Consider the following 57,671-nt stretch of genomic DNA (forward strand, 5'->3'; position numbering starts at 1 on the left):
GTACAGGCCGCCAGTTCAATGAATGCTGTGCTGCAGTGGAGTCGTATACCCGGTCAAGCTGTTGTGGCAGATTCCAGCCCCTTTGCTTGAATGCTGCTGCAAGCTCCGGGGCATATTCTTTTATGACTCTGTCGGCTTGTTGATACAGCTGCCGGCAACACAGTTTATTAAACGGCGTGCGGCCAGAGATAATAAAACGCCTGAATCCCTCCAGACGCTTTTCAACAGCACATTGATGAGCGCTCGCGACATCGCGGGCATCAATGCCGCGGGTCAGTCGATACACTGACATCAAATCGGCTGGTTCAGGGAAACAGCGCGATATCTGCAGCACGGTGACCGGTAAATTGAATTCAGCCGCAAGCTGCTCAAGCCGGTGCTCGGCGGCTATTTTACTGGTGTGATAAACAGACTTGGGTTGTGGTGTTACCTGTTCATCAATCCAGCTCGCAACACCTTCTGCGATGCCTTTCGACGTTGATGCATAACCATACAGTGCAGTGGTACTGGTGAAGACAAAGTGTCTGATACCGGCCTGTATGCCCTGAAGCGCCAATGACTCAGTGGCCCTGATATTGATATTTTCAAATTCATCGTCGCTCACCAGCCCCACATGGGGCGCATGGAGTGCTGCGGTGTGGATGATGACATCAACGCCCTCAACGGCTTTGCTGACAAGCGAGGCGTCCCGAATATCACCAATATAATCAGCCGTCGAACAGGGCATACGATCCAAGCCCGAGACATCATGCGACTGCATCAGCTTGATATAGATGGCGCGCCCTATTCTTCCGGCGGAACCTGTGACCAGTATTTTCAAAAAATTGACCTATACGACTACTGCTTATTGCCTATGCCTATCTATCTGAACACTGACAGCTTCCGAACCCAGATATATACCGAGCCGACTGAGCAAACCAGTGTTAACGACAATAATAACAAGGCCGGTGCTGTCTGGTCTTGCCATGGCTGAAACCACTCGGGTTTGAGGCCAAGTGCCAGAAAGGTAGCAAAAGCAACCGATACAAAATGTGATGAGATCACCAGATAAAAGAACCAGGACTGTAGCCGACGCTTTCCGACTTCAACACAACTCAGGGTAAACAGAAGTGGCCATATAACTGACATTGCTGTGTATGAAATAGTGAGATTTACCGAGTACATGTCTGACTCAAGCGCATACCCGGTACTGAATGGCAGTACATAGGGCAGTGGATACAACAACAAACTCAGTGATTTATGTATCAGATAGATACCGACAGCAATGGGGAGCCAGCGGATACCCGGTGCTCCAGATAAGTTGCCCATAACGTTTAATTGTTCCTTTCTTTTCTTCCCTGAAGTTATACCTACTAATAAACAGTATTATTGGAGGTCAAAACAGGGTATTTCAGGAACAAATTATTACCCGCCCCACCTTGTAAACTTTCGCCACCCATATACCAGCCGGGTAATTGTTCCCCTGGATCCAGCTTCGACCTTTGTCTAATTGCCTGAAACAAACGTCCGACTATCCTTGGAAGGTTTGCAGGGATCAGCCCTGCTGATACATGTATTCAGGGAGATAAAATAATGAATATAAATCATAAGCTTGCCGGCTATTTTATGCTCGCCTTGCTGGCAGCAATGGCAACCACCCAGTCATCTGCAGCAGGACTGAGTTTCAAGATGACGCTGGCCGGATCCAAGACAGAGGCATTGAAGGTCAAATTCACTGATGAAACCGTTGTTGCTGTTAACAAAGACGCCAAATCACTGCACCCGCAGAACAGAGGCGAAGCATATTTGCAGAAAGTCTATGACAACTTTACTGCCGAACAAAGCAGCCTGACGGTTGAGGGCAATGTACTATTGGGCACGCAATGGCAGGATCAAATTCGTCAGCTGATCCTTGAAAATGGCATTACTCTGTATGACCGAACCGGCAGTAATGCCGAAATATCACTGATTGGTCGTACTGATCTGGTTTGTACTTCTGCTATCCCTATTGATGGCGTATGTGTCACATTGGAGCCTGTTCTGCTGAAACATGCCGGTGGCACCAAATATGCGATGGAATACCAGCGCTCAGTTGATTTGCAGGGTGAACCAGGATTGGAAAAGTGGAGTGTCGACTTCTATGCGAAGGATGTCTACCCGACCGGAGGCGCCAGAGCTTTAGTATTTGAAGGCGGAGCCAAGGTCAAGGCATCGGTAAAAAAGCTGGCAAAAGATTAATCCATCAGATACCTGTCGTGATATTGGCATTCAATCCTGAAATCGATATCACGGCAGCAAGTACAGCTAACATCTATAGTAAGCTTTGGTCATATAAACTGCCGGATTGAATAGATACGGCCCGAAGTAATGTACAAAGCTGCCTGTGAAACCTGGATTGCCAGACGGGTTTATACCGTCAGAAATCTGCTTGCAATGCTGATTCTTGCCAGCCTGCCGGTTCAGGCAGTCGTAGAATATGCCGCTGAATACGACATTTCAGTCAATGGTAATGTCATAGGTAAATTATCCAGAGCATCGCAGCCGGGTTCTTCCACAAAGCTGAAGCTTGAGCTTTTTCCTGCAATTCTAACGTGCAGTGATAATCTTGAAACGACCTCACCCAGAATTCCTCAGAAAATTCCCCTGTGTCGCCTCGTCGGCATGTACCAGACAGCCTGCAATTTGCTACAGCAATATGATTGCGTGGTCACTATTACTATTGAGCTGTCAGAAGACAGTCAGGGGCCTCATAAAATTCAGTTGCAGGTAACAGGAAGCGGCGTTTGTTTTGAATATGACCTGGATGCCTGCATGACCAGTAGCAGCTTTTGTGGTCAGCTTCCTGAGGCAGCCTCTCCACCCCAGGTTCTAACCAATGCCATGATCGCAACACGATCATCCGCTCAGTCTCAGACATCCGGAAACAGTTCATCTGAGGTAACTGCCTCGAAAATATCGACGCTGGAGCTGTTGCAGCAGTCGGTGAAGGAAGTGCTCGATGCTGCGCCGAAAGGCAGTTATTTTCTCTTTGCCACCCAACACCAGAAACTGTTAAACCGCTATAAAATGGGCCAACTGGGGTCCGGGCCGGTACTCTGTCTGTTCTTCAATCCGATGGCAGCCAACTTTGAAGTGAAATCAGCGGACATTAACACCACCTCGGTTGATTTGCTGGGTCAGCACCTGGTTTATGACGCCAACACAAGATATTTCATTATCCGCGACCCGGCCGGCATTACAGGCAGCGAAATCGTCCATACCTTTCATATTAATGAAAAGGACATGATTGATACCATAAGTTGCTACGACAGCACAGGCCGGCAGATCGTCTATAACGCCACAGAGCAAATGCTGTAACTGAAGCAGGCAACCCTTACTGAAAATTAATCACAGCAGGCTTTAACAGGCTACGCTTCAGTACTATTGATTACTGTTTTTTTTGCGGCTTTCTGCCTGGCAGACAACTGCGATGAAATATATTCCCGTCGTTATACTGTTCTGTATTTGTATAGTTTCATTCGTTTCTTTACCGGTTGCAGCAAAAAAGCTTTATATCAGGCTACCGGGAAATGCTATTTATGTAGTGCATTATCAAAAGAATGAGCGGCGGCAGGTTGCAAAACTGCTCCGCCAACCCAGGTTTGAACGAATGTATCACCTGCCTGCTGATGTGCTGCAGGAACGTCGTTACCGCCACTTCACCTGCTTCCAGCAATTTATGACATCCATCGACGAAAAGGGCATATTGATGTGGAGTCCATTGGCATCTCCGGAACGCTGGGGTGATAACAGGCTGCGTATCACGCCCCCTGCGGAAAGTGAGCAGTCAGAAAATCAATGGGTAGCTGGTGACAACAATCAGGAAAACCTGATTACAGGACGGTTAGCTGAAGTCTGCCTGCGTGGTTTCTATGGGGAAAAGTGTGAATACTTTCGTTGTAACCTGGTGCACCTGACGCCACTGGAAGAACAGCAGGTGCATAACAACGACTGCTTTTTTCGAGGGGATGGCGGCCATAATGCCAAAATATGCCCTGACTATGTGCAGAGAGAGTGTAATGACCCTGAATGCATCAGGCTCCATATTGATTTTGAATACCCCAGGTTGCTGTGGTTCCCGAAAGACTGACCTTTACCCGGATATCCCTAACCATCAAGCTCTTCTTGAAGCTCGGTCTCTTGTTGAAGATTGGTGGTTTCTTTAACAAAAGGATCCATAACAGCAAAGTGGATAACGCTGTCTTGCTGTCTGGACGTACTTCTCACTATGACCGTCACATTGAGATCATTTTCCACACAGCAAAACATCACAGTCGCCGAAACAGAACCACCGGCTTCGGAGAGGCCGCAGATTTTAAAACCTTCAGCGCCACCGGTATCACCCCCGGACAATGAAAAATTCTTATTCAGTGATGGAACCACGCACACGTTAACCAGTGGCAGTACCATCAATGCCGCGAAAACATGTGATTTTTTTGATACTCGACCTGTCGCGTTAATAAAGGCTGTGATCCATTGATGATATTTCTCGGGGGTTTTGACCGATGTGTCTGATTCGGGTAAAGAATCGGAATCACTATAACTAATACTGACGATCTCTCCCCCGACTGTACCCTCATCAAGTGTCATTAGCTTGAGATTATAAGCATTATATGTTGAATCACTTGTTTTTAAACGAATCACAAAACTATCTTTAAACAATCCATTTTGAGTAACAACTACCCCTGCTCCAGCGTATCCAGATGAGACAAATAACGACAAAAAAATAATAACGAGTAATCGACTGAACTGATTTATATTAGAATACAATTCATGCTGACACTTTCCAAAAACAATCATTTCAATCACTCACAGTAACACTGTTGTTTTTATAGATGGACTTTTTTCTGTTTTCAAAAGATTGTTTTAAATATTTAACGGCAAGACATACAAATCATAAACAAAACATTACAAGGCCAAATTTAAAAATCATTAAACATAACTAAATTGATTTATATTTCATTAAGGCTTAAACAAAGAGCAATAATCCACTTTGATTAATGGCGGCATGGTCATGATAATTAGATGTCTTATACTTTGTTTCAATAACCCGTAATAAATGAATATGTTTTTCATTTATAAATGCATTGGAGCTGTATTGGAGCGAAGTAAAATGAAGAGCACGTTATCATTAATCAGAAATGCACTATTAACCCTGTCAATGGTGATCTCAGCTCAACCCCAGGCTGCTGTCTCACCCGAGTCTTTCAGTGTTTACCCCTATGCAAATGGCCTGAAAACAAGCCAGATCAACGGAAAAGAAACCTCTGAAACAAAGATGGTCTCTGAAGCCCGGAAAATATCAGCTGCACACTATGCTTCATACTATCCAAAAATGGATGAAGAAATGAAAGCAAGAAAAACAGCAGGTTGGTATCAGGTGCTGCATGATCTAAACGATGCTAAGAAAGTATCCGATGACCGCTTTGATTTCGATGATCTTCAAAACAGCAGCGTTACAGATAGAGCAAAAGCCTACTGGCAATTCAGTTATTTTAACTAAGTTCAAATAATTTCAACTGATTTAAATTCAATATCGAAACAAAACTTCGAACAATTCTGAGGTTTCAGACCTGTCATTTGGCGTGATAGTTTCCCTGAAAACCTCATAACTCCTCCATATCTGATAAAACGGTCTAATCCTGACTATACCCGCCTGATACCTTTGTCTAATACCCAAGGTTAAATTTTTCAGCTAGAAATGGTTACGATGAAAGTTACGATTTAACTCTGGGCAGTATTTCCTGGCTCACTGACTGTATATTTCAACTCTATAGTTACGACTGTAACCCACGCAGGATAAGGCTTGAAGCAGGTTTGGCTAACAATAACTCAATATGAAAAAAAATGAATATCGGCGGTGGTTCCTCCTTTGCTTGATTTTTACTGTTAACTGTCACGCCATTCAGCTTGTTCTGAGTGGGGATACGCATGTTTTAAAAGTTCAGCCGGATGACTGGACTGAACCTTTGTATTTACAAGCCTTGATATTTTGTATTGAAGGGGATGAGTTTGGAGAGATCAATGGCAACTATAGAGATAGCCGGATTTCCGGGAAAATAGTCAATGAAAATAAATTACGATTTATTTTCAACTCAGATGATTCATCTGCAGTTTATGAGCCTGCAAAACAGTTTAAATACCATTTTTTCCAGCTCATACGTCAGGGTCTATGTGCTATGTGTCATTTGAACCCGCGACTTGAAGCAAGTACAGCAGAGGCCCTGCCGCTTCATGATAGTAAAAAGCGCCAAATGCCGTCCTGTTTCGAATTTGCCAGTTATCTGACTACAGGCAATCCGTACTCAATCTGTGCCATTAACAAGAGTGAATGTATCCCTGTTGAAGACAAAATAAATATTCCCGCTTTTTCAGTGTTGTCATTTTTTCAGGGTGAAGAAAATATTCATGAGGCTATATATATTGGTCAGGGTGTCTGCATGAATAAACTGGGGGCGGGTAAGGTATATTTTCATCACCTGTCTGACGTTATCGACTTTTACCAGCAAATGACCGGAGTACAACTTGAGGTTATGTTCTCCATAAATAACCTCTCCCCCTCGGGGAGCAAGGCATGCCCCGTAGACGGTGCCAGACCGCCGCTATAGCCCCACCTGCCCTGCTCGAGCTATTTGATATGATCCAGGAAATGCCGCATAGCTACAGCCTGAGATCGGTACCGATTAACAAAGTCAGCAACATCTGAAGCCTTCTCAGGATAGGCAACGGGGTAATAACAGGCTGGCTCTTTTTGCTCATAAACAGGCTGAAACAGAAAGCCATGTTCTATCAGTAGTGCCACCTTTTGCCACTGTTTGAGGTCACTAGATTTAGGTGCAGAGAATTTACGAGACAGCGGGACCAGATCCCCGCTGCATTCAGGACATTTCCTGAAAGTATCAGCCTGAGGTTTCTTGTAGCTTTTTCTGCAGTTCAGACAAACACTCGGGAAAAGGTAGTTTTGTAGCCACTTTTCCTCGCGAAAGTGTTTGTGATGCCTGAAATTATTTTTCATTAACAATGTTGTGCTCCACTGACAGACTTTTCCAGTTGTTTAATCAGCATACCCTCGATCAGAGGATGTCCTACATTATTGCCGGCCGGAAAGGGGTGGCAGAATCCTGATGGCAGATAGTGCCGCCGCAGATAATAGGTCTCAAGCTCGGACTGGGGTGACAAAATATTAACCAGCAGTTTTCTGGCTTCCAGTTCTGTAATGGCATATTGCTCTGCACCAGTGAAAAGTCCGCTTCCAATCCCCTGCCCCTGTCTTTCCGGGCTGACGGCAAACAGACTGAAAGTGACACAATGGTCGGCACCTGACTCCAGGCAGCCAGTATCGAGGCAACCAGTATCGAGGCAAATAGTACCAACAATCTGATGGATACTCCTGCATACCAGAAATGTCAGCTGCTCCGATGCCAGCATCTCCATAAGAGCAACCCTGGAAATACGAATACCACTGACCAGGCTGTTTTCCCGTGTCCAGCTTGGCTGTTCCCGATAGGCAAGGTTTATCAGGGAATAAAGTGGGTCCAGATCGGAAATATCAGCAACTTCAATATTCATGGATGCCTTACCCCGGTGTTGGCCCCGGGCTTTCACCCGGACTCCTGTCTGTCATCCACTAGAGCGTAGACTGAGCCTGCTCAAAAACCTCCTTGCCAGTCATATCCCGGGTTTTATTGGCAAAGCAATAATATGTCGGCTTTTCATCGATAAAGATCTGATGGTCGAAATCAAACGCGTAGTCATTCCCGAACAGCCCCACGGGTACAATATACTGGTTATTGTGCTTCAAACGATAAAAGACACTGCTACCGCAGTTACTGCAGAACCCCCGCTCGGCCCATTCCGAGGAATTGAACACTGAGACAGATGCCTGTCCGGATATTTTGACATCAGAGCCACAGTCTACCGCCAGCAAAGGTCCACCCACCCAGGTTCGACAGGTGCTGCAGTGGCAGGCGCCCACATTCAGGCTCACTGCCTCGGTTGAAAGCTCAACGGAACCACACAGACACTTGCCTGTTGCACTTACAGTGTTTGCCATTTTATGTCCTGTTTATTGTTGTTATAAGTCAACTGCATGTTCTGGCCACGCAACCTGGATTTGAAATATCAAGGCACACATTTATTCTGTCGTAGTTAACACTTTATTGTGTCATTAAGCAAAAGCCGGCCGCGCAAGAATCGGGTGGATTGAGATGATGGTTCAGGTCACAGTGACGGCCTGTCTACATTGAGCACCTTTGGTAAATTAACAGAATGAACCCATCCGATGTATTAAGACTCCTGTCGCTGGCTGCCATCTGGGGCGGCTCGTTTCTGTTTATGCGCATGGGGGCAGCGACCCTGAGTCCTGCGGTTATGATCGAGGCCCGGGTGGGTCTTGGCGCCCTGTTTTTATTGCTGGTTTCACGCTGGCTGAAACATAACAGACCACTGTTAAAGCACTGGAAACACTTCCTGATCCTCGGCTTACTGAACTCCGCCCTGCCCTTTCTTCTCTTTGCATGGTCAGCCCAGATGCTGACAGCATCGATGTTATCGGTACTGAATGCCACCGCATCGATATGGGGAGTATTGGTTGGCGTCATACTGAACAAGAGTCATTTCACTGCCAGAACATCTATCGGTCTGATCTGTGGTATTTGTGGTGTGTTGATGTTGGTGGGTCTGGACCCGGTATCGTTACAACAGGGCGCACCACTGGCCATTACTGCCGGCCTCGGTGCTGCACTCTGTTACAGTCTGGGCGGTGTTTATGCCAGTAGTTACTCTTCCGGTAATAGCTGTTCAGAGAATACGGGCTCAAGCAATGCTGCCTCAAACACGGAAGTCACACCTTTTGACAATGCCCATGGCAGCTTGTGGGCTGCCACCCTGTTGATTGTGCCATTACTGCCCTTTGCTCCGTCCAGCGGCCTGCCGGATGCCAACATAATAATGGCAGTAGTATCACTGGGAGTGTTGTGTACCGGGGTTGCCTATCTGTTGTATTTCAGACTCATTGCTAATCTCGGCGGACCTTCCGCCCTGACTGTGACTTATCTGATCCCGGTTTTCGGGATACTCTGGGGTCATATATTCCTGGATGAAGCAGTCGGCTGGCATACGGTGGCAGGTGCATTGATGGTTATTATCGGTACCGCTTTGGTGACCGGCTTTTCGGTAAGTAATCTGGTCAGTAAAAGGAGTACAGAACATGACTGAGTCAGAACAACACTATCAGTATGTGGCCAGAGCTATTGGCTATATTCAGCAACATGCTCAAATGCAGCCATCACTCAAACAGATTGCTCAAGCCGTTGGTCTCAGTGAATACCATCTGCAACGGATCTTTACCCGCTGGGCCGGTGTTTCACCGAAACGGTTTCTACAGTTTCTAACCAAGCAGCGGGCACTGCAGGCGCTGAAAGAATCCGGCGATATTCTTAATGCAGCACTGGACTCCGGTCTGTCCGGCCCTAGTCGGTTGCATGATCTGATGATCAGCTGTGAAGCCATGTCACCCGGTGAAATCAAGGCGCTTGGGAAAGATCTTGTCATCGGCTTTGGATATGCCGGTTCACCTTTCGGAACGATATTAGTGGGCTGGACACCCAGGGGCATCTGTTATCTGTCCTTTATCGATGAAGATGCACAACAGCGTGAGGGTGAATTTAAACAGCAATGGCCCTATGCATCATTCCGACAGAATGACAGTGAAGCGCTGGCTATTTCTGATCGTATATTCGGATCGCATAACAACGGAGGGAAAGTGCACCTGATGATTCAGGGCACCAATTTCCAGCTTAAAGTCTGGGAAGCCCTGCTCAAAACCAAACCGGGGCAGCTGGTATCCTACGCCGGGCTGGCTGAACTTGCAGGGTCACCCAAAGCCCAACGGGCTGTGGGCACTACCCTGGCCAATAACAACATTGGCTGGCTGATTCCCTGTCACCGGGTAATTCGGGGTACCGGGGAGTTTGGTAATTATCGCTGGGGAGCTGAGAGGAAGTTGGCAATGCAGGGGTGGGAAGCGGGTCATTACCGCCGTTAATCTTATTCGGTAAAAGCAAAGCCGGGTATTCCATCCCTCGCCCGGCTTAGAACAACCAGAACACGGGCATGATTACGCTACTGCTGAGTCATCAGTGCTGAAACCCTGACAGCTATCACCGTGATATTGTCACCGCTTCCTCGACGATACGCCTCGTCAACAACTCCAGATGCTATCTGCTGCCCCAAGTAAGTATCATTACAGCCCTCACCTGCATCAATAACGGTTTTAACAATATCAGCGACATCCTTCGAGATCATATAATCCGACTCAAATACACCATCACAACACAGAATCAGCCAAGCTTCCTGTTCTTTTTCACCAATGGCGTAACGAGTCAATTTGCCTCTAGGGTTCAGCACACCCAGGTGCATATGATCACCTATAGATCGCATACAGGACAGGCTGCTATTGACGACACCCTTATCCTGGATAGAAATGGATTTGTAATGCACGGTCCCCCCCCTTTTTTCAGCAGCACTCTTCAAGGCATTTGCCTTATTATTTTGGGCCGCCTCGGCGGTTTGATCCTCCGTCAGCTGGATACACTCCCCCGTCGGATATACCAGTAACCCTCTGGAATCCCCTGCTATAGAAACCCACAACCAGTTATCCAGCAACACGCAGGTAAGCTGTGTCGTTCCGTCATTTCCAGTGTACTCCCTGTCCAGGTCGACACTAAACAGTTTTAACGCATTCCATGTTCTGACCAGTTCACTCAGACCTGTTCCTTTCCATTTCACCCTCTCTTCCGGCTGCAACTCTGAGCCATTTAATCTCTCCAGCCACTTTTTGAGGCTGGATTCAACCTCAGTTGCAACATAGTGCGATGCTTCAGATCCACCGTGTCCATCATAAACACCCGCAATACCGAAAGGACGTAAGGTATCGGATACCAAAGCAACATAATGGCTATCCTCCATGTCACTCCTGTGGCCTTGATTGGTAACAACACAGGCAGATTTATGCTCTCCAAGCGGGATACACTCCATTTTGTTCTCCGCAAGAGCTCTTCGATAAGGAGGTGCCTCCCGGGAACGGTATTTCCGCTTCTGACTAGCCATATGCTCGCTTGCAAACCGACCAGCCTGCTCCAGTTTTTTAATGATATCGGCTTCAACAGCACATAGCAGAAAGTCCCGGTGATTTGTCAGTAAATTTTGATATTCGCGATGCCCGCACTCTTGCATGATTGAGATGTCCCTTCGTGATGAACGCGCATACGTCTCCACAGGACGAAAGGGAGTATTTCGCTGGCCATCATAAATGGAAATCTTTTTTACTCCATCAACATCACACTCCCAAACAGAGAAAGGGAATGAATTTCCCGAGACTCCAACCTCGAGTTGTTTTCTCTTATTGAGTATTTCCCATGCCGGTCGATTTATGCCTGTAGGGTCCCTTTGACACTCGATGAAAAACCAATGATCCTGGCTCAATGCAGGCAGAATACTAACAAGTTGGTTTAATGCAGAGCTAGAAGTCATATTTCCGAAACGCCAGAAATTAGAACCATTATCAAACTCCCATAAAGAACAATCATCAGAGTCCCACAAGGAGCTGTATTGATCATGGCACCTAAAGCTGAGACTCCCTGTGTAACGGCCACAACCAAAAGAAACGCGCGGGATATCAAAAGAAATATTCTTGTCAGGAAAGACAAGCCTCATCTGAATGACTTGCCGAGATGACACCATATTCCGAAACTCAGGCCATAAGAGAGCGTCTGCATTACATGGGTTATCAATCAACTGGGTTAAGCAACAGATAAACTCCGGTGTTAAAGGCAGGTAGCCATTCGTCAATATTTGTTCATCCTGTCTAAGTCGGCGCCGTTCATGTATTCGTTTTGGAAATACACAGCCAGTGAATTCTTCTGACTGTGCCAGCAGGTATTGGCCTAAATATACCGTAACCCGATCGTGAGGATCACATTTGACTACCAATTTGGCATCATCTACGTACTGTAATTTTTGCCGGTTTTTAAAAGCTCTGAGTTTTTGACAGAGTTGGTGTATCAGACCTTCTATACTCAACGCTGGCTCATTCAGGCAACACATATCCAGGCCCGGATCACTTTCGGAAGGGTAAAACGTCAGATTACTGTTATATCGGCCGACATTTACATCCATGACAGCAAGGTGCTGCCCTCCACCCATACCGTTAGGATGATCTACGAACACCATTCGATAGAGCAACGGATCATATCTGGGATTATCACGCCAGCTGTTTTTGGACTTCGAGAGCCAGTAACACGCATCACACAGGAATTCACTTTGATTTTTTACTTGTTCTCCGGTGTCATAACAAATAACCGGGTCGATAAAATCCTTATATGGCAGTTTCATTAACACAGGACATAAGGAAAAAGCTTGGCGCTCAAAACGACTCATTGTGTCCATATTTTGTACATTAAGGAATACACTATCTCCGGCTGATACAATCTCAAACAAAGTGGTCGGCTTGCATGAGTCCGGTGTCTCGGGTAACTGCCGCCCGGAATCGCCTGGTGATCCAGCCTTGGCAACCTGTAACAGTATATAAAGTAAATCCCGTGTAAAAGGCAGGCAGCCTTTGACAATGGTAGGTTCCCAGATTTTTTTCTTGGCTTCATCCACAACAAATCTGGGAAACATACTACTAGAACAATCACTACCGGATGGTGACTGGAGTTCGATCAGACTTCCTTGCCGCTTGACCTTTATTTGACCATTCTCATCACACTGAACAACAAGTGCGAAATTATCATTTTCCGGGTCAAATTTCTTTTCTCTACAAAAACAATGCCATATCTCATGGCAAATCCTGATAACCAGCTGTTTTTCATTCAGGGATAAATCAGGTTGAAAATAGTCAGCAGCACCACGAAGATCGGGAGCGGAAGGGCGGAAGATAACCCGACTAGTACCAGCTTGCATCAGCAGGTCAACCAAAGCTGGACAATATATTCGATTTGAATATTTGCTATCACCTACTCCTGAATCAACATTAAATTCTAATCGAATGGGTGGACCCTCATGACTCCATACGGCACCTGCTGTTATGAGCAGAAGAATTGAAAATAAAAAAAGTGAAATACTTTTTTGGAATTTATAATACATGTAAAAAACCAAAGATCTGTTAATAGATGCTTTACTTTTTAAACCTGAACATTTGAAATTGAACCTGAAAGCTCTGACTTGTTTAACTTGAAATAAGAAAACATAAAAAATCCAATAAATATTAACTTTTCTATTTTGAGTCTTATTTGGCTACAAATTTATTTCCTTGTTAATAAGCTGAACATTACTTTGTAGGTGGTAAAAATTTAGGAGCATTCTAGCATAAGTTAATCAAGAGAGTGATTTACAATAAACTATTAATGCCTACTTATTTTTACTTCAGACACCTTATTTATAAAAGCTGACTTTTATTCCAGCTAATCAGAACAATTTAGTATTAAAAACAACCTGAGCGTATTACAGTTAATAGTCGTATATTCAAAACCCCTTAAACAGCACTGAATTCTTTTCGATTATTATTTCTGCGATAGGATTAATGGAAATTATTCATTACATCACCTATTAGAAGAGTATTTGTATTTATTAATTGAACTGTATTTTTATTTTCCAGTGACAGCTGCAAACAAACATCCAATGAAACTCATATCCGTACTCTCTTTATTTGTTTTCATTGCTTGTGCCCAGGCGAATAACGGAGAAGGAAGGAATACCACTGAAATCCCTTGTAACAGTGGTTTTTTTTTACAAGCTAACCATTCAGGTCAATTTTATTATGCTATTTTTCTATTACAGCCTGACTTTACACCACCACATACAAAAGCACATACCCTGTATGCCAATTTAAAATCCTTTGGTTATTGCGAACCAATCCATTTTAAATCAACTTGTCTAAGTGAAAATGAGTCAGGTAATCCTGAGACCCTGTTACTTTTCATCTCACCACCACCGGATCAAGGTGTAAATATAGCTGTTGCTTGCTGGCGGTTGTCTTCATTACACAGTCGAGGCTCTCCTTTACCGTCTGACTTTTCTCCCTCTGTTTCACGAAGTAGCCGCCATGGTAAACAATATGCGGTGCTGTATCAGGGCGAAGAGTGGGAGCTGAGCTATCACGGGGAACACGGACTTCAACACGTCATGACCAGAGATGGAATCAAAAAAACACATGGGACGGTATGCACAACGGCACATTTTGAAAAGAGTCCTCTACAAACTCCGCTTCTGATGTGGCTTCCAAGTATTAGCAATTTCCCAAAGGCACTTAGTGAGGAAATAAGACAACAACTGAGACAGATGCAGTTGATTGCTGACGTCGTACTGGCATGTAAAGTCTCAGGCAGTCCCACTCTAACACTGGCGAGCACACAGGAAGGGGAAGAAGACTCAGAACGAATCACCAGACAGTGTGCTGCAATAAGCCTGGATCATTCAACAGTAACGGAAACACAAGCTTGCTCACGGGCAAGCACTGAGCCATTTTTAGCTCCCCCGGAGGAAAGCTTCAGCGATCTTCTACACAATAGCGGTTTTTTACAAAAGGACTGCAGGATTCTATGCCAAAGTGCCACAGAGCTGTTCAATCAGCTTTCTCAAGTTGAAAGAGATGAACTGTACCTGGCATTACTGACCAAAAGTATGGTGCCTCCCTTGGTGAATACGACCAATGATATGCTGACATTGTTCAGTAATCTACAGAAGCACATGGGAGAGCCATGGGATTATCAAGGGCTACTTTGTTGGCTGGGACTGGCTGCCAAAAAACATGGCCAACGATTGTCCGTTCAAACAGTCAACACCCTTAGAGTTTATGAACCCATGATCCGACGATGGATTGATGTTCCCTGTTTATTCTTTGGCATAAAACGCATTAACAACCTCAACAAATGTCTGGCATTTATCGCTGGCCATGTTGGATACGCAGCATTAACCAAGGATTTACTTGAATTCTTTACGGAGTATTATCCAGATCGCCTTCCAGGCCGATTTAATAAAAAATGCACTGCAGATATCCAAAAACTCTGGACAGAGCTGCATGTGGCACTTGGAGAACTGATTTATAGTGATCTGTATTTAGAAAATAATGCTCTTTTAGTAACATTTCTGCAATATTACCTTTCTACAGTGTGTACGGTGAATTCACTTTATGTTCAATGTGTACTAACACTGCTGCCTGCTGCTTGCAGGAATAAAACCATGGCTGGACTGGAATTAACTGTCAGTGCCCCCATTATTTTCAATAGTCAGCCTGATGAACATTCAGAGTCAAGTACAGCTATACCCTCTCTTTGGGTCCGGAACACCGCAGATCATTTACCTGAAAAACATATGGGCCGACTGAAAGGCAAAGCTGAACCGTTGAGACCCGTAAAGGTAAGTGAAAGAGAGCAACCTGTCATTGAGCAACACCAGCTTACATCAGATAAAAAGCAGCTTCTGGAGCAACTCCGCAGTCAGAAGCAGGCATATGCTCGCTTGCAGCAGGATTATTCAATACATCATCAGGCACATGCGTTGTATCGGGCCAGAACAGGTAAACGATTGATGGAAGCAGTGGGTAGAACAGAAGATCTTGAAAAAAAACTTGAAAGTACCGAAGGTTTATTATCAACCTGCCAAAACAGGCTAGAGATGTACCATCGTAAATGGCCAGAAACCTATGCTCGGATAGCAGAGGTACGAAGCCAGCTTGAGATGACTTTTTTTGAATTACAACAACACCTTAATTCCATGAAAAAATTGCTGCCCGCAAATGATTCTGACAGGCTTTTGAGCTGTATATCATTAATGGAGAAAGAAGGACATAGGCACTGGTCATCCCTGCAGCAAGTACTCAACAGCCGAAGCGTAGATATTGTTTATTTAAAGTGTGTCATCTGTTATGAGCTGGCTAAAAAGGCTTTTGTCGGGGCCAATTGCGGACATATCTATTGCGAAGCCTGTATTGATAAAAATATGCGAAGGACAGACTATGATTATTGTGGATATTGCAAAAAATGGACCCATTTTCAAAGAATTTATAATTAGCAGTCGATTTAATTCATCAATATATATTCGTTTTTTTTCGTACAAAATTATGATCTTTATTCCATCGAAAGCTTAGATTCATATATTGACTACTTTTAAATTTAGCATTTCATATAATACTAATTTGAATTAATTAATGGCATCATTCTATTTGTGTATAGTAATTATTTTATAACTGTTTATATACATTAAAAATGTTCGAAATGATCATTCCGCTGTTATTAAATATCATAATAATTTATCACTATGCTATTTTTTGTTGTGTATAACAAACTGCATTCATTTAAAAGGTTTTTTTACCAGAAAGTGTCTTTGAAAAAAGATAACTTCTCGTTGTAGACATCGACTTTATACAAATATCCAATGAAACTTATATCCGTACTCTCTTTGTTTGTTTTCATTGCTTGTGCTCAGGCAAATAACGGAGAGGGAGCGAGTACTACTGAAATCCCTTGTAACAGTGGCTTTTTTTTACAAGCTAACCATTCAGGTCAATTTTATTATACTGTTTTTCTATTACAGCCTGACTTTACACCACCGCATACAAAAGCACATACCCTGTATGCCAATTTGAAATCCTTTGGTTATTGCGAACCAATCCATTTTAAATCAACTTGTCTAAGTGAAAGTGAGTCAGGTAATCCTGAGACCCTGTTACTTTTCATTTCACCACCACCGGAACAAGGTGTAAATATAGCTGTTGCTTGCTGGCGGTTGTCTTTATTACACAGTCGAGGCTCTCCTTTACCGTCGGACTTTTCTCCCTCTGTTTCACGAAGTAGCCGCCATGGTAAACAATATGCGGTGCAGTATCAGGGCGAAGAGTGGGAGCTGAGCTATCACGGGGAACACGGACTTCAACACGTCATGACCAGAGATGGAATCAAAAAAACACATGGGACGGTATGCACAACGGCACATTTTGAAAAGAGTCCCCTACAAACTCCGCTTCTGATGTGGCTTCCAAGTATTAGCAATTTCCCCCAAGCACTTAGTGATGAAGTAAGACAACAACTGAGACAGATTCGGTTGATTGCTGACGTCGTACTGGCATGTAAAGTCTCAGGCAGCCCCACTCTAACACTGGCGAGCACACAGGAAGGGGAAGAAGACTCAGAACGAATAACCAGACAGTGTGCTGCAATAAGCCTGGATCATTCAACAGTCACGGAAACACAAGCTTGCTCACGGGCAAGCACTGAGCCATTTATAGCTCCCCCGGAGGAAAGCTTCAGCGATCTTCTACACAATAGCGGTTTTTTACAAAAGGACTGCAGGATTCTATGCCGAGGTGCCACAGAGCTGTTCAATCAGCTTTCTCAAGTTGAAAGAGATGAACTGTACCTGACATTACTGACCAAAAGTATGGTGCCTCCCTTGGTGAATACGACCAATGATATGCTGACATTGTTTAGTAATCTACAGAAGCACATGGGAGAGCCATGGGATTATCAAGGGCTACTTTGTTGGCTGGGACTTGCTGCCAAAAAACATGGCCAACGATTGTCCGTTCAAACAGTCAACACCCTTAGAGTTTATGAACCCATGACCCGACGATGGATTGATGCTCCCTGTGTACTTAATGATAGAGAGCGTATCAATAATCTAAAAAAATGCTTGGTATTTACTTCCAGGAATGTCGAACATACAGCTTTAACTAAAGAGCTAATGGAATTTTTTTTACAGCAGTTTATTGACCAGATTCCCGTTCATTTTCGTCAAAGCTCCGATGAAAAGACTCGTAAGCTTTGGATGGATATTCATGTGGAACTTGGAACACTGATATGTACCGATTTATGTACAGAAAACAATGCACTACTAATAACGTTTTTGGGGCATTACCTTCGAGCCGTGAGAGCAGCAGAACCTCTTTATGCCCAAACTATGTTGATCATGCTGCCTGATTCATGCCGGAAAAAAACGATGTGTGCTTTAGAGGCAACAGTCTTGACCGCCTGCTGTACAGATTCCCAGCCTGATGATTACCCGGCTATCTGTGCAGGCACAAGATCAATGTTGTCACTTTATGAAGACTGGCAACGAGTAAACCGGTGTCTCCGCCAGCAAGTGAAATGGTTAGAGACCAAACTTGAACGAATGCAATCTGGGATAGTTCAAGAGGAACAGCTCCCGATTGTACAGCAGCTCGAAAGTCATTGCGGACAGCTTGAGGAGCAAATTTTAAGCTGGCAACGGGCCTATTCTCACTTGCAGCACGCCAAGGATGAAGAAGCTAAATTATTAAAGAAGCAAGTTTTAGAGACTCACAGGGAGATTGAAGCATTAAGTGAACGGAATTTAAAGGATCAAAGGGAAATTGTAGAGCTTCAGGTTGAATGTCGGATGTTATCATCATCTTTGAAAACAGAAAAGGCAAAGCATAAATTAACCAAAAATAGAGAAAAACATGCAATGGAAATAACAGAGCGCAAATTAAGTGAAATGAGATCCATACTACAAAAAAAACATGAAAGGCTACTTGAACAATTACAGTCCGAACATCAGTCCTGTTTAAGAAAACTCACAGCACAAAAAGAAACCGCAGAAAAAAAAATTGAAAGCGCAGAGGCAAAAATATCAGATTATCAAGCTAGGCTTGAGGTACACCAGAGTGCATGGCCAAAAGAGCGTGCCTGTATACTTCAGGTAAGAAGCCAACTTGAATCATCTTTTTTCCAATTACAACAATATCTTCATACTTTGAAGACGCAAATGACCGAGAAAGAACTTGTAGATTTTGAAAAGTATATTTTGCAAATAGAAGAAGCGGGGGCAAGTCAGTGGGCATCCCTGCAAAAGATATTGAAAAACGAAAGTATTGATATTATTTATTTGAAGTGTGTAATTTGTCTTGATCAGGCTCAAGAGGCTTACGTCGGGTCAGAATGCGGACATATCTACTGTAAATTTTGTATCGAAGAGTATCTCAAAAATAGCAGATATAAACTATTCGGAAATTGCGCCTACTGTAAAAAAACCACTCGATTCCAAAAGATTTATAATTGAAATTAAAGAATATCCATATTTCAAATAGATATATTAAAGAAATACCAAGAATGATATCTATCAATTTTACAAAAAGAATATATCGAATAAATTAACAACCACTTAAGTGCGCTTTAAAACAACTTCTAAAAACACCTCAAGGAATATCGAACAACATCGAAAAATAAGGATTGACAATTCGAAGCAATACTATTCTAATTTTGTGCTATTTTTAAATGATTTTTAATACATCTCTATCGATTCAACACTTTCATTTGAGCAAGAGCTTTATAAAGACAGGACTTCTTCCAGTACATTGATTTAAAAGATTTAATTAATGAAAAAAAACATTATTCTAATGCTATGCTTGTACATTTTTTTTACTAATGTGCATGCAAACAACGGAGAAATTAGCCGCCAGGCCGAAATTAATTTTAAAAACTCTTTCTTATTACAGGCAAACCATTCTGATCGATTTTATTATGCTGTTTTTTTATTAAATCCTGATTTCACACCGGCTCAAACAACAGCACATACACTTTTTATTGACCGGGATAGCTTTGGCTATTATGAGCCGGTCTACTTTAACTCTACAGATCTGACTGAAGATGGCTTATACAGACCTTCAGGCTTATTGCTTTTTATTCCTCAACCATCTGATCAAAGGGTTAATTTAGCTGCTGCCTGCTGGAAATACTCCTCCCTGCCAGAAGATTTTTCTCCCTTGCCGCCCGGATTTTCACCCTCCGTTTCTCGAAAACACCGGTATGTTTCTGACTATGCAGTGCAATATCAAGGAGAAGAGCTGGAGCTAATCTATCGTGGGGAACACGGACTCCAATATATTATGACAAGAGACGGCGTTCGCCAAGCTCTTGGAGCCGTATGTACAACTTCCGACTTTGAAGTTGCCACATTGAAAACTCCGCTGTTAAGTCGACTTCCTGTTGCAGCTACTATTCCAGACGCACTCAGTCATGATGCAATACAGCAACAACTAAGGCAGATGCAAATTATTGTTGATATCGTACTCGGTTGCAAAAGCTCAGAGATTCATACCGTAACGTCTTTTGTAACACCCGATATCAAAAGCGAATCAGTGCGAGTATCGAAACGACGTGTCGCAATGAGCTTCGATCCGGTAACCGCCGAAACAACAGGTTGCTGCTCGTCAGCAAGTGACGAGGCATTCGTGAGGTTTCCGGAAGAGAGCTTTGCCGACCTACTACGTAATAGCCGTTTTATTCAGAAAGACTGCAAGATACTGTGTGAGGGGGCTATTGAACTGTTCAGTCAGCTTTCTCGAGTGGAAAGAGACGAACTGTATCTGAAGTTACTGAGTAAAGGCATGGTACCTGCGAATGTGAAAACCACTAATGACCTGCCCTCGATGTTCTTTTATCTGCAGCAAAGCAAGAGGCAGCCCTGGGATTACCAGGGTTTGTTTGGCTGGCTGGGATTGGCCGCCCAAAAGCATGGCGAACGATTATCAGCTCAAACCGTAAACACTCTTAGAATTTATGAGCCGCTGTTTCAATGTTGGGTAGAATCATCTTGTTTATTTTATGGGACAAAACGTACTCAAAACCTGAATAAATGCCTGGAATTTATTTTTAGCCATGTTGGTTATGCAGCATTGACCGATGAGTTACTTGGGTTTTACGCGGAACACTACCCTGATTTGATGCCTGCTCGGTTCAACCCGAGCTGCGATGAGGCCGTTAAAAAAATGTGGAAGGATATTCACATAGCACTTGTATCTCTGATATGTACCGATTTGTATGCTGAAAACAATGAGCTTTTAACTATATTCCTGGGGCATTATCTAGAAGCAGTGAGTACGGTAAATTTATTTTACGTCAAAACGGTACTGACGTTGCTACCTGCCTCGTTCCAAAGCAACACAATAAAAGCTTTGAAACAGGCTGTGCTTTCTGCCCGTTGTATGAGTTGTATGAATAGCCCGGCTGATAACTGCTCAAACCCAAGATTACGTCACCCGATTTCTGATCACCGACAGGAAGAAAGCTACTCACATCAGCAGCATGAGCATGAATCTGATGGCATTGAGTTTCGTGAACAGCTTCGTATTAAACAACAAGAATATACTCATCTAAAGCATGAGTATTCAGTTCTCCAAAGGTCACAGATGTTGTATCGGAGTAGAACCAGTCAACGCTTGCAAGTGTTGCAGGATAATGAACGAGAAGTTCAATTACTAAGGCTTAAAATCACTGAGAGTAAAAGCGAAGTAGAACGTGTTCGAGATGAGTGTCAAAAACTGTCATCGGCACTGGAAGCAGGCCTCAGGTCATCAAAAATAGATGCAATGTGTTCTACACCGCCTGAAACACATGTAGCATTACTTGATACAATGAAGTGCGGACATAAGGCCAGTTTTATCGGACTTATGAGCGAAAAAGCTACCGTGGAACAAAGGCTAAAAAAAGTTGAGGGGACGGTATCAGAGTATCAAGCCAAGCTCAAAACTACTCAAGATAGCTTACTAGATTATCAAACCAGACTTAAAAGCACGCAAGAAACCTTATCAGGCTGCCAGGCCAAACTTGATGTTTACCAGCGCAAGTGGCCGGAAGACTATGCCCGAATATTGCAAGCACGAAGTCAATTTGATATGTCATTTTTCCAGTTACAACGAGATCTACAGTCGTTCAGAAAAAAAATAGGTAAGAAAGACCCTGCCCAATTGGAAGTATGCATATCACAAATGGAGAGTGAGTGGACTAGACAGTGTGAGTCTGTACAAAAAGTATTGAATAGCAAAAATGTAAATATTGTATATTTAAAGTGTGTTATTTGCCTTGATTTTGCTGAAGAGGCTTTTTACACATCAGAATGTGGACATATTTATTGTGGAGCTTGTACTGATAAACTAATGAAAAGTTCAGGGACGAAAAATTTCTCTAGTTGCTCTTATTGTAAAAAGCATACTTTTTTTCGAAAAATTCATCATTAAAATATTGGTACAGTCCTAGATAACTAGCTTTGGTTTCAATCATCATTCTTTTCTGACATTGCATGGCGCCAGAATAGTATTTTTTACCGTAAGCGGAATATCGAGCTTTAAGCAATATGATTTAATGACGATGGATTTTAAAAATCAAATATTACAAACACAGCAAAACTCAGTTCCCTCTTTGCACCCTCTCATAAGTTTTGGCACGGCTCTGTAATATTGTCTCATTCTGGTCGATCTTATGGGTTCTAAAGACATATATGACCAAACTGTCCTAAGCTTTTGAGTCTCAATCATTTAAACTGGTACGAAGGAAGTAGCAATGGATATGGTTGCGAATATAGCGAGGGATATAGCTACAGGCACTGTAACAGCAAAAGTCCCCGAAATTGACTTCTCATCCTACAGTGAAAACCATCCTGACAGTCTCAATACACTGGCACAGCAGGTGTATGAAGCCCTGAGCGTTTATGGCTTTATGGCCGTCAGCAATATTGGAATTGAAGCATCGCTGCAGCAACGCCTGTTTGAAGTCAGCAAAGCATTTTTCCGTCGTCCATGTGAGGAAAAACAGCAATACGCATATGGACGGGATGAAGAAGATAGTGGCTATCTGGCACTGTACCAGGAGCGCCTTGATCCGGGCACCCCAGCGGATGAAAAAGAGTCCTTCTCAATATGCCATATCCTGTCACGCCTGAATGAAACGCACCGCTGGCCATCAGCCGAGCTCAGGGATGTGATGGCCGACTTCTACCGCGCGGCACTGACCGGTGCAATCAAGCTCCAGCGGGTGTTGGCCTGCGCGCTTGAAACTGATCCCGACTTTTTTGTTAACCGCCACAGCGGTAGCCGCACCACAATGCGGACCATTTATTATCCATCTCCCAACAGTGAGCCTGCTGATCCCGAACAACTGGGGGCGGGAGTACATACCGACTACGGGATGTTTACCTTTCTGTTTCAGGACGGTGTTTCAGGATTGGAAATTCTCGACAAGGACGGCCAATGGATCGGTGTCTCCCCGGACAGAGACAAAATCATTATCAATACCGGCGACTTGATGGAACGCTGGACCAACGGTGTTTTCCGCTCAACCCGCCATCGTGTCAGAATGAAACTTGGAAGTGAGCCACGTTATTCCGCTGCGATTTTCTTTGACCCTGATGACGACACAGTAGTTGAAACATTACCCTCCTGCATCAACGACTCCCGTCCCAACCGTTTTCCTCCCATCACGGCCGGGGAACATATTCTGGGGAAAATAAAGGCAGCACATCATTAGTCCATCAATGAAATACACTGGTCTATGTCACTCTGTTCTGATGTTTGAATAAAGTCCGAATATTGACCGCCCTATTCTCACAATCGCCGCATTACGTTCCGCAAATGAGGCCCGGGTTTGAGAAAGGTAGATGCTGATAATCACAGGGGGCTGATCCTGCGGCCAGACCACCGCCGTGATATTCCGGGTGCCATAACCACCGGCACCGGAGCGGTCAGCAATGCGCCAACCTTCAGGCAATACAGACCGCAACAGATTTCCGGTTACCTGGTTATTGATCATCCATTCCTTCAGTTGTTGCCGGCTATCAGTGGAGAGGACATTGCCGAACAGCAAGGTATTTAATGTATGTGCGATGGCGTTGGGTGTGGTGGTATCACGTTTATCGCCCGGGACACCTTCATTAAGTTGAGGCTCAAAGCGATCCAGCCGGCTGGTGTTATCACCGGTAGCCTGAAAGAATGTTGTGACTGCCACAGGGCCACCGACAGCATTCAACACAATATTGGCAGCAGTGTTATCACTGGTCAGCATGGTGGCTGAACAGACCTCTCTTAAGCTCAGCTTTTTACCGATATATTTTTCTGTGACCGGCGAATAGGTCACGATATCTTCTTGCCTGACAGTAACAGTGCTATCGAGTGCTGTTTTTCCACTATCGGCATCACTTAACAGCTTGGCGCAGGCGACTGTTTTAAAGGTGCTGGCCATCGGGAATTTCTCATTACCCTTGTAGTGCCAGACACGGTTATTGCCAGTGTCCAGCACCGTGACACCCACCCGGGCCAAAAGCGCTTTTTCTATACCAATAATGTCACGCTCAACAGCAACAAAGCCTGGTTCCTGCGCCAGGATGGATGTCGTATAAACAGCAATAACTGATACAACGATATTTCTGATAGTGACGTAAAGATTCATTGAAACCCTGAAAGCACTTTTATATGGCGGTCATGATAACAGCCAGGCCGAGCAATCACTGCTGTCAGCTGTCTGCAGGCTTATGAAACTCGATAACATTACCATCCGGGTCCCTGATAAAGAAAAACCGGGCGCCGTGATATTCAACCTCTCCGGTGATTTTGAAGCCTAGCGCCATAATGCTGGCTTTGGAGGCGTCATAGTCAGTAATTTCAAGCGCTACATGGGTGTAACCGGGATACTTGAAATCGCCCTCCATCAGGACATTCTTCTGTGGCGCATCCTCGGACACATTGAGAATAAGATTGATATTGATACCGGACGGGTGCTCGACGATAGCGACCGGCTCCGGGCCGACAGGGCCAACAATAAATTCAAACCCGAGTTTTCCATAGAAATCGCGTGAGATCTCAAGATCCCTTACACGGAGCCCGACATGATTTATTCTTGTTATTTGTTTCATTGTCTTCCCTTGATATGGCGGAACTGAAAGCAGGTGCGCCGTGGGTGGTACCTGCTTTCAGCTTACAGCGACAGTCTAATTCTGGCGAAGAATTAAATTAACACCCATAAAACCTAAAACGGAACCGAATAATTTATTGAATACCGCTCTGTATTTAAGATAAATCTTTTGTGACTTAGGAACTGACAATACCGTTGATACAAAGACATACCAACCCGTATCGATAGCAAATGCCAATGCGCATAGCATGGCATAGCTTTCGACGGACATATTCTGGGGCAGAAACGTGGCATAGACACTCGCAAACACCAACGCTGTTTTAGGGTTGCTGAGTTGAGTAAACAGCCCGGAGAAATAAAATTTCGACCGGGATACGCTTTTTTCAAGCTGCGGTTCTGCGGCGGATGAGTCTGGCTGACTCTTCCAGAGTTTATAGGCCAGATAGCAAAGGTATAACCCACCCATGCCCTTCATAGCCATATACAGGACGGGCACAGATTCCAGCACAACATAAAAGCCGAAAGCGGCCAGCGCTGTAAATATCAGAGACCCGGTGCCCATACCTAAGGAGACAAGGATCCCGGCCTCCCGTGAACGCGATACGGCGGTCTGGGAAACCAGAATAAAGCTGGGTCCGGGGCTCATGACGCCAAGGAGTAAGGCTATAGCAAGAGGGACGAAAAAATAGTACTCACTGAACATAAACTACCACTTTTATAAAGCATATTATGGGGGTGTTTTTTGAATATAAAGAATCCTCGCAGTGCGTACAATTCGGGATTGTTCTAGCTTGGTTATTGAGCCCTCAACACTCTCATGCTCTAAGGCACCTCAGAAGGTTAAAATTAATTAAGACACTCATATATTTTTTAAAAAATATATATGAGTGCGCTTTGATTTTTATGTATTGCATGCTTAATAGCTATGTGAAACATAGAAAGCCAGAAATGCAATAAGAAAGTAATGATATAGAGAAAATATAAAACCATACTTCGCTGCTTTCCCAGATATTTTTCTTGTTTTGAAGGTCATAATATTGAACATAGGAATTGCTATCAAGCCAAAAGTGATATAGCTCAAACCATCAATTTTCTTATCATATTTCTTTGCTTCTGCTCTTATGACCAACTCATAGATCAATGTTAAAACAAAAAATAAGACAGTCACAATAATCAGAATGTTTTCAGTCATCAGGAATAGAACTCTCTTTTTTACACCAGCCAAGTATTTAGAGCCAAGTATTTAGGACATCCACATATTTATCCACATATTTATTGAATCAAAGTATGGGTGTCCCAGATACTTCTAGATACTCTTTATAAATAGATTACCAAAAACAGATTAAGACCCTTCCATAAATGATATCAACGCTGTTTCATACAGCTTTACAACGGGCAAGTCACCAATAGCGGATGTAATATTATCAAAACGTGGTGATGAGTTGACTTCTATAAGCCAGAACTCTCCATCAGTATCTTCAATGATATCGTACCCTGCGATACCCGGGGCGAGCAAATCATCTGCAGGCTTTATAAATTCATACAGTGTTTCTATGAAATCCTGATCATCTATCATTTTTGCCTGCTGGCCGTGTTCCCAATAAGAACAGTTAAACGTTAACCCGTCACCCCGCTGATAAGCCAGGAGAGGTTTGCCGTATACGCAAACAAGACGATATTCACGCTTTGTCGCTATGAACTGCTGGGCTATTGCCAAATAATCGTAATCTTTGGACTGGCTGTTAAAAATTGTCATGAGCGCTTTGGATGCGTCGGAAGCCGAATGACAAAGAAATACATTGATACCCAGTGCTCCCTGGTTTTGTTTCACAATAAGCGGGTAATCAAACTGAGTCTCTATATCCTTGAGGACGAGCTCCATAGAGGGGGAGTCAAGATACTGGCGATATTTTGGCTCGATATTGAAATCAAGAAAAGAACAGGTGTGAGGCATATTAACGACATCTTTAAAAAGCTGCCAGCTATGCATTTTATCTCGACAAATGTTATAAATGATTTCTGAGTTAAATGGTGTTTTATTCAACTGAAACAGTGCCGAATTCCGGCCTGTATCTATAGATATCAGATTATTTTCTTTATCCAGAGCCTGCCATTTCAATCCAAGTTTATCGCAGGCTTGCACCAGACAACGAATATTGCTCAGCATAGACTGAATCTCTTTATTTTTATTTATTTGGAAGCAGGCCATTAAAAAGCCCATTTCTGAAGATGTCAAACAGAAGTCGTATTATTATGATTTGCAGCCTATGCCAAAGGACTAGAGCGGACTAGCAGGAAACCCGGATACCCATATATTTTTGAATTAAAATATGGATATCCTGAATACAACTAATTTATTACGCGCAGCACTTTTTGAATTTTTTGCCACTTCCACAGTGGCACGGATCATTGCGTGACGGGAGTTTCTCTTTATTCACAACTGTCTCAATCTTTGTGAGCAGTGTTGTGAGCTGGCCGATTGATTCGTCAGCTTCTTCGTCGACACTGATTTCCCCATATAACCCGGCACCTTTGAGCATAGCTTTTATTTCCTGCTCTCGGGCTTCATCCTTAACAACCAGTTTTAAAGGATTTTTTTTGGTGCCAGCTTTATAGTTGGCATTAGGCTCATAACCACATTCCACATAATTTACACGGGCATCTTGACGACCTTTGAAGAAAAACTTATCTGACATGTATTGTTCCCAAGTATAAACAGAGCAGTATCGAATAAAGCAATCGACACCCAACGGCATATTATATCATGCTGCACTATATATTGCTTAATTTATTATTTAGGAATTAGAGTATGCCTGGCGGAAGGTAGATCAGACTGCTTCACTTCCAAAAATGTGGATGTCCTTTTTACTTTTTATGGATGTCCTTTTTACTTTTTATCTTTTGCGGGAGTCATTATGTCTAAGTGCTTATGCACGGTACTCGCTTATTTTATTTGTCACAGATGAAAAAGCTGATCTTATTTGGCTTAGTTGCCTAAAATCAACTCTTGGTATCTTTATGTTTGGGAGGTTCCGCAATTGAGCACGATTTTTTTCGACTCTTAATTTATGAATGTCTTCTTCACCCGTGAAATGATACGCGACCAAGAAACCATCAGCCATGAAATAATAAATCATTCCCACATCAGAGGTGGAGCCTTTTTCAAAATTTAGGTTCATCATCGTTTTCCTTATAACGATGTCATCTATTTCATTCTTAGAGTCAATGATTCGTATAACTGATATTTTAATAAAGTGATCAAGTTTTAATGTTGTATTAATTTTGATTTTTCCTTCAAGCAAGCACTGCTTTAGAAAATTATTATGTTTTTCTGGAAAAGATATATGTTTAAATGTGTCTAAGGATGATATTGAAGCCCTCCAGATTATACTGATTAAGTAGAGATAGAAATCTTTGTATCTAAAACTTCGGAATTCAACATAATCTTTCTTTACTGTTGCAAATTTCCTGTTGGTTAATATCCGGGTTCCATATTGTTCATATTTTTCGCTCAAAAATTGTTCACATGCTCTACAGAAAAGAGGTTCTTTAGGGTCTAAGTTACTTTTCTCTGGTTGAGAATCATCATCAATAACAACTTTGAGCAGTTGTCCATTTCCAGCTTTTAGTTTTCTGAAATAAGATCTTGGAAAAATGTGAGACTTTTGTAGCTCAGATTCTTTTCCACACATTTTGCAAGTTGATAATTTTTCCAAGATTTTGATAACTCCTTACTAGCTTTTGCACTGGTGTTACCCATTAAAAATGGACACCTATTGATTGTTTCGCAGCTCGAATTCAGCAGGGCTAAGGTAACCCAGTGCGAGTGTCGTCGAACTCTGTTATAGAAGATTTCGATATATTCAAACAAGCTGGATTTTGCCTCTTCAATACTTCGAAATTGCTCTGCATAAACCAGCTCAATTTTTAGCCGGCTAAAAAACGATTCCATCGCAGCATTATCCCAACAGTTACCTGGCCGGCTCATACTGGGTTTTAGTTCGTGAGTTCGTAGGGAGTTCGTAGGACACCCATATATTTTTGTTACTGCCAGAAAAATCATGACCGGCAGGAAGATAGATCAGACTGATTCATTGTCAAAAGTGTGGGTGTCCTAGATACTCACTACGTGGTGTGGGGGCTGGAGGTTAGAGACCTCCGGCTACCCGATTTAAATTTCTACCACTCTGAACTTGATTTTCCATCTTTTCTATCTTGCAGTGCTTTATGAAATGCATCGCGGGCGATAAGTTGTTTTTCATCAAGTGTTGAAATATCCATATCTTCTATAGATTTTTCAATTAGCTCGATGCAAACAAATTTTTCCAGCTCTTCTAGCTTTATGTAATGAGTGACTTTAGCTACGTGATCATACAGTCCTTGTGAGGTTGACTGGCCCAAGAATGATTTCAAAAGGGAAATTGATTTTTTGGAATCTGTTATTTGATTTTCAAGCCAACTCTTGATTTTTTCTTCATTGCCCCACCGAGTCCATCTATAGAGGTAGGAGCACAAATGCTTATCACTCATCAGACCATCAGGGTTGTTCTCTGAGAGTTCATAAAGTCTATTAACAAACATTTCCTTGAGTGACTCAAAGTCAGACTCAGAAAGGAAGAAACCTCTAGATGGTTCTCTCTTCTCGTTCTCATGTGATTGGAGAAAGTGTTCAATAATTGATATCCCTGCACCATTGTTAAAGCAGGTCTTTAATATTTCCCCTCTTTTCTCTTTATCTTCAAATCTAATTAGGAACCAATGAACAAGTCTTACTACATGAAGGTTTGTACTCAGACTCGCAAAACCTGTTGAATGATCATCAACTTCGTCCCCAATATCAAGTAAACCTTGAATGAACTGCTCACTGTGTTCGAGTGGAATCTCTTCTAAAAATGCTTCAAATTGACTTAATGTATTATCTATAATTCCACGTTCTTGAAGTGTCCTGATATGGCTCGATAATTTATTTGCATCTGAAGTTAAATCTAAAATTTCTCTCAGCTCGGAATTCGATGCTTCACCGCTAGGAATTGTGAACTGAAAATATTTATCAAAGTTTGACGGGTGGCATATTCTCATTTCTTTTAACCACGTCTTTGAAAATTCATGACTATAAGTCATCCCCCCTAAAGCCCACTCAATAGGAGGAAAAAGTGTTTTGAGCAAATTTCGCACTGCGTCAGTCCTGCTAGGATCAGACTTGCTAATTATTGTATTTATGAGTGCGCTAGTTTCTTCCCTGTTACTTTCAGAGGCAGATGACCTACTAGTTGTAAATGTCTCTTTTGATCTTGATATTTCTTTATAGACGTCTGGCTCAAAAACTCTTAAACATTCGATAGCAATCAGGTCAACAGGGTTTACCTCAAACGCTTTTTTCCCTTTCAGGAGGGAAAAATGGAATGAAAGGGTAGATGTAAAGCGATAGACATTTCTTAAGTTATCGAAGTAATACTTTAAAGATCCATAGAAAATATTCCCCCAATATCCATTGTCAAACATTGAAGTCGCTGACTGATCCCTTTCAATAATTACATCTAGCCTCTTGAATAATAGTTGATGCAATCTGCTGATTTCAATTTGTGGTATATCAAAAGGAACTTGGATTATTTTTTCTAGGTAGTCTCTTCCTTGTTGCTTACCATCATTAAGCTTTTCTTCAACCAAATCACGCTGAAAAAGCAGTAAGAACACCACATTAGGAAATTCTACATTTGCTTTTACTAATTGAAAAACCATCCTTAATTGTTTTGATGTTAATCTATCTAGATCATCCATAACAACGATAGTTGTTCTTTCTCTGTCTTTAAGCAGTTTTGTAAGTTCTGTTCTTAAATCAGATAATGATAATTTATCTTCTTTAGAAGATAGTTCTGCATTATTTTTCAGACTATTAAGAAAAGATTTTCCCCACTTTAATGCTGCTGCCCATAATAAAAGAACAGAGATGATTGCGGTTGACGTTGCTTTAACCCATGCCTCATCTAAAAAATTACCACCAATACCAACGATAGATGCCAAAACAAATAGAGTTGGTAATGCCTTGGCTAGGCCAGATGTTAAGATTTCTCCTGTATTTAAGTAATGTCCATATTTTTTAAACGTCTTTGCTAGTCTTTTACCTTCTTTACTTTTATCTTTAAAACCAATAGTGGAGGCAATTTCATTAAAAAACGATTCGGTGATTTTATCTTGAGCTGCCCATTGCCACGGAGAGAACTCTATTATATCTGCTTTAGCATTATCGCTTTTGCTTAGCTCAGTAACAGCCATGTTTTTAATAGATGACTTACCTGAACCCCAGTCTCCGTGTAAAGCCACAACAAGACTATCTTTGCCATGCCAGTTAGATAGGGCATTAGCTAAATCTTTGGAAAAATCACTGCGGCCAAGTAAGTCTTCATCGAAATTTGAAATTGGCCTATCAGAAGAAAAATCATGAATATCTTGATGTTGCATCGATTCTCCGATTGAAATTTAACAGTGGTTTATGCGAACAAACTTCGCTTAACAAGCTATCTGTGCGAAAGGCGCATTGCCCTGGAAGCCAACAACAGCAACCCTTTTCACGATATTCCCCACCCTGGCAGCTTTATCTTCCATGTCGCATTCCCAAATTCGTATATTTATCGCTTAACTTATGCAACTCTTACAAAATCACAATAATGACACATAAATCAATGGATTACGGAGGGACGCCAAACACCACACAGACGAGCTGCACAACGCAATAACAGAAACGCTACCGCCCCTCCGAAAGCGAAGTACAGAAAGGCTTGTTGCAACAGGGATACAGGAACACAGGGATAATTCTGAAGCCATCGTACCGACTCCAACCCACCCCGTAAACGACAGCCATTGGATACAAATCGAGCTACCGCCCCCCTAACCCGATCAACAACGCAATCTCCAATGGCGTATCCCGAACCTCGGCAATAACAAGCACCGCCAGAATGGCATAACCATGAAATATCAGACCATATTTGGAAGCCGAAAGATAACTATCGACTTCACGACGTTTAAACAGCCAGCCAATCACCGGATTAATGATGAGAATGTAACAGGCCATAACGGCAAGGCTTGTCAGGTCAGGCATACAACGTCACCGGGCAGATGAAAGGGAGCGCTATTGTGCATCTGCTAGTCAGTGATTTCCTGAATCCGCGTCAATATACAGGGTTCTGATGACTATCCATTTTCCGGGGTGATTACGGGGAGTAGCAAAGGAGCCGGTTCGATTGTAACCCGACGCACACCTTGTATACAGGAAGACAGGTGTTGGCAAACTGTTCCTGGTCGGTGAAGTCCTGCCAGGAGCAATAAACAGGTTGTTGAGTTCAGGGCATGGGGGCAGAGATCAATGATCGAGCCCCCGGGCTTATTATTACTGCTTGAGCAGTTTCCTGTTACTGCTGGAACAGACTCAGAAACTCGCCATAACCTTCAGTTTCCAGTTTATCAACCGGCACAAATCGCAGGGCGGCAGAGTTCATGCAGTATCTCAGCCCTGTAGGCTGGGGGCCGTCGGCAAATACATGCCCCAAGTGCGAATCAGCATTTTTGGAGCGAATCTCGATCCGCTTGCCAAACAGGGAGAAATCATCCCGCTCGACAATATTGGCCGCTACCAATGGCCGGCTGAAACTCGGCCAGCCCGTACCGGACCTGTATTTGTCGGTAGAGCTGAACAGCGGTTCACCGGAGACGATATCAACATAAATACCGGGTTTCTTATTATCCCAGTATTCATTCTGGAAAGCCCTTTCAGTGCCGTCTTCCTGAGTCACCTTATACTGGATAGGCGTCAGCCTTTGCTTCAGTTCCTCTTTGGTATACCCGGAGCTATAGGTTTTAGCGACTGCATTGGTATCTGTAGCATTAGTCTCGGCAGCCCCGGTAACCCATGTAGAGATCAGGGCAATAGAGGCGGCGCCAAAAGCAGCAGCAATCAGTTTTTTCATCGTAACTCCCCAACATCGGTCAATTTTGAGTATTTGTAGTGCTATACGCAGCAAATACCCGTTTGGATGCAGGGAGGTTTACGATTTTTAACTCAGATTGATGCATACAGGCCTGATATTTGACACGGCAAGTCCGGACACCCTTCAAACGTCAGCTCTTTGAGCACAGAATATTCTGAACGCATAAATGGTTGACAGGGGATAGACAAGCCAGACGAAAATACTGAGAAGAAAGCTCATAACGGCACCGGCTACTGTATCCGGATTATAAAACTTGACCAGTACAAGAGACGGCATGACGGTGACCAGCATAATAAGAAACTGGCCTTTAGCCAGCAGCCAGAATGATGACTTGGTCTCCCGCCAGCTCTTTGCTACAGCAGTCCTTGCTTTGGCATTTTCCAGAACACAATAGAAATCTGCAAATGAGAACTTAATCCAGACAATCAGGCCCGGAATAATCAATAAAGCAAATGCGAGTCCCGACAAGGTATAGACAATCAGGTAGATCGCAACCATGGAAACAAGGAAGCGCCTTGAAATTCTGTAGGCATTGAGCGGTGACAGGGTATCTCCGGCCATTACTGAAGACAGGTAGACAATCAATGCGCCCTGGCATAGCGGAAATAAAACCGCATTGAAGAGAAAAACCAAAAGGCCAGACAGCGTCATGAAGCGTTCTTCGTCTGTTATTGTTCCTTGCAGGGCGTAGGTTAATTCTGTCAGTAGAATATACGGCAGAAAAATGTAACAGATTTTCAGAAAGTGGGTTTTATAGAAGTGCCAGGTGTCGGATAAATAACTTAAAGTCATACTCACTGCTTATTGAAATTATTTTAAATAAAACAAATGTCCCCGGATGATACCGAAGACCTCACAAACCCAGCTTGAACCCTTCATGCGTCGCTTTAAATCCAAGCTTTTCATAGAACCGGATGGCATCCGGGCGCTGTTTGTCGCTGGTTAACTGAACAACATTGCAACCTTTCTCTCTGGCCAAAGTAATCGCATGCCTGAACATTTGTTCACCCAAACCGCGACCACGAAAAGCCTCATGCACTCTGACACCCTCAATCAGACAGCGCCAGCTACCGGTATGGGTCAGATACGGGATAAAGGTCAGCTGGAGCATACCAGCCAGTTGACCTCCCTGCTCTGCCACGAGCAATTGATTGTTGGGATCGTTCTCGATAGCTTCAAAAGCGCTGATATAGGCTTGATTAAGAGGACGAGTGCTGTCTTCCCGCTGGCTGCCCAGGGGATCATTGGCCAGCATGGAAATCAGGTTTTCTAGATCATTGATCGTTGCTGAACGGTAATTTAACGCCATTTGTTACCCCCTTCTACTTATGGCGGTTATATCTGATATTTCCAAAATATTTCAAAATAACCCGAAAGGTTGTATTTCCTATTTCATGAACCTGTAATTACTACCGGGTTTTATAGCTTCTATATTTGATGGTAATTTGGTATTAATCTGAGCTAAAGATAATAACAAATTTATTATTTTCAGCTGATGAATAAATCTTTATACGACCATCCTTGTCATAAAAATCACCTTAAACGACACAGCTAGCTACAGGGAAAGGTATATGTTCTTCAAGCCCTGCACTTACAGTCCTGCTGGTTTTACCTTTTAAATCCATATTCACAATTACAAACTTTTTCTTGTTTGTATTTTCGCCGGCATCACTGGTATCAAGCTTGTATTCTATACAGGCGCTATAATCCCGGCCCGAGAATATCAAATCCTTTTGTTGCGAATCTACCGTGACGGCATACTCTTCCCTATAATCGGTCCAGGCATACGTCGCCCTGTCTATAAATCTCAGAGATTCAGGCAATGCCCTGATCATCAGTACATTCGATTGAAAGAACTTTTGGTCATCATAATCCAGAAATGCGCTGACTAATCGAAAAATAATGAGTATAACGATAGATATACGAATGAATCTTTTTAATAATCTCATCATGGCTTTTGGGGCATCTATATTGATATCTTCAATACGCATATAGAGGGAATTCGTATAACGCGACTTTGGTATTCACGATAAAGAATTGTTATATCTTTACCTATATGGCTTTTCAGCACTGTTATCAGTTTTCTTTGCATACACCCATAGGGTCCAAATGGACTTAGCGTCACAGGTCTGGTTAACTGTTTTTCATCAACAATTACCGTCTCCATATAAACAGGTCGATTGGTTACTAATTCTTTGGAGATCTCTTCTATATTGTACAGCTTGAGCTTTTTCAGAGTGCCATGTAATTGCATGACATTTCCGTTCTTAAGCATGTTCTTATTTTCTTCGAGTGAGTAAATATCGCCTATGTTAGCTGCCAATCTCGAAAAGAAAATCAGGCAGACCAGCGCAATTACTACCCGTTTAAATATACTGTCATTGAAATAAAAGAAAATTGACGCTATCAATAACCCTGTCGCAAAGAAGATAATGGGAATGTAATCAAGAAAAACAATCTCGACATTCTCAACAGAATAAATAGTACTCATATTTATTCCTTAAAGGGGATATGAAATGAAAGAAACCATGAATATCAACTCTGCTCAAAGAATACAATCCTTTCCGGGAGCTCTTTTATATAGTCTTTCAGTTCATCTATAAGTGCGCTATGGAGTTCGAGAAGATTAACCTTCAGATCATTCAGCCCTGAAGGGTCAAGGCTTTGGTGCCTTTTCGTAGTTTTTGACCAGCAGGACAACCCCGGTAACCGGCGCAAAAAAATAAGCCACAAAAGAACCAGAGCCTGGGGTTGCGCCCTGTGGTTTGAGCCCAGTACGCACAAAAAAGGCCAAACAGAAAGAACACCCAATCGATGGAAAAACACAACTTCTCGAAATGGCTTCCGGTCAACAGCTCACACGCTACCGCCACTGCGTGCCCGGCGTTTGACAGATTTATGCAGTACGAATGCTTGAGTAATTATGACGCTATCGTACCGGCTACCTTTCTGTCAGTAAACGACACAAAAGGATTACTCGGCAAGGATGGTGCATTGGATGCGGCGCGAACAGGAGCAGCAGGCCAATGGGAATAGAATTAAATGTGTCGGAGAGGATTCCGAAAGAGAATTTGTTGAAATCGTTACCTATGAAACAATACGACTATTCCACCGGTTTTGGTGACGCTTCAGGGCTGTGGTCAACGGGCAAGTCTGTTACTGCTTCCTTGGTAGATCTCTCGCTAGCTTCCTCGGTAGATTGCGGCGTGGGTTGCGGAAGCGATTGCCCTGGTGACGACTCAGGTAAGCGTGCTTCACCTTCCTCCACTATTTCAGAATCAGCATCCACCAAAGCCTGCAAATTTCTCAACACCTACCGGTAACCGGCCGTTAGCCCCTTCGCACCAGGCCTGAATATGAAAAACATTCCACCCTGACGGGCTTGATTTGAAAGTTTCCGGTTCAAATAAAGTACCCAGCGGTGGAATCTGCCGGTTTAAATAATAAATATATGTTCTGCTGTGTACCCGATGTCTTCTGTCTGGCGTATAGAGGCAAGCAGATGGCTTGTTATGGGGTACGGAATGCCAGCCCAGACGATCCCGGAATCTTTGATCTCGACAGGATGATGCAGTGACTACGTTGCTGTTTTGAATAACAGCTCCGATTTTGCATTCGTAAAGTATAAGATCTATCTCTCATGACGCTTCTGTCACGACTATATCTACTGAAGAACTTATACGTACTACTGAGGCCGTATACTATCTGGCAGCTGCGGTGAATGTTGCCCGTAAGCAATTGTTTCAATGTATTGAAATGTATAACTGCGATTTACGCATCAGATAGGACATTAATGTAATATAGATAATCTGCCAATAATTAAAATTAAATTTGGAAGTTGTAAATTACCAATATCTCATATGATTTAAAGATAAGTAAAAAGTTATATTTTTTACTTTGTTACTTTTATGTCTTTTTTAGAGCTTTGATTGTTATACATAATATTGCAATTAACAACAATTAATAGCTAACAATAATTATAATGATTTAAAAATAATAGCCTATTGTTAATTACGTCTTAATCATAACCAGAAGGCACTGATATGCTCTCTATGTCGGAATATTTTATTATTTTAAGGCGCTGCTATAAATTTATATACTGTCTGTCGCTTTTGATACTAATATCTTTTTCTTCATTTGCTAAAGCAATGTTTTCTGAAGCAGGGGAAAATTTCTGGCCCCATTACATGACGCTGATATCAAGCTCCTGAATGGTGTGTTTTCCTGTCTGACCCAGGCAACCTAAAGACATCTTTTGATTACATGGAACAAAACAGTTTATTTAAAATGGATAAACTAAATAATGCTTTTATAGCTTATATTTTTGTATTTTAAGATATACATCTGTATTTTTTGAAGTGTTATTTTTTTGTGGCTGAAATATTAATACTGTTCAGAAAATTATTAAAAAGTACATTTCACTTTTCAAAGGAGGCTTTCGATAAGCGACAGTTGCAACTCGTTGATTAATATTCCCTATTAAATTGATTTGCTTTTTATTAGTCAGGTTTATCAAAAATGAATACCTTGTTACGACGAAACAAAAATGTTTGTCCCTGGTTAGCTATTTTGTGTTCCTTTGTAATCCTGTTTTCTTTCCACTCGTTATCTTATGCGATGTACAACGAACCGAGTGATGATGACGATGATTTTGAAGATGCTATTGAAACAATGTCATCAGCTGATCCTGCAGCTATTACCAAGCTGGGCCACCAATTTAACCGCTGGTCTGATTCCGAAAAATTGTTATTGTCTCACGATACCTTGCTTCATATTTTTCCTTTACTCAAGGCAAATCTTGTTTCATTCAAGGCTGACGGTGACCATGGCGTTTCCCTAAGAAAAGGCCTGTCGCAGTTGCAACAAAGTGCCTGTGAGGATTTTGAGAAACTGGCTCCAATGCTTCTGAAGTCGCGGGTTACAGTGGTGGAACTGGCGAACACAGTTTTTTGGCGCGAAAGCCTGCCTGATGTTCGGGTAGGCTGCATGCTTTATCTGCTAATCTGTTACCATGATGCATATCGGCACGTTGATCTTGAAACGTTGATAGGTGCCAATAAGATTGCAGCAACAGAACTGCTTAATACACATGCTTGGTTATGTAGCGGTTTGGGAGACAATGTTATAATGGCTGTACAGCCATTGCTTGAGCAGGCCAAGCTGAGTGGAAGTTATGACCCTGATTCTGAAGGGGTAGCTTCACTTGTCCTGCCAATTGAGAAGCACCATGTGTTATGCAAAAGTGATGCGCCCGTGTTTATCTTTCATGCACACACCCAGCTGCTTAAGCAGTTGCATTCTCTTCTAGAACGTGGATTCAAAGGATTAGCTCAGCATCCGTTCAGCCGGGATGAAAATTTGAGCGCGTTCAAGACTGAATTGACAGTTTTGATTACCTCACAAGACAAGCGTACGCCACTGCCATATGATGTTACTGAGATGGTGACATCTTCTGCATCCCCTTGTGGACGCGCTTTAAGTGACTTTGATCTAGCCTCAGTTGCATTTGAACTATACAGTACTATGTCGGAGCTGAATGTTGTTACTGCCTCGAAAAAGGGACAAAAACCATCAAAGCAGGATTTACGCCAGATGCGTCAGGCGATGTCTTTCCTGCTGGTGTTAAGAACCCTGAATAATATTGCTATGAATAGTTCAAAATACCCAGTAGCGGTAACAAATTGGGCCGCAAGTGCTGTTGCTGCATTCAGTTCTCGTTGTGACTGTCAGCTTGTGGATGCAGAACCACTCTATCGGGTAAGTGGTTGTATTATTGTCAACAGACCGGGTCCTCAATACAGTATGCAGAGCTCAGCTCCGCCAAAGAAAGTGGCTTCAAGAGTAGCCTTCAGCACCCTATCGATGAGTGAGCAACATGAGAGTGCTTTGAAAAGAGCGCTCCCTAAAATGGAAGTGAAAGTGAATGTAGATAATATGCTTGCCCTTTTACATCGAGATGCAGGTGGCTTTTTGAATGACTATGAAGAGGCAGATGTAAAAAGTCAACGGAATCGAATGGATAAAGTCAGAGTACTATTTCAAGCTCTGAGAAGTAAAAGTGATTCCGAATTTAAGAACTTTTGCAGAATACTTCGGGAAACTAACCAGGCTGTTTGGGCAGACCACTTAATGAACTCAGTCCCTGCACATTAAGTAATGAAAACCCTGCCCTTATGGGCAGGGTTCTTGGGTAAAATGAACGATTAATCTCGATATTATAATATACTGTATGAGGCACAACCCCTTACTTCTGAAACAATACGACTATTCCACCGGTTTTGGTGACGCTTCAGGGCGGTGGTCAACGGGCAAGGCTGTTACTGCTTCCCTGGTAGACCGCTCGCTAGCTTCCTCGGTAGATTGCGGCGAAGGTTGCGGTAGTGATTGTCCGGTTGACGAATCAGATGAACGTGTTTCACCTTCTTCCACTGTTCCAGAATCAGCTTCCACCAAAGCCTGCAAATTTTTGCTGGACTGCTTTACTACTCCCGGAACAATGACCATTAGCACTTCTACCAGCTTTTCCAGCTGACTTTGGCTCAGTCTGAACGGTGGCTGGTCCTCCTCGGTGGCCAACAGCAGTTCAATAGCGAAATTTTTACCCTCCCCCCCACTCGGCTCAACCGCATCTTGGGTCGACTCAACTTGTTGTGGCTCAAAGTACTTATCGAACAGAACAATCGCTTCATCAAGACTCGATAGCCGATACCGTTTCAGCCCGGACAACTGGTTGATGGCAAGCAGCAGGTACTTTTCAAACGTTAACTTGCCTTGAAGCCAGGGCTTCAGCGGGAGCATGAGTTCCAGCTCGGAGTAAACCTGATGCTCCAGCTTCTGGATAGCCGGCCGTTGGTCATTCAGTAACGGGTTGAAGAGATAATGCAACAAGCTCTCTATCAAGGGATGAGTACATAAGAGCCGGTTTCTCAGCCAGAATAACCGGTATGTCTCTGCTTGTGGCGAAAGCCCTGAGCATACGGCGACAGACATCCTGTCATAGTAATGTTCTGCCAGTGGTGAAATACGGGGGACAGTCTGCAAATTACATTCAATCTGCCCCTTGATCATAGAATCAAGCGTGCGGGAAAGGCCTTCCGGAATGCTCGCAAGATCATCATACACGCTGCCGTTCAATCTTTTCACCGATTCTGTAATCACCTTTATGCCGCGCTGAAAAAACAGTACGTTACTCGTTGCTGCATCAAGACAGAGTGGATGGGTGAATACAATGTCATCAGGCTGGGAATCATGCAAAGCAAGCAGCTTGTCAAAGCGCTCCTTAGTGCCGGGGTTGGAGAAGTTTTTTCCACGCCTTTCCAGCATCCGCAGATAATGCTCCGTTCTGGCAAACAACCCTTTGTACCAGGCGGCATCAACAAAACGAACGGGCAATACCCAGCCGAAAACCTGATGTACAAATTGCCATTGCTGAATAAACTCATTTCGCATTTTGATAAGCGGCAGACATTCAGGCGCAATAACTTCAAGCCCGAGTTCAGGCTTTATTACCCTGCCGGTTTTGCATGCCGTCTGGAGCATAATCAGTGCTGCTGACGCCATTTCGTCCAGCTGCGCTGGCAGCAATGTTTTGGTCGCATGAACCAGATCAAACCATTCGATCAAACAGAGCCGGGTTTCAATAGTTTTACATTTGACCTGTCTGACTATCTGCCCGGGTTCTTTTTTTATGTCTTCGGCACTTAATTTAAATACCGCATGACCATCCGGCTGCTTGTCGCAGAGACAGGCCCGACCAACTAAATCATGCAGGCTGACACCATTCACCTGAAAGGAGCCTTGTGGCTGGGTTTCATGAATTCGGCCCAATTCCACCGGACAGAAGCAGGTTAATGCAGGCTCACCCAGTTTCGACAACAGATACTGGATACTCTGCCAATCAGATTTGTTCATACTGTAACGGTCGAACATATATCGCTGTAACGTAATCAGGTTATCCTTGCGACCACTATCAAGGGGGGTGAATTCCCCGGCATTGACCGGCTCTGAAAACAGGAAGCCACCAACATCATCACTGAAGGGTGGAGCACCAGGTTTGAATACTGATGAAGCCAGGCGGTACTTTCCTTTTTTGGGAGGATCTTTGGGCCTGGGTTGCCGCTGGGCCTGTATAGCTTCAAATTCAACCCGAAGCTCACTCAATTTCGTTTCATTGACTCTGACCATGTCTTCATATAACAATGGATCGACCATACCGGCATCATTTCGCACACTGATAGTAATACACACCTCGGATTGCCTTGAAAGCCAAAGTGAGCCGGCCCGGCTTCTGGCGGGATGAAAAAAATCAAATACCATCTGCTGCATGATCTGAAGATTGGCTTTGCAATGCTCGATCTGTTGATTAAACTCGCTTTCATTGATCAGTTTTACTTTTGATTTTTTCTTCTGCCGTTTATTTTGATCGCAATAATCTTTATATGAAGAAAAAACCGGGAGAAGCGGAGCAAAACCAATCTCACCACCAGGCCTCACACCAAAAAACACATGGCCGTGCTGTGCATGGGAGGTTACGTCAAATCTGAAGTGTTCCAGCCCTGCTTGTGCTATCAGGGGAATTAACAAAATACCGCCCATGAAAATGAACAGCTGTCTGAATAATAACAACACCTTAAACGCCCGTGTCTTAAGTTATTCTATTATGTTTTTAATTGGCAAAAATCCCCTCCATCAGGTAATTGAACACCTGACCCGGAGTGAATTTAATATAGGCGAAAAGGGATTCGACAGGCGTAGTTAATTTAGGGTGTATATTGAATTTTAATGTTGTTAATTTATCTGATCAGCAATCATGACTGCAGCCTTCAGACCTGAAAGATAAGCCCCGTGAACAGTTGCCGGATTATAAGGTCAGTCCTTGATTGAGGATAAATCACGAACCCATTCGCACCCCTCCATCCATTCCGGTGCTATTGGCAGGGCCTTGCATGAAGGCCGTGGCCGCAGTGATGTTCCCCGAGGCACATCAGGGTATACCGGAAACACCAACGGGCCTTCAGGCAAGGGATACGGCAGCCCGTCAGGTCCGCCTTCGGGCTTGAAATCCATCGGAGTAAGAAATGCGGAGGCCTGATCTTCAGTTCTTCTTGCATCCATTCTCTGTGACTTTGATGTCTGAAATTCCATTGCCTGAGCTTCTGTTCCCGAACAAGACAATAGCCATGATATGAAAAATTTTGACTCCACTCTTTGTGGTTGAACCATGCGGCAATAGCCATGATCCCCTGCTCCCACCCTGACAGGTTCAGCAGAGACCTCCATCGGTATGACGTGTTCCTGTTGAGGAAGATGCTCAGGACAAGACGCTTCGTCAACAGTACCCTCCTCTACAGACTGATCATGTGAGCTGCTGCTCTCGGAGCCGTGCGAAAACTGAGTCTGTAGTGTGACAACGTCATGATAATCAGGGGTCAGAAAGGCCTTGACGGGTAAATGATCAAGTATTACAGCGACCTCCTGACTGGCAATTTTCTGCCTGACCCTGTCCGGATGAAAGATCCAGCGGTCTGAACAATGGTTTGAACAATGGTCTGAACAATGCTGAGCCGGAATGGATACTTCGAGCGCCAGAGGTAATACATCTGTCACTTCAAGATGGCTACCCAGTTGCGGCCATTGGCCATACTTTGCAGCATTGAGCGCGTAGTCATGTATCCTGAGGTGCTGAAACACGGTTGGACCATCCCAACCTATCTGGTTGGCCACACTGATCAGGGTTTTATTGAACAGATACAGAAACAGTATCCTGTGCCCGGCCGGCAGTCTGTCCGGGGCATACAATACGAGCCGCATCAAAAATTGCACATGCCGTTTTATCAGGGGATCTTTGCGCAGCCTGGCTGCCAGTGCCCTTTGAGGCCCTGATGGCTCAGCGATATGCCGGAAAAGAACGTAGGGCAAAGCCTCACAGGCTTTCCATAACGTAAAACAGCACAACTCTTCATCGTACCGGGTTCGGTGCCGGTATTTTTTTAACAGGCTGTGCGCATCATATTCCACCGCAACCAAATAGTGATACAACTGCTCGGCATTGAGCATTCCCTTGGGCACGACAGTTTTGTCAGTGTCCCAGCGGGTAGACGCCTTGCGAAGTTGTTTATACGCCTTTTTCCAGTTAAAGGGTTTAACACAACCCGGTAACAGGACTTCATTGATATACCTGAGCCTGAGGGTGAGATAGGTTTTCTCAAGCTCATTCAGAGTCCCTGCATCCGAGTAAACCAGTCCCGCAAGATGGATGATAGCCAGCATCAGGCCGTGATCTTTTTTCTCGAGCCAGGCATGCAGTTCGGCATCCCACTGGAATCCCTGATGCTGAAGTTCTGTCAGTGTTTTCAGATCATCATACTGCTGCCCCCATTTGATGATCATATTCATAAATTGATTCAGCAGCGTATGGAGGCACTGTATTCGAAGATTACACAACGCTTCTGGTAATTCATCATAGGGGTTATCGATCTGATAGGGTTCCATCCCGGCCTCAGTCGCAAGCCTGTAAATTTCTTCCCGTGCCTGTTTAGCCTGCTCCCTTTCCTCAAAATAACGCCAGGCGACCCGGTCTTCATTCCTGACGGCCAGTACCGTTGTGCTCACGGTGAAACATGAGATTAAACAGAGCACCGTAAAAAGGTGCCGGCATGATGGCAACCGGAAAACATCTTTCATCTTTGGCTCAGCTTTTTTTGATATCAAGAATCCCGGGGTAGATGAGGTTCTTTTATTGTACTGTAAAAAATCAAGCGCTCTGAAAATTAAAAAAATCAATAAATATAAAAAATACTATCACTTGAGACTTGTTTGTTGATTTTATATTTCCTGACAAGAAGAAAATAATTTAAATCATTTCTTTCCCTGAATTTTCACAAGAGAAGATCTATTTTGAATCACTTATACATCCACTCATCTTTAGTACAGATTTTGTTTATAGATAAAATAGTGTGCTATTAAAGTAGACGCATTTTTAAACATAAAACCAATCTGGTCTGGTGTTATTTTGAATAAAAGTAAAAGCGCCTGCCTGACAAAATTTATAATTGTTTGTATCTGCTCATACTTTTTATGTCTTTCTTTCCAAAGGGTGGAAGCCAGGCCAACATCAAGTTTAAAGCCGGTGAAACTCCACGAAAGTTCTGATGGCCTTGAATATTTTGTCCCTGATTGTGTTTTTTGCGACGGGGATTCGGTTATTTCCTTTCAGCACCTGTTATCTGCCCAGAGAGCCCTGGCTGCTGTACCGGGGGTCGTTGAAGGAGAAAGCAGCATGCCCGGTGCCGGCACAGGCGCCTTTGCCGCCCGGGATTACCGGAAACATCAACTGATTGGTTTCTACCCCGGCAGGCTGGTCTGCAGAAAACAGCTGGCCCCTACCCTGAGCACGGATTACCTGCTTCTGACCAAAACCGATAAAAACCAGGTGCGGTATCCCATGAGCATTGTCTGGTTTCCGGCTTCAAGCCTGATGATTCATCCGGGGCCGGATTGCTTTAATACCGCTACAGATACCTATACCGCATGGACCGGCGTCAGACTGGCACGCCGAAACACCGAGCTGGGATTTGATGCCGCGTTCACTGACGATCCCATGCGCCGGCTGAACTATATGATCAGAAAGGAAGAAAACTGCATCATGATACCGGTTGTGTCACCTGACTGTATTCAGTCAGTTAACCGCAACGGCGTCATTTATGTCGATCCGGATAAATTTTCGGCTGAAAAAATGCTGATCGCAGTTGTCGCCATCAAACCCATTGCTGCCGGAGCCGAACTGGGAACCTGGTACGGTGGCCGCTTCGCGCCCTATTTTCAGTATGTCGGCTGGAATATTGTCAAACAGCCACAGGTGATTTCACGGTTTGATGGCGGCTATTGCCAGCTTCAGGTTGATCCGACGCAGCTACCCAAACGTTCGAAATATAAAGGCAGCAGACGCCGCTGTGACACAATGGATGTTTCGCTACAGCCCCCGGAACCGCTTGATGTTGCCTGCAGCCTGAGTGTTACAACCCGGTTTATGGGAGATGTTCCCCCATCCTTGTTGTTTTCCGAATGCCCCGGTTATGCAACCGATGAAAGCGAAACAAGTGATAGCGAAGAAACCGGGGAGGATAGAAGAGAATTAGGTGGTGGAGAATTATATGGTGAAGAGTCAGGTGGTGAAGAGCTAGATGGTAGAGAGTGGGATGATGAAGAATCAGATGGTGAAGAGCCTGATGATGTCTGGTCCGACCACACGTTCCAGCCAGACTCATCAGAGGATGAGGATTTCCAGCCCGTCAAACGGAACACAAAACTCAAACAAAAGCGTTCCCGCCGGGTAGACAACGCCGTCGTTTTGCATTCACCTGTGTGCCTGAATAAGCAGGAGCGCGTTGAAAGGTTGCGCTGGCTAATGGCCAACTATAAAGCAGAAGCACTCTATCACCGAATAGCTGTCGATTTATGCGAATGGTTATACAGCCTCAGCGGCAAACACCCGTTATCAAAAAGTTACTCGATACTTTTCAAAACCCTGACGGCAGCAGCGTTTGATCACCCCGATGATGGCAAATGGGAAGGGGACGACTTTTTACTCTACGAATTTATTGAGGAATATGACGGTTTCGGGGAACGGGATCGTTATGCACTCATGACCTTCAACATCCTGTTTCACAAACATTTGCAGTACACCGAGACACGGGATGATTTTGTACTCCGCGAGTTCTGCCGGTCGTGGTTAAAACAGCAAAAAGGTCTGACGGCCCTCACCTCAATGCTGGCAAAATATAGAATCTCGCTTTGCAATGACCTGACCTATAAATCATGGAATCAACTGGCGCTGGAACAATTCTTTCGGCATCACCATCTTGAAGTGTATCCGGCAGAGATGGAAGACATAGAGAGCCTGCCCTTTCCAACAGATTGTCCCAGAAAAATAACCGAGTACCGAAAACTGACCAATCCTGTGGTACGCAGTAATGGTGGCAAGGATGGCAGCCTGAACCGGGTTATCTGTCAGTATGTTTTTGAAAAGGAAAATAGTACCAAAATCCATTTTGTGGCAAGTCAGTTGAAATCAACTCACATGCCCCTTCCTGAAGGCTATGGCCCGGTATGGAATACCGATGTGCTCTGTCAGTACATGCTGGACAGTGGACTGCTGGATATTGACCTGCTGGAACATGCCAGAAAAATATCCGCCAGTGTTTTACCCCGGTTGAAACTGGATGTCCTGCAGTTGGCCACATATATTCGTCATGCCTGCCGGGAAGGCTGGAATCTCGGTTTTATGGCAAGCCTGGTAAAGTCCCCGGACTGGGATGAAACCAGGCTGCTGCTCTGCAGGGAGCTAAAACAGCGGCCACTGGTTTTCAGAACTGATATCGAAGGGCTCAGCAGGCAATATTGCAGTACCACCAAGCTGTCAGAAAAAGGGCGTATACGGCAGGAGGCTTGTACAAGAGCGCTGCTGGCGAATATGGCAGGCGATATGAATCCCGATGCACTGGTACTTTATTTCCGGATAGCAGTCACAGAAGGCAGCCTCGGGGTTGTAACAACCCTGAATGATTATGGTATAGCAGTACCTGATACCTACAGAACAACCGGTGAACCGGCCCCCTGCCGGTGGTCTCAGCTTCATATTACCACCCATGTTAAAGGTCATATGTCGCCATTGCTGCCTGAAGCAAGTGCTCATTCGGAACCTGAATTCGTTATGGAGCCTGCACCGGAACTGACACCCGGGGAACTCAAGGCGGTAGTCCAACAGGTAAGGCAGATGTTTAGGGAGCTGCATACCCGATATGCAGCAAGCCCCAAAAAAGTACTGAATCGAATGACTCAAAAATTGCCGCAGCAACAGGTACCAGCTCCCGTTGCCGGCAACAAATGGACGATTCCGGCACTGATCCAGTTCATGGTCTGTCATCAACTGATCGATATCACCCGGCCACAACATGCCGAATGTATCACCATGTCCTCTCTGGCCCTGACTGATTTACCGGATGAAACCAAAGCCGGTTATGTGAGATTGTGCCTTGAATACGGCTGGAATCTCCATGGCGTATTAATGCTGAGTAAAACCTGCAGAGGTGAGCGCTGGTCACAGAAACTGGCGTCTTGCCTGGGTTGCAGCGAACTAAAATACAAGTACTCAATCGAAGACCTTTGCCACAAACTCCGGACACTTCAGCAAAAGAGAACAACAAAGAAGATCCGCCAGGCCGAAAAGCAGGGCAAGAGTTACCGCTTCTATCATGAACACCTGCTGGTTCGAGCCATGATTGAGCGTCATATCCTGGGTGAAGAGCATTCGGAAGCGTTGCAGGCATATCTTGGGCTGCTGAAAGCACAGGGTGTTGGCAACGACATGCAAGCGCAGAAATTGCGTGTTTATAGCATCCCTGTACCTGCCTCAATGCGACAGGAGATGATACAGAAAAGAACCGAGCGTGCCGCTTATGCCCGCGTATGTCTGCAGCAGAAACGACAAGAAAGAATATCACAACGACAAAGCGCTGATACCCGGGAAAAGTCTGCTCAGCCCGTAGGCGGGATACTGCCATCCAAGCGGCCGGCCCGTCATGATGATTCAGATATCGCTACAGATGATGAATCCAGTGGCTCGGAACACAGCCTGAGCCTGCCCAGTTCATCTGCAAGCCAGTCCAGCCCGCGTACCGGTGCAGAACAGCCTGAGGAAAGTGATGCATCTGTCGAAACCGATCCGGAGGCCAGCAGCTACGACCCTGAAGACTTTCCTGCAGGCTACCCTGAAGATTTACCGGTCCAGGCAGAGATATCGGATAGTAACAGTTCCGAGGCCGATGATGAGTCAGACAGCGACTATGAAACCCGGGGCCGGCCCAAAAGATCCAGCCCCCTGCCCGCCGCCACTCACTGCTTTCGCATACTGGTTAACGATGAGGCTAAACGTTTACGTAGTGAGCTGAAGAAACTGGCCCTTGAACCTGACAGCCCGCACCGTTCCAACAGTATTGGCCATCTTTGTGGAAACCTGCTGCGCCTGCTTCGAAGCCGGGATGATTCGCGCCTTGCCCATTGCTACACGGAGCTGGCCAGAATGCTTTCATGTCGGGGAATAGTGCCCACTGACGGGAAACAATGGAATGATATAATGCTGTTTGAATTTATCGAAGCCAGCGGAGGTTTTGAAGAGCAGGATACCTATACCCTGATGACCTTCCCGATGCTCGATCACCGACTGACACACGACCAAAATACAACGGTTCTGCAGCAATTCTGCCAGTCATGGCTGGACAGGCGGTTCAGCCTGCAACAACTTGTCAGAAGTCTCAATCGACATAAAATTACGCCGGTCGGTCAACCTCATTTTATTACATGGACTACCCGCAGCCTGGCCGAATACCTTCAGCGATACGGGGTCACGCCTGACACAGATACGACTGGAAGCTGCACCGTCCTCCCCGGAGGCAGAGACAACAGTCAATCACTGGAACCGCTGCTGCCTTACGCAGCAAAAGGGCATATTCCTAGTCTTAACCAGTACCTTCAAAAGAGTACATTCCATCGTAATACTGTTCTCAGCCAGATTTCACTGACACTTAATGACAGTGGGGTGCCGGTTCCGGAGGACTGCCATAGCGATAAGTGGTCAGCCGCTGTAGTGGCCATGTATATGATTAAGGAAGACATGCTGGACATATTCAGAGCAGAGCATGCAATCAAAATATCCTGGCAGACTATCGCCGACCTGAAGCTTGAAGATGAGCAGTTTTTTACTTATATGAAACATGCGATTGAGAACGGTTGGAGCACAAGTTTCCTGGGTATTCTGCGCAACAGAATGGAGGATGCTGTATTTTTTCCTTGGATCATCAACGGCGTAAGAACCTATCACATCGTCTACCCGACCCCACTGAGTCAGCTTGAAGATAATTATCGGGCCAGCCACGCGAGGGAAGCCCGGAACCGGATTAAAACGGAACTGAGTTATCGGGCCGTCATAGCCAATGCAGATGGCGATGAATTTCCGGAAGCGCTCAGGACTTATCTGGAAATTTCGGAAACAACCACATCCAATACCGTTGCTTTTCATCTTAAAGGCTATGGCATTCGGATTCCGGCGGAACTGGAGGCAAAGGCAGGTAATGGCAAGGCGGGAGGCAAGGCCGGTACAACAGAATGGATCAAGGCCAATATCGATAAATTTCGAAGAGGCCAAAGCAGGTGACCTCCCCTTTAAGACAACGGGATAAAAAGGATGCTATAAGCCGGATCAGTCTTCAGATACGCTGATTACGATCTTGCCAATATGCTGTTTTTGCAAAAACATCTGCTGTGCTTCAACAATGTTCTTCAATGGGAAATGCTTTGCAACTACAGGTTTGATATCACCAGACTCAATACGGCTAACCAGATTGGCAAAAACATCCGGCTCCAGCACAGTGCAGCCAAAAAAACTTAAATCTTTCAAATACAGGGTTCTGATATCAAGCGCCACCCGTGGTCCTGCGATAGCACCGGCAACCGCATAACGCCCGCCAGGCTTCAATACATCAAGCAGCTCGGACCATGTATCACCGCCAACCATATCAATAACAGTATCGATACTGTTATTGCCGCAGACCTTCAACACACTTTCATCCCGAAAAACAACTTTTGAAGCACCCAGCGCCACCAGATCATCGGCCTTTGACGGGCTGGTAACCGCAATAACATCAGCGCCCCGCGCCTTTGCCAGCTGTACTGCGGCAGAGCCTACGCCACCGGAAGCACCGGTCACAAGAACGGTTTCACCCGCTTTCACATTGGAACGGGTTAACAGGTTTTCTGCAGTGGAGTAGGAGCAGGGAAATGAAGCCAGTTCAATATCGGACAAATCGCTGTTGACCGGGTAGGCATGGTGCGCAGAGACAACCGTATACTCAGCAAAGCCGCCGTCGCATTCTGACCCGAAATACCAGGGTTGAACCAGCGACTTACCATCCACTTCACGAATGCAGGGTTCAATTAATACCCTCTCACCTATCCGATCTCTATTGATATTGTCACCTGCAGCAACAATATGGCCACACACATCAGCCCCCTGAATACGCGGAAAAACCAGCGCATTGCCACTCCAGCTGGCATCTTCACTGGCGGCATCCGATTTCGAATACCAGGCTGTCCGGGTATTGATATCAGTATTATTAACCCCTGCAGCACTGACCCGGATCACCACCTCATTGGCACCGGGAACGGGTACCGGTAAATCCGACCGGTACTGCAGTTTGTCAAAACCACCGTGTCCGGTAAGAACAACACCACGCATAACTTCTGGTAACTGATACATGCCACAGCTCTGCTCGGTCAAAAAAACAACCTTACAGAAATTACCTTGTTAATGCTTTTCTTCTTTTCAGTTGTCGTGTCGTTCAGAGGCAGAAGATTACAGAAAAACTGAACAAATATGCCAGGTACAGGTCTATCCGAAGACGATTTTAACTCTGAAGCGGATCTATCTCGCCGTGAGGTTTTGTTTTCTCCTCTCCCTGGCTCACACCCTGGGAATATCAGTACTTCTCATATTTTTATCCTGTATTTCTGTCAGTTATGCTGATCCGCTGAAGCATAAGCGAGCTGTCATTGCAGTGGATTGCTGTCATGATGGCGCGATCGTGACCATCCAGTCCGATGCCCGGTGTACTTTCTGGCGCTGGAATCAGAAAAAGCAGGGATGGATTCCCCACCCCATCGATAAACCTGTCCAGAGCAGTTCCCACAACCCGAAGAACCTGAAAAATATTGTTGCACTGGAGGATCCCGGCCAATCAACCGATTACCTGGTGGCGATGACTCACACGATCTGGCAGTCATGGCCTGGTCAATACAAGGAACTGGCCAGAACAACCCCCTCCGCAGTCAAACCGTTTAGTGAACCGGCCGTCCATTTAATCCGCCTGCCCGGCGGTCATACAGCGGTTGCCGGTTATAGATCAGGCGATATGCAGTTGATGGGTCTCCCGATGCAGAACCGGAAGTTGGCACGGGGCTGGATTGACTGTTCCGGTTCCCAGCGCTCCATCGCTGTAATGACTGCAATCAGCGATACCGACATTGCTGTTGCCTACAGTGATGGCACGCTATCCATATGGCACCAGCTACCACCTCAAAGCAGCTGGCATGAGGAAGTGATCGGGCATGAACCTGCCCGTGTAACTGCGCTGATCGCACTGTCAGAAGAGAAGTTACTGACTGCCGCTGAAGACTTGTCGGTTAAACGCTGGTACCGCAAAGTTTCACAGCATAAAAGCAAGGGTTGGCACAGCAAAACACTTGATCATTCCCGTAGTAAAATCACCGCATTGGCCGTACTCCCTGACAAACGGGTGATTGCCGGTGATACAAACGGGCAGTTATCGGTCATGGAGGACAGGGGGAATCAATGGCATTGCAGTCCAGTGCCCAGCCAATTGCACTCAACCGCGGTTGAAAAGATCATTATTCTTCCTTCCGGAGAAGTTCTGACCCAGGCCCAGGGCGACTGCAGGGTTCAGATATGGGAGCCACCCTTACCAGAGAGGCTGGATACTGACGCTGGATATGCCGCACTGCATCGAGCCCTCACTGCACCCGATCAGCATTATCGAACGATAGCCAAACTCATATCGTCGCTGGGGGCATTTCCTCATCCCCCGCCACCCTGCTGTCTTTGCCAAACTGTACCAAATCCCTTGTGCCGCGTGATCTATGAGGTTCTCTGCCTGCCGTCGGGATATGACCTGAAGCCTTTCACCCTGCAAATGTTGCGAGCTGACAATATTAATTTCAGGGATCGTCATGGCACGCTGTTAAACCGTGCAGTCAATATCAGGATGGCCGCTCCGCTGGTCAAGGCCTTACTGGCAGCCGGTGCAGACCCTCATCAAATTGACCAGGACGGATTTACGCCGGTACATAAAGCGATTCACCTGCGAAATGCACCGGTATTGCAAATGATGGTTGCCCAGCAGATGGCCTATGATCTGACCGATCATTACATTGTATTAAAGCCTGATGATTTTCCAGGGGCTTTCTGCTGGTCCGGTGTCACCCGGGGAAAGGAATGCTTTCACGACTGTGAGCTGGAAACCTGCCTGTCATTTAGTGATATTTATCTCAGCAAAGACGGCAGCTACACACTGCAACAAGACTCAACCTGTCCCGACCTTGCCACGATGGTTGTCACTCCAAACCAGCCTGATCAGAACAATGTTCTCCCACTGCAACAGGCGATAAACGACGGTTCTCTGGCTGCTGTTGATTTACTGATGCGTGCCGGCGCCAATCCAACACATAAAAATACCGCCCGTTTCACCCTGCTGCATCAGGCTATGGCAACGGACACCAGACTTGCCATACGCATTATTGAATCAATCTGCGAACAAACATGCCACCCTGAAGCATCCGCTTTCAGAGTAAAACTGTCGGACCTGCATTGTCCTGACTGCCAAATTCCTTTTTGTGAAATGATTCATGAAGCCCTGCATCTGTTATTCAAGTCAGATCTTCAGAACATGAAGCTTGTTGACCATATTATCCAGATCATCAAACGAAAAAATATTGACTGTGGCTTTATGGGTGGCTTGAAGTGTAGTGCTCATCATGGCTATACCCTGTTAAGGCGTGCTGTCGTGACACCAGACTGGCATCCCATGATTATCCCTCTGCTCAAGGCTGGTGCAGACCCGAATGAAAAGCGTTATAACCAGATCAGTGTCTTTCATGAGGCCCTGCACCGGGCGCTACCCACCGAATTGCTGCTGCCACTTGTTTCATATGGCGCCAATATGGATGGGGAGTCGATTATTCATTGCGGCAGTGACCCCATGGAAGGCCACAAACTATGTATAAAAATCGCACGCATTGAGAATATTTCTGAAAGTCAGGAGGCTATCAGGCTGTTAGTGGAAGGTAAGATCAATGCCGTTGATGAGGCAGGTGACAGCCCTTTGCACCGTGCGATTCGTTCAGGGTCGGAACAATATCCTCTCACACTCATTCGCCTGGGAGCGGATGCTTCCCTGCAGGATAAACAGGGGTTCACTCCCATTCACTGGGCTATGGAACAGCGACATCCAATTCTGGAGTTTATTGGGTGTGGCATCAATTATGACGTTCAACTCTACTGTACTGACTGTTCAGTACCAGGTTGTGAGCTTGTTCACAGGCTTATCAGCAAAGGCTATTGCACCCGATTCAAAAACTTCGATCGCGGTATAACTGAGCTGGAACATAATTTTTTCTATGACGAAATACATCGACAAGCCCTGCTGGTCACCGCGGCCAAAAAAGATGACACCGAAACGGTCCGGCTGTTATTGAAGGCCGGAGCTGCGGTGCATCTGTGCCGAACAGATAAAACCGGTAACACCTCTGCTCATCTTGCTGCCCACAACCAGAACTACGACATGCTTGGCATGCTGCTGCGATATGGTGCTGACCTGACGATAATGAACAGTGAAAATGAAACGCCGCTGCATGAAATACTGGCCAGCTTTCCGGAAGCGCAGGTTATTCAGTTGTTGAATGGATATGCAGCATCGATACAACTGGCAGAAGGCGTATTACTTGGCACGGGTCAACCAGGAGTACATCCCGCGCTGGTCATGTTATTCCAGCGTCCGGACCCTGTGAGCGAACAGGTATATCAGGCCATCAATCGACTGTTCCCGGCGGCTTCAGGAAAATTACAGTCGCTGGCAATGAAAATACGTCGCTTACCGCCACTGACCTGCCCGGTTTGCTATAAACACTGGATCAACAAGGTGCCGTTTGATGTGCTTCCCTGCGGTCATGTACTTTGCCGAACCTGCCAGCAGCATATCCTGAAAGCAGAAGAAAAATCCGGTATCCCTGCAACCTGTAACATGTGCCGGGGCTATCGAATTACAGACGGCATTACCGTCAAACCTCCTGCAGACATATCAGTATTTTCAGCAGCACAACAACCCGAACTGAATGTTGTGGATGTATTCACTCAACGAGACACTACGAGCTATTGCAACGAGTGCTCACAGGCAGCAGTGTTGAATATTCTCCCCTGTGGCCATTTATGCTGCTCATCCTGCCGTCAGCAGTATTGTCCCCAGTGTGGTCAGACTGCCGAAGGGGCAGTAAAAATATTTCACTGATATCGATATGACCTGAAATAAGTAATTCCGGGCGCTGTTCTGGGAGCTATTCCGGGAGCTATTCGGGGCACTTGTATGAAGTAAGGAGATGATTACTGTTCAAAGTGACTCAGCCAATGCACTACATCATCCATATCAGTTTCAGTGGCTAAAAAATAAAATGCCTTTGGCAATGTTGCGCCCTTCCTTTTTAACGATCGAACCAGGTTCAGGTGCGCCTGCCTTAGACTGCACCTGAAACTGACTGCCGTAATTACATTAATTCAAAAGAACGAACAAATGCCTCTATCCTCGCTTCTGCTCCCGAGGTCATAATTTCTTGCCCTGGTGGCATTCTGTTGATCCAGATAAAGGCTATTCTGTTACCTTTTTTCATGTAAAAGGATGAATGAAGGGTGTCAAACCCTTCCAAACGACGTAGTCCCTCACTTCTCTCGGGGATTTTTTGACGGAATGTGGTTGTATCGACTTTCAGGCCATTGATATTGAGCGACCCTGAATTTATTTTTTCTAGCGCTGTTCCATAACTTTGCTCATAGTTCGCGGCAGATCTTTCCAGCAGTAAGGACAGGAAGCCTTCCTCATTCTGAACATTATCAAAAACCCGGACTCTGTAGACCTCTGCCGGCGCAGCTGAAGATGAAAACGCCACCTGAATTTCGCCAGCCTGATAGGACTCGGCAATTTCCATATACCTTTCGGCATAGCTTGCACTTTTGAAGGGAGAGTCAACTTTGAAGCTGTTATCTTTTGCGGTGTACTGGCTATTTTTGAAATCACCCTGGGTGAATTTTGGCGCAGGAATCATTCCGCCAATGGTGCCGCCTGTTGATGAGCAACCTGCCAGCATTGTTGACAGTATAACTGCTGAAAATAACTTTATTGTTTTCATGTTTTTATCCATTTAGGTTCGTTGTTATGAAACTGAAAGCACAGAGATGATGGCCTCGACTCGATATTCGGACTGTGAGCAGACGAAGATGTGATCCTTTTCTGTAATCAGGCAGTAGTAACAGGTCGATTCCGGCTCCATCAGCTGGGGAACCAGAGTGGCTGATCCTATAAAGTCTATAAACACATTTTTCTTCAGTGTCAGGAGATGAACCCCCTCATACTCATCAGCTGAAGTGATCGCATTCCGGTAAAAGTCATCCATCACAAAGTGGCAGACAACATCGTCAAAGATGACTCTGTAACGGCAGGAATTTTCCGTCGGCTCGATGGGATACGCCTCGATTTCGAGGCCGGAGATCGTTTCCGTGACTTTGCTGTCCAGTCGAGAGGCTTCTGTGACCTCAACACTCAAACAGAACGACTCGTGATCATAGGCGACCCGATCCAGAAACAGGGTAAGGCAGGTGTTAATATCTTTCATTTACTTTACAGCAGATAGAGAGCAGCCTCTCTGAGACTAAGAGATCAGGTAATAACAAAACGCTTGCTGACGTTCTATGATTCTGCCCGGAAAATCAATATATGCCCGGGGCTATTCACTTGTTCTTATTGATAAGTATCAGATTCAGCCCTGCCTGAACCTCAGGATTCAGACATCACTTAAACCTGATACTCTCCTGATTTGCAGTTAGTTGATCAAACTATCTTGTTCAAACCTTGTTCAAACTATCTTGATCAAACCACCTCGATAGCACCGTGATCATCACAGTGCCCTTCATGGACATGATGAAGCCTGCCGTCAACCAGGTAGTCGTAATGATCACCGTGCGGGATTTGTTCATGACCACAGCCCGGTCCATGAACATGGCCTGAGCCCGCACAGTTATCAATGGGGTTACAGATATCAGGGTTCTGATCACTGACTTCAATCACATGCTCATCATAGTGATCCTGATGCGGATGATGGAGATGACCGTCATGCACGTAATCAATATGCCCGTTATGCTTTATTGCCGTGTGACCACACCCTGCTCCATGCGTATGTTCCGGATGGCTATGGATTTTATGATCACTCATTTTCTGCCTCACAACATTTGAGCTTACACTGCCAGACTAGCATCGTATGCAAGGCAAGCCGTATGTGATTGACAGTTCGAGTCGTCATAAAACCGAAGACTTACATATCACTTTTAGCTGACAGACTCGGGTTGGCTGCCAACGGGCTCCACGTCTTCATAGTGATCGACAGTATTTTCGGCAGCGTCCACCGCCAGATCCCTGACATTCTTTTGCACGGCAACAGCAGCATACACACTCAAAATATAGGCCATGCCATAAAACCCTTTCTCACTGAGTTCCAGCGTAGCATTCCACAAGCCGACACCCAGCAGCGTGATCGAGGCTGCCAGAGAGAACCAGCAGATCGCATAATAGATGCCGGTGACATTGATGCCCTCCAGCCTGTCGCGCACTGACTTCTGCAGGGAAACCGCTGCAAACAGCCCGAAAAGGATCACCGCAAAGTAGTACCCCTTTTCATTCAATTGCATATCGGAATTCCATAATCCGAACAGATAGGCCCCCAAACCTGTCAATAAAGCGCCCCAGGAGGCGCCTACAAAGGCTGAAGTCGGTTTCTGGATATTATTATTCATTATGTGACTCCTTGTTTAGAATGTCGCAGCCAACGTCCTGAGCTATCGCGTTATATCAAGGCTGCAACAGATACGGCCCATGGGTCTGTTATTTTACTTTTGAGACAGATGACACAAGGGCTTCGTCCGACCAGTTTTCAATGTCGAGTATACACGTGTACGGATCTCCGGCTATTTGTAACAGGTGGCATATGGCCGGTTCGGTTTTCATACCTGTCGCTTTAAGCTTGCGGATTTTTTCAGCAAAGTCCGGGCCACCTGCAGCAACAAGCCGCTTCATAATTTGATAGTGACGATAGCCTGGCTGCAGCGCTACAGGTGTTTCCGAGGCAAAGATTTCAAACATAAAGCCATTGAAATGAAATACACCAACGACTCGGTCATCGCTCACTTTCAGGGTATCAGAACCAAAACCCTCAAGAATTGAATCCAGATCATTAACAAAAACATCACGGGCCTGATAGGAACAGACGATATCGATATCACTGCTATCGGTATCCAGCTCAACAAAGATTGTGCTGACGATTTCAGGGGAATAGTGACTGAGTTTACCTATAATGCCGGATTCACTTACCGCAGCCTCTGCCTGGTCAATTTTACTGCTCATATGTTCTACAATCCTGACCCATTAACCCTGTAACTCACTGGAGCAGAACTCTGGCTGACATCTGCCGACGCAGAAAGCCCCACTGGCTTTTGTTGTACCACTCAATCAGATGACTGCGTGAAATATCTGTACCAACAATATTCATATGATTTGCACTGGCAACAGTGTGGATGTGAATTTTTACACTGCAAATTCTATATCATCCAGATGAAGCCTGACTATCCGGTAATTCTTCAATATTTTTCAGGTTATTAAAATTGTTGAAAATATTTAGATTATTGAGATTGTTAAAGTTATTAAGATTATTGAAGTTACTAAAGCTGAGCTCAGATTTTAGATATTGAGAAAAGTTATCATACCAAAATGGAGTGGATAGGATTGCCAGACCAAAGGCAAGAGCGAACCAGGTGAGTTTTTTACGTGATTGCGGCATAGTATTCTCTTTATTCTGCGCCATGGACTAGCTGGGTAATAGCTAGGTATTAGCTAGGGAGTAGCTGGGTAATAGATGAGTAGCACCCAAATCAGAAAACCTCTTGTGTCATTTGGCCTTGCTTTTAATATGCCAGTCAACCAGGTGTTTACCTGAAATACCTGCATCAACAATATTCATATGATTGGCACTATCGACAATATGGATATCGATGTGCTGCTTCGTATCATCAAAAACCTCGCTGAATTTATCA

General features: G+C 44.6%; 46 protein-coding genes and 1 pseudogene (2 of these 47 only partly in view). 16 read left to right on the forward strand and 31 right to left on the reverse strand.

Features of this window, described 5'->3' with window-relative positions:
• A protein-coding gene (locus ACYZZ0_RS03160) for an NAD-dependent epimerase/dehydratase family protein (protein ID WP_461535122.1) crosses the window boundary here: on the reverse strand, positions 1-820 show its 5' portion. The gene continues 65 nt to the left of window position 1, outside the view; only the first 820 of its 885 coding nucleotides appear in the window; it begins with the start codon at positions 818-820; its stop codon lies beyond the left edge, outside the window.
• 41 nt (positions 821-861) lie between these two features.
• Positions 862-1,308: a hypothetical protein gene (locus ACYZZ0_RS03165; RefSeq protein ID WP_461535123.1), complete on the reverse strand. Its 447-nt coding sequence runs from the start codon at positions 1,306-1,308 to the stop codon at positions 862-864.
• A gap of 264 nt (positions 1,309-1,572) precedes the next feature.
• On the opposite strand from ACYZZ0_RS03165, the gene ACYZZ0_RS03170 reads away from it, so the two are divergent.
• The 3 genes from ACYZZ0_RS03170 to ACYZZ0_RS03180 all read left to right on the forward strand — a co-directional run bounded on the left by ACYZZ0_RS03170 (position 1,573) and on the right by ACYZZ0_RS03180 (position 4,108).
• Entirely contained in the window at positions 1,573-2,217 is a 645-nt protein-coding gene (locus ACYZZ0_RS03170) for a hypothetical protein (RefSeq protein WP_461535124.1), read from the forward strand.
• Between the two features lie 129 nt (positions 2,218-2,346).
• A complete protein-coding gene (locus ACYZZ0_RS03175) occupies positions 2,347-3,336 on the forward strand; it encodes a hypothetical protein (protein ID WP_461535125.1) in 990 nt (329 codons plus the stop codon).
• Between the two features lie 292 nt (positions 3,337-3,628).
• Entirely contained in the window at positions 3,629-4,108 is a 480-nt protein-coding gene (locus ACYZZ0_RS03180; RefSeq protein ID WP_461535126.1) for a hypothetical protein, read from the forward strand.
• 17 nt (positions 4,109-4,125) lie between these two features.
• Here ACYZZ0_RS03180 and ACYZZ0_RS03185 read toward each other — a convergent pair whose 3' ends face one another.
• The gene (locus ACYZZ0_RS03185; protein WP_461535127.1) at positions 4,126-4,827 is read right to left on the reverse strand and encodes a hypothetical protein; all 702 of its coding nucleotides are present in this window, start codon (positions 4,825-4,827) and stop codon (positions 4,126-4,128) included.
• Positions 4,828-5,131: 304 nt separating this feature from the next.
• On the opposite strand from ACYZZ0_RS03185, the gene ACYZZ0_RS03190 reads away from it, so the two are divergent.
• Positions 5,132-5,521, forward strand: coding sequence for a hypothetical protein (locus tag ACYZZ0_RS03190; RefSeq protein WP_461535128.1), 390 nt, complete (start codon positions 5,132-5,134; stop codon positions 5,519-5,521).
• Between the two features lie 334 nt (positions 5,522-5,855).
• Positions 5,856-6,626, forward strand: coding sequence for a hypothetical protein (locus ACYZZ0_RS03195; RefSeq protein ID WP_461535129.1), 771 nt, complete (start codon positions 5,856-5,858; stop codon positions 6,624-6,626).
• A gap of 406 nt (positions 6,627-7,032) precedes the next feature.
• Here ACYZZ0_RS03195 and ACYZZ0_RS03200 read toward each other — a convergent pair whose 3' ends face one another.
• Positions 7,033-7,623: a GNAT family N-acetyltransferase gene (locus tag ACYZZ0_RS03200; RefSeq protein ID WP_461535130.1), complete on the reverse strand. Its 591-nt coding sequence runs from the start codon at positions 7,621-7,623 to the stop codon at positions 7,033-7,035.
• A 22-nt stretch (positions 7,624-7,645) separates the two neighbouring features.
• Positions 7,646-8,071 (reverse strand): GFA family protein, encoded by a 426-nt coding sequence (locus ACYZZ0_RS03205; RefSeq protein ID WP_461535131.1) that lies wholly within the window; start codon positions 8,069-8,071, stop codon positions 7,646-7,648.
• Positions 8,072-8,286: 215 nt separating this feature from the next.
• On the opposite strand from ACYZZ0_RS03205, the gene ACYZZ0_RS03210 reads away from it, so the two are divergent.
• Entirely contained in the window at positions 8,287-9,234 is a 948-nt protein-coding gene (locus ACYZZ0_RS03210) for a DMT family transporter (protein WP_461535132.1), read from the forward strand.
• Positions 9,227-10,063 (forward strand): methylated-DNA--[protein]-cysteine S-methyltransferase, encoded by an 837-nt coding sequence (locus ACYZZ0_RS03215; RefSeq protein WP_461535133.1) that lies wholly within the window; start codon positions 9,227-9,229, stop codon positions 10,061-10,063. Before ACYZZ0_RS03210 ends, ACYZZ0_RS03215 begins: the two co-directional genes overlap by 8 nt.
• Positions 10,064-10,140: 77 nt before the next feature.
• Here the strand turns inward: ACYZZ0_RS03215 and ACYZZ0_RS03220 are convergent, their stop codons facing one another.
• Positions 10,141-13,164, reverse strand: a complete 3,024-nt coding sequence (locus tag ACYZZ0_RS03220) for a PP2C family serine/threonine-protein phosphatase (RefSeq protein WP_461535134.1) — start codon at positions 13,162-13,164, stop codon at positions 10,141-10,143.
• A gap of 474 nt (positions 13,165-13,638) precedes the next feature.
• Here ACYZZ0_RS03220 and ACYZZ0_RS03225 point away from each other — a divergent pair, with 474 nt between their 5' ends.
• From ACYZZ0_RS03225 to ACYZZ0_RS03240, 4 genes are all read left to right on the forward strand, one after another.
• Positions 13,639-16,089 (forward strand): hypothetical protein, encoded by a 2,451-nt coding sequence (locus ACYZZ0_RS03225; protein WP_461535135.1) that lies wholly within the window; start codon positions 13,639-13,641, stop codon positions 16,087-16,089.
• A 363-nt stretch (positions 16,090-16,452) separates the two neighbouring features.
• Positions 16,453-19,095, forward strand: a complete 2,643-nt coding sequence (locus ACYZZ0_RS03230; protein WP_461535136.1) for an RING finger protein — start codon at positions 16,453-16,455, stop codon at positions 19,093-19,095.
• Between the two features lie 316 nt (positions 19,096-19,411).
• Positions 19,412-22,051 carry an RING finger protein gene (locus tag ACYZZ0_RS03235; RefSeq protein WP_461535137.1) on the forward strand — a complete coding sequence of 880 codons (2,640 nt, stop codon included), beginning with the start codon at positions 19,412-19,414 and terminating at the stop codon, positions 22,049-22,051.
• A 322-nt stretch (positions 22,052-22,373) separates the two neighbouring features.
• On the forward strand, positions 22,374-23,336 hold the full coding sequence (locus tag ACYZZ0_RS03240; protein ID WP_461535138.1) for an isopenicillin N synthase family dioxygenase: 963 nt from the start codon (positions 22,374-22,376) through the stop codon (positions 23,334-23,336).
• A gap of 27 nt (positions 23,337-23,363) precedes the next feature.
• Here ACYZZ0_RS03240 and bla read toward each other — a convergent pair whose 3' ends face one another.
• The 15 genes and pseudogenes from bla to ACYZZ0_RS03315 all read right to left on the reverse strand — a co-directional run bounded on the left by bla (position 23,364) and on the right by ACYZZ0_RS03315 (position 35,189).
• The gene (gene bla, locus ACYZZ0_RS03245) at positions 23,364-24,254 is read right to left on the reverse strand and encodes a class A beta-lactamase (protein ID WP_461535139.1); all 891 of its coding nucleotides are present in this window, start codon (positions 24,252-24,254) and stop codon (positions 23,364-23,366) included.
• Between the two features lie 64 nt (positions 24,255-24,318).
• On the reverse strand, positions 24,319-24,717 hold the full coding sequence (locus tag ACYZZ0_RS03250) for a VOC family protein (RefSeq protein WP_461535140.1): 399 nt from the start codon (positions 24,715-24,717) through the stop codon (positions 24,319-24,321).
• A gap of 75 nt (positions 24,718-24,792) precedes the next feature.
• Entirely contained in the window at positions 24,793-25,419 is a 627-nt protein-coding gene (locus ACYZZ0_RS03255; RefSeq protein ID WP_461535141.1) for a LysE family translocator, read from the reverse strand.
• Positions 25,420-25,632: 213 nt separating this feature from the next.
• On the reverse strand, positions 25,633-25,908 hold the full coding sequence (locus tag ACYZZ0_RS03260) for a hypothetical protein (protein ID WP_461535142.1): 276 nt from the start codon (positions 25,906-25,908) through the stop codon (positions 25,633-25,635).
• A 150-nt stretch (positions 25,909-26,058) separates the two neighbouring features.
• Positions 26,059-26,883 (reverse strand): ATP-grasp domain-containing protein, encoded by an 825-nt coding sequence (locus ACYZZ0_RS03265; protein ID WP_461535143.1) that lies wholly within the window; start codon positions 26,881-26,883, stop codon positions 26,059-26,061.
• Positions 26,884-27,073: 190 nt separating this feature from the next.
• Positions 27,074-27,412, reverse strand: coding sequence for a PBPRA1643 family SWIM/SEC-C metal-binding motif protein (locus ACYZZ0_RS03270; protein WP_461535144.1), 339 nt, complete (start codon positions 27,410-27,412; stop codon positions 27,074-27,076).
• 231 nt (positions 27,413-27,643) lie between these two features.
• Entirely contained in the window at positions 27,644-28,432 is a 789-nt protein-coding gene (locus ACYZZ0_RS03275) for a hypothetical protein (protein WP_461535145.1), read from the reverse strand.
• Positions 28,433-28,489: 57 nt separating this feature from the next.
• Positions 28,490-28,710: pseudogene (locus ACYZZ0_RS03280) on the reverse strand (integrase core domain-containing protein); the annotation flags it as partial.
• A 185-nt stretch (positions 28,711-28,895) separates the two neighbouring features.
• The gene (locus ACYZZ0_RS03285) at positions 28,896-31,175 is read right to left on the reverse strand and encodes a KAP family P-loop NTPase fold protein (RefSeq protein WP_461535146.1); all 2,280 of its coding nucleotides are present in this window, start codon (positions 31,173-31,175) and stop codon (positions 28,896-28,898) included.
• A 415-nt stretch (positions 31,176-31,590) separates the two neighbouring features.
• Complete coding sequence (locus tag ACYZZ0_RS03290; RefSeq protein ID WP_461535147.1) at positions 31,591-31,812, reverse strand: hypothetical protein; 222 nt, start codon at positions 31,810-31,812, stop codon at positions 31,591-31,593.
• Between the two features lie 310 nt (positions 31,813-32,122).
• A complete protein-coding gene (gene msrB / locus ACYZZ0_RS03295; protein WP_461535148.1) occupies positions 32,123-32,677 on the reverse strand; it encodes a peptide-methionine (R)-S-oxide reductase MsrB in 555 nt (184 codons plus the stop codon).
• 144 nt (positions 32,678-32,821) lie between these two features.
• On the reverse strand, positions 32,822-33,490 hold the full coding sequence (locus tag ACYZZ0_RS03300; RefSeq protein WP_461535149.1) for a YciC family protein: 669 nt from the start codon (positions 33,488-33,490) through the stop codon (positions 32,822-32,824).
• Between the two features lie 61 nt (positions 33,491-33,551).
• Complete coding sequence (locus ACYZZ0_RS03305) at positions 33,552-34,007, reverse strand: GNAT family N-acetyltransferase (protein ID WP_461535150.1); 456 nt, start codon at positions 34,005-34,007, stop codon at positions 33,552-33,554.
• A gap of 229 nt (positions 34,008-34,236) precedes the next feature.
• Positions 34,237-34,689: a hypothetical protein gene (locus ACYZZ0_RS03310; protein ID WP_461535151.1), complete on the reverse strand. Its 453-nt coding sequence runs from the start codon at positions 34,687-34,689 to the stop codon at positions 34,237-34,239.
• Positions 34,665-35,189 carry a hypothetical protein gene (locus ACYZZ0_RS03315; RefSeq protein WP_461535152.1) on the reverse strand — a complete coding sequence of 175 codons (525 nt, stop codon included), beginning with the start codon at positions 35,187-35,189 and terminating at the stop codon, positions 34,665-34,667. Before ACYZZ0_RS03315 ends, ACYZZ0_RS03310 begins: the two co-directional genes overlap by 25 nt.
• 407 nt (positions 35,190-35,596) lie before the next feature.
• Here ACYZZ0_RS03315 and ACYZZ0_RS03320 point away from each other — a divergent pair, with 407 nt between their 5' ends.
• The 3 genes from ACYZZ0_RS03320 to ACYZZ0_RS03330 all read left to right on the forward strand — a co-directional run bounded on the left by ACYZZ0_RS03320 (position 35,597) and on the right by ACYZZ0_RS03330 (position 38,851).
• Positions 35,597-35,734, forward strand: a complete 138-nt coding sequence (locus tag ACYZZ0_RS03320; protein ID WP_461535153.1) for a hypothetical protein — start codon at positions 35,597-35,599, stop codon at positions 35,732-35,734.
• Positions 35,725-36,021, forward strand: a complete 297-nt coding sequence (locus ACYZZ0_RS03325; RefSeq protein ID WP_461535154.1) for a hypothetical protein — start codon at positions 35,725-35,727, stop codon at positions 36,019-36,021. Before ACYZZ0_RS03320 ends, ACYZZ0_RS03325 begins: the two co-directional genes overlap by 10 nt.
• Before the next feature lie 1,195 nt (positions 36,022-37,216).
• On the forward strand, positions 37,217-38,851 hold the full coding sequence (locus tag ACYZZ0_RS03330) for a hypothetical protein (protein ID WP_461535155.1): 1,635 nt from the start codon (positions 37,217-37,219) through the stop codon (positions 38,849-38,851).
• A gap of 111 nt (positions 38,852-38,962) precedes the next feature.
• On the opposite strand, the gene ACYZZ0_RS03335 is transcribed toward ACYZZ0_RS03330, so the two are convergent.
• Together ACYZZ0_RS03335 and ACYZZ0_RS03340 are read right to left on the reverse strand one after the other, a co-directional pair.
• Positions 38,963-41,293 carry a hypothetical protein gene (locus ACYZZ0_RS03335; protein WP_461535156.1) on the reverse strand — a complete coding sequence of 777 codons (2,331 nt, stop codon included), beginning with the start codon at positions 41,291-41,293 and terminating at the stop codon, positions 38,963-38,965.
• Positions 41,294-41,566: 273 nt separating this feature from the next.
• On the reverse strand, positions 41,567-43,309 hold the full coding sequence (locus ACYZZ0_RS03340; RefSeq protein WP_461535157.1) for a hypothetical protein: 1,743 nt from the start codon (positions 43,307-43,309) through the stop codon (positions 41,567-41,569).
• Between the two features lie 667 nt (positions 43,310-43,976).
• Here ACYZZ0_RS03340 and ACYZZ0_RS03345 point away from each other — a divergent pair.
• Positions 43,977-48,908 carry a hypothetical protein gene (locus ACYZZ0_RS03345; protein WP_461535158.1) on the forward strand — a complete coding sequence of 1,644 codons (4,932 nt, stop codon included), beginning with the start codon at positions 43,977-43,979 and terminating at the stop codon, positions 48,906-48,908.
• A 45-nt stretch (positions 48,909-48,953) separates the two neighbouring features.
• Here the strand turns inward: ACYZZ0_RS03345 and ACYZZ0_RS03350 are convergent, their stop codons facing one another.
• Positions 48,954-50,009, reverse strand: a complete 1,056-nt coding sequence (locus ACYZZ0_RS03350; RefSeq protein ID WP_461535159.1) for an alcohol dehydrogenase family protein — start codon at positions 50,007-50,009, stop codon at positions 48,954-48,956.
• 325 nt (positions 50,010-50,334) lie between these two features.
• Here ACYZZ0_RS03350 and ACYZZ0_RS03355 point away from each other — a divergent pair, with 325 nt between their 5' ends.
• Entirely contained in the window at positions 50,335-53,829 is a 3,495-nt protein-coding gene (locus ACYZZ0_RS03355) for an ankyrin repeat domain-containing protein (protein WP_461535160.1), read from the forward strand.
• Between the two features lie 253 nt (positions 53,830-54,082).
• On the opposite strand, the gene ACYZZ0_RS03360 is transcribed toward ACYZZ0_RS03355, so the two are convergent.
• From ACYZZ0_RS03360 to ACYZZ0_RS03390, 7 genes are all read right to left on the reverse strand, one after another.
• Positions 54,083-54,721, reverse strand: a complete 639-nt coding sequence (locus ACYZZ0_RS03360; RefSeq protein ID WP_461535161.1) for a hypothetical protein — start codon at positions 54,719-54,721, stop codon at positions 54,083-54,085.
• A 24-nt stretch (positions 54,722-54,745) separates the two neighbouring features.
• Positions 54,746-55,204: a hypothetical protein gene (locus ACYZZ0_RS03365; protein WP_461535162.1), complete on the reverse strand. Its 459-nt coding sequence runs from the start codon at positions 55,202-55,204 to the stop codon at positions 54,746-54,748.
• Between the two features lie 254 nt (positions 55,205-55,458).
• Positions 55,459-55,800, reverse strand: a complete 342-nt coding sequence (locus ACYZZ0_RS03370) for a hypothetical protein (RefSeq protein WP_461535163.1) — start codon at positions 55,798-55,800, stop codon at positions 55,459-55,461.
• A 113-nt stretch (positions 55,801-55,913) separates the two neighbouring features.
• A complete protein-coding gene (yiaA, locus tag ACYZZ0_RS03375) occupies positions 55,914-56,378 on the reverse strand; it encodes an inner membrane protein YiaA (protein ID WP_461535164.1) in 465 nt (154 codons plus the stop codon).
• Positions 56,379-56,466: 88 nt separating this feature from the next.
• Positions 56,467-56,985, reverse strand: a complete 519-nt coding sequence (locus ACYZZ0_RS03380; protein ID WP_461535165.1) for a DUF4269 domain-containing protein — start codon at positions 56,983-56,985, stop codon at positions 56,467-56,469.
• A 199-nt stretch (positions 56,986-57,184) separates the two neighbouring features.
• Positions 57,185-57,442: a hypothetical protein gene (locus tag ACYZZ0_RS03385; protein WP_461535166.1), complete on the reverse strand. Its 258-nt coding sequence runs from the start codon at positions 57,440-57,442 to the stop codon at positions 57,185-57,187.
• Positions 57,443-57,526: 84 nt separating this feature from the next.
• Positions 57,527-57,671 carry the end of an alpha/beta hydrolase gene (locus tag ACYZZ0_RS03390; RefSeq protein WP_461535167.1) on the reverse strand. The gene runs 827 nt beyond the window's last position, so 145 of the gene's 972 nt are visible here — the last part of the coding sequence; the start codon falls outside the window, past its right edge; its stop codon occupies positions 57,527-57,529.

The sequence above is a fragment of the Spongorhabdus nitratireducens genome (assembly GCA_947387575.1).
In the GTDB taxonomy this organism is placed as follows: Bacteria; Pseudomonadota; Gammaproteobacteria; order Pseudomonadales; family Endozoicomonadaceae; genus CANDOC01.

Coding starts and splice junctions, on each gene's coding strand:
- ACYZZ0_RS03165 (WP_461535123.1), bottom strand. CDS start 1,308: ATGGGCAACTTATCTGGAGCACCGGGTATCCGCTGGCTCCCCATTGCT.
- ACYZZ0_RS03170 (WP_461535124.1), top strand. CDS start 1,573: ATGAATATAAATCATAAGCTTGCCGGCTATTTTATGCTCGCCTTGCTG.
- ACYZZ0_RS03175 (WP_461535125.1), top strand. CDS start 2,347: ATGTACAAAGCTGCCTGTGAAACCTGGATTGCCAGACGGGTTTATACC.
- ACYZZ0_RS03180 (WP_461535126.1), top strand. CDS start 3,629: ATGTATCACCTGCCTGCTGATGTGCTGCAGGAACGTCGTTACCGCCAC.
- ACYZZ0_RS03190 (WP_461535128.1), top strand. CDS start 5,132: ATGAAGAGCACGTTATCATTAATCAGAAATGCACTATTAACCCTGTCA.
- ACYZZ0_RS03195 (WP_461535129.1), top strand. CDS start 5,856: ATGAAAAAAAATGAATATCGGCGGTGGTTCCTCCTTTGCTTGATTTTT.
- ACYZZ0_RS03205 (WP_461535131.1), bottom strand. CDS start 8,071: ATGGCAAACACTGTAAGTGCAACAGGCAAGTGTCTGTGTGGTTCCGTT.
- ACYZZ0_RS03210 (WP_461535132.1), top strand. CDS start 8,287: ATGAACCCATCCGATGTATTAAGACTCCTGTCGCTGGCTGCCATCTGG.
- ACYZZ0_RS03215 (WP_461535133.1), top strand. CDS start 9,227: ATGACTGAGTCAGAACAACACTATCAGTATGTGGCCAGAGCTATTGGC.
- ACYZZ0_RS03220 (WP_461535134.1), bottom strand. CDS start 13,164: ATGTATTATAAATTCCAAAAAAGTATTTCACTTTTTTTATTTTCAATT.
- ACYZZ0_RS03230 (WP_461535136.1), top strand. CDS start 16,453: ATGAAACTTATATCCGTACTCTCTTTGTTTGTTTTCATTGCTTGTGCT.
- ACYZZ0_RS03235 (WP_461535137.1), top strand. CDS start 19,412: ATGAAAAAAAACATTATTCTAATGCTATGCTTGTACATTTTTTTTACT.
- ACYZZ0_RS03240 (WP_461535138.1), top strand. CDS start 22,374: ATGGATATGGTTGCGAATATAGCGAGGGATATAGCTACAGGCACTGTA.
- bla (WP_461535139.1), bottom strand. CDS start 24,254: ATGAATCTTTACGTCACTATCAGAAATATCGTTGTATCAGTTATTGCT.
- ACYZZ0_RS03250 (WP_461535140.1), bottom strand. CDS start 24,717: ATGAAACAAATAACAAGAATAAATCATGTCGGGCTCCGTGTAAGGGAT.
- ACYZZ0_RS03255 (WP_461535141.1), bottom strand. CDS start 25,419: ATGTTCAGTGAGTACTATTTTTTCGTCCCTCTTGCTATAGCCTTACTC.
- ACYZZ0_RS03260 (WP_461535142.1), bottom strand. CDS start 25,908: ATGACTGAAAACATTCTGATTATTGTGACTGTCTTATTTTTTGTTTTA.
- ACYZZ0_RS03265 (WP_461535143.1), bottom strand. CDS start 26,883: ATGCTGAGCAATATTCGTTGTCTGGTGCAAGCCTGCGATAAACTTGGA.
- ACYZZ0_RS03270 (WP_461535144.1), bottom strand. CDS start 27,412: ATGTCAGATAAGTTTTTCTTCAAAGGTCGTCAAGATGCCCGTGTAAAT.
- ACYZZ0_RS03285 (WP_461535146.1), bottom strand. CDS start 31,175: ATGCAACATCAAGATATTCATGATTTTTCTTCTGATAGGCCAATTTCA.
- ACYZZ0_RS03290 (WP_461535147.1), bottom strand. CDS start 31,812: ATGCCTGACCTGACAAGCCTTGCCGTTATGGCCTGTTACATTCTCATC.
- msrB (WP_461535148.1), bottom strand. CDS start 32,677: ATGAAAAAACTGATTGCTGCTGCTTTTGGCGCCGCCTCTATTGCCCTG.
- ACYZZ0_RS03300 (WP_461535149.1), bottom strand. CDS start 33,490: ATGACTTTAAGTTATTTATCCGACACCTGGCACTTCTATAAAACCCAC.
- ACYZZ0_RS03305 (WP_461535150.1), bottom strand. CDS start 34,007: ATGGCGTTAAATTACCGTTCAGCAACGATCAATGATCTAGAAAACCTG.
- ACYZZ0_RS03310 (WP_461535151.1), bottom strand. CDS start 34,689: ATGCGTATTGAAGATATCAATATAGATGCCCCAAAAGCCATGATGAGA.
- ACYZZ0_RS03315 (WP_461535152.1), bottom strand. CDS start 35,189: ATGAGTACTATTTATTCTGTTGAGAATGTCGAGATTGTTTTTCTTGAT.
- ACYZZ0_RS03320 (WP_461535153.1), top strand. CDS start 35,597: ATGCAGTACGAATGCTTGAGTAATTATGACGCTATCGTACCGGCTACC.
- ACYZZ0_RS03325 (WP_461535154.1), top strand. CDS start 35,725: ATGGGAATAGAATTAAATGTGTCGGAGAGGATTCCGAAAGAGAATTTG.
- ACYZZ0_RS03330 (WP_461535155.1), top strand. CDS start 37,217: ATGAATACCTTGTTACGACGAAACAAAAATGTTTGTCCCTGGTTAGCT.
- ACYZZ0_RS03335 (WP_461535156.1), bottom strand. CDS start 41,293: ATGGGCGGTATTTTGTTAATTCCCCTGATAGCACAAGCAGGGCTGGAA.
- ACYZZ0_RS03345 (WP_461535158.1), top strand. CDS start 43,977: ATGCCCGGTGCCGGCACAGGCGCCTTTGCCGCCCGGGATTACCGGAAA.
- ACYZZ0_RS03350 (WP_461535159.1), bottom strand. CDS start 50,009: ATGTATCAGTTACCAGAAGTTATGCGTGGTGTTGTTCTTACCGGACAC.
- ACYZZ0_RS03360 (WP_461535161.1), bottom strand. CDS start 54,721: ATGAAAACAATAAAGTTATTTTCAGCAGTTATACTGTCAACAATGCTG.
- ACYZZ0_RS03365 (WP_461535162.1), bottom strand. CDS start 55,204: ATGAAAGATATTAACACCTGCCTTACCCTGTTTCTGGATCGGGTCGCC.
- ACYZZ0_RS03370 (WP_461535163.1), bottom strand. CDS start 55,800: ATGAGTGATCATAAAATCCATAGCCATCCGGAACATACGCATGGAGCA.
- yiaA (WP_461535164.1), bottom strand. CDS start 56,378: ATGAATAATAATATCCAGAAACCGACTTCAGCCTTTGTAGGCGCCTCC.
- ACYZZ0_RS03380 (WP_461535165.1), bottom strand. CDS start 56,985: ATGAGCAGTAAAATTGACCAGGCAGAGGCTGCGGTAAGTGAATCCGGC.
- ACYZZ0_RS03385 (WP_461535166.1), bottom strand. CDS start 57,442: ATGGCGCAGAATAAAGAGAATACTATGCCGCAATCACGTAAAAAACTC.